Here is a 56,604-nt window from a genome sequence, read left to right on the forward strand (position 1 = left end):
CAGCGCTTCATGGGCATCGCTAAAACCTTCGAGCACGAAGGGCGAGGCGGTGTGCATGACCACCTCGCAGCCAGCCATGGCGGCGTCGAAGCTGCCGATATCGAGCAAATCGGCCTTAAATAATTTCAGCGTGCCTTTTTCACGTGCGGCAATGGCCTCTAAATGTGCCACGCTTTTGGCTTTGCTGGGATCGCGCACCGTGGCGTGCACGGTGTGACCATCGGCCAATAAATACTGAATGATCCAGCTGGCAATGTAGCCAGAACCGCCGGTGACACAGATTGGGCTTGTCATGGGTGCGACCTCTTGAAAGATGGTCGCACCATGCCACAGGTATTAGGCGCTTGTCATTGGCCGGACAGGCGCCGATGGCCGCTGCCTTAGCGCTTCCGACAAGCGGCACTCCAGTCCAGCGCTGCCTTATAAGTCGAGGTTTTAACATCGAGCAGCCCTAAAAAGCTGTGGAAAATCGTGTCGTGCGATTGCGGCTGTTGAGCCTGCTCTCGCAAGCAGCTGACCGGCGAGCCTTGCTGCGCAAAAGCCGGCGATATCCACATCACCATTGGCACATGGGTTTGCTGACTGGGCGCAAATAGATATGGGGCGCCATGCAAATACAGACCATGTTCACCCGTCGATTCACCATGATCTGAGACATAGACCATCACCGTGTTATAGCGATCGGCTTGCGCCTTTAGGGTGTCGATGACGCGGCCCAGTATATGGTCGGTATAAGCGATGGTGTTGTCATACGTGTTGATGACTTCTTGCTGCGTACAGCTTTGCAGGGCGTTGCTGTCGCAAGTCGGTGTGTAGCGCTTAAAGGCATCCGGGTAGCGGCGGAAATACGCGGGGCCATGACTGCCCTGTTGGTGCAAAACCACGACGCGATCGTTGACGTGAGCACGCGCAATATAGTCATCAAAGGTGTCGGCGAGCAGGTCGTCTTGACATTCGCCATCGCGGCACCATTGTGTCTTTTTCTCCGCCAATACCGGCACGTTATGCACGCGATCGCAGGCACCTTTGCAACCGGAGTTATTGTCTATCCAGGTGGTCGCGTAGCCGGCGCGTTGCAGTATATCGAGCAGGCCTTCGCGATGGCTGGCGAGCTTGGGGTCGTAGTCTGCACGGGTCATTCCGGAGAAAAGGCAGGGTACGGACACGGCAGTCGCGGTGCCGCAAGAGCTCATCTGCGGGAAATTGATGACGCCACGCATGGCCAGCTCGGGTGTGGTATTGCGCGCATAGCCATTGAGGCCAAAGCTTTCAGCGCGTGCGGTCTCGCCCAAGACAAAGACAAAGAGCGTGGGCTTTGTTGTGCCGGCGCTTATCCATGTGGCGTCTTCGCCGTAGCGCAGCAGCGGCATATTCGGTGGTGCAGCCATTTTGCTGTAATAGCGTTTAATGCCGGCTAAATAGTTGTGCGGCACCATGAGGTAGCGCAGTTCGCGGTGCTCGCGAAACGTCGAGGCATAGTCGGCGTAATGCCATCCTGCCAAGGCCAATATAGAGGCTAGGCCGAGCGCGATGGCAATGGCTTTGCTGCGCAGAGTGGCGCGCCATGAGGCTGGCGCCGCTGGCACGCGCCACAGCATCAGCATGGGCACACCAGCGATGAACAAAACGCAGGCGAGCATTTGCCAGCTGAGTAAGTCGAAGACTTCGTGAGCATCGGTCTCCATCATGTTTTGGATTTGGCCAGCGTCGATGCCAACGCCATATGTGGCCATAAAGTAGGTGGTCAAGGCGCTAGCGAGCAGGAGTAATGACTGCACGAGTCGGGCCAAAGGGCCCCAGGTCACGAGTTGCAAAAAGCTCGCGAAATAGGCAATCAGCATCAGAGCCGTAGCGCCTAAAAATACGCCAGCGCGCCAGCCATCGTAGGGTGTGAGCTCAAGAAGGCGATGGAAAAATGCTGCATTGCAGGTGAGTACCAGCCATGCGGCGATGACTAGGTTGCGTTGGCTGAGTGTCAGCAGGCGCGTAAAGTGGCTCATTTGTAGGCCTGCACTTGGAGGCGATGGCCGACCGTCACCATGAGCTCGCCAAGCTCATGTCGGTATTGATATAGATGAAAGCAGACGCTCACGCTGGTGCCGCAGATCACCGCCGTCCATAACACGTGGGTGATGAAGTGCGCGCCTCTGGCCACCTGAATGCCACCACAAAACAGCGAAAAGGCCAGCACAATGATCACGGTTTTGCGCACATGCTGAGGCCACCATTTTGTGCAGGCATAGATCATGGCGATCCACCCAAAGCCAACGCCGGCATGACCACTGGGCAGGCAGCGACCCGGACCTGGGGTGGCGGGCAGTGTGCTAAACGCGCGGAAATAATCAGCCGTGCCACCAAACTCGCTGAGCGACCACGGGCAGCTATGCAGCGATTGATGCTTGAAATAGCCATTGATCGAGACGGCAATGAGCGCGCTGATGATGACAAACAGCCAGCCAAAAAATGATTCGGTGTGGCGGCTGCGCCAAGCCATGATCCAGCAGCCTAACCACAAGACGGTGGATAATTTATGCGTGCCATCGTGAAAAACGCGGGCAAACAAAAAACTGTCTCTGAGCGGGAACTCGCCCGTGTTGGCATCGAAAAACCATGACGAGCTGATTAAGTCGAGGTTGGTGTAGCGCGAGAGCGCAATGGAGAGTAGGCCAAGCCCAAACCACGCGAGTAAGTCGTAAGGCCGTGAGTGCAAGGATGGAGGCATAGCGTGAGCATCTGAGAAAATTGAGCCTGCACTATGCCCATCGCCACCTGCCTAGCAGCTTGCCGCTAGATGAACATTTGGTCATTTTCGCCACAGCCGCGCAAGCCGTGCGATTATGCGCAGACCAAATACACGGGGCGAAACATGCGCTTGTTAGTGGTTGAAGATGACCTTGAGATTGCCGGCTTTCTGCGCAAGGCATTGAGTGAGGCTGGACACATAGTCGATCACGCCGACAATGGCCGTGACGGCCTATTTCTCGCCACCGGTGAGCCCTACGATGCCATTGTCTTAGACCGCATGCTGCCGCAAATGGATGGCCTGTCGATGCTCGCGGCGTTGCGCGCCAGCGGTGCACGTGTGCCGGTGCTAATCCTCAGCGCGCTTAATCATGTCGATGAGCGCATCAAGGGCCTGCGCGCCGGTGGCGATGACTATTTGGTGAAGCCGTTTGTGCTCAGCGAATTGCTAGCACGTCTGGATGTCATCACGCGGCGGCATATGACGACCGTGGTCACTAGCAATGACATCCACGTGGGCGACCTCGTGCTTGATCGCCTCACGCGCCAAGTGCATCGCGGCGATAAGCTCTTAAGCCTGAAGCCACAAGAGTATCGCGTGCTGGAGTATTTGATGCGCCATGCCGGCCAAGTGGTGACGCGCTCGATGTTGCTGGAGGGCGTCTGGGACTATCATTTTGACCCACAAACCAATGTCATCGATGTGCACATGTCGCGGCTGCGCGCGAAAGTCGATTTTGCACCGCATGCGCCGCTCATTCATACGCTACGCGGCGCGGGGTATTGCCTTCGTGAAGACTAATTTCTGGCGCGGCTCCACGGCCACCAAAATCACGTTATTTAATGCCGGCATGCTGATGCTCTGCTTCGTGCTGCTACTCGCGTTTACGCAGTGGATGAGCGTGCGCTTTATGCACGAGCATATTGAGGAAAGCGTGAGCTCGGAGCTGTCTATGCTGGTGAGCGAATACGATATCGATGGCCGCGAAGGCATGCTCAGCCTCATTCGAGACCGTATGGCACGCAACTCGCCAGAGCACGAGCGATTTTATTGGTATGACGATCCTGATAGCGGCGCGGTGCTATCGAATCTTCGTGCGTGGCCGACAGAGGTCAGCGCGGTGAGCGAAACTTATTTTTTGCCGAGCCCCAGTCATCCCGGTAAAACCAAGCTAATGGCGCGCTGGCAAAACCTGCCCGGTGGTGAGCGTCTTTTGGTGGGTTTCGATGAGTACGAACTGCACAGCATGCAGCGTAAATTGCGCCAAAGTGCCACCGTGAGTTTTGTCGTGGTGATGCTCTTGGCGTGGTTTGCCGGGCGAGTGATTACGCGAACGGCGCTGCGACCGATTGAGACTATTCGAGAATCAGCAGGTCAGATTATGGATGGCGATTTGCGCCATCGCATCCCGCACAACAACAGCGGTGATGAGTTTGACCAACTCGCCATCACGCTCAATCGCATGCTTGACCGGATCTCACATTTGATCGCTGGCATTGAGGGCACCACCGATAATATTGCCCACGACTTACGCTCACCGCTGACGCGTCACCGGGCGCGGCTGGAGGCCTCATTGGCGGCGCGCCCTAATGAGGCTGAGTGGCCACAATGGGTCGAGCAAAATATCAGTGATATTGATCGTGTACTCAGCACCTTTGGCGCGTTGCTGAAGATTGCCCGTGTCGACTCGGGCGTGCTGCGCAAAGAGTTTGCATCGGTTGATTTAGCCCAGCTTTGCCACGATGTCGTGGACTATGTCGAGCCACTGGTGGAGGCGCGCGAAATTCGGCTGGCGGTGTCGATTCCTGAACACGCCAGCTTGCAGGGCCATCGCGATTTGCTTTTTCAGCTGCTCATCAATGTCTTTGATAATGCGCTTAAATACGCGCCATCGGGCAGTCGTGTGTTGCTGCTCTGCGAGCGTGAGGGCAATCGCTGGTTGTTGCGTGTCGCTGACCAAGGCCCGGGTATCGCCGAGGCTGAGCGAGGGCGGGTGTTTGAGCGCTTGTATCGCGCCGATAGCACGCGGCAGTTACCGGGCTTGGGGCTCGGTTTAAGTTTGGTGCATGCGGTGGTGACGCTGCATCGCGGTGTGGTGAACTTGGCCGATGCTCAGCCGGGGCTGCAAGTCGATGTCCGTTTGCCGATCAGTTGACATATTCTGAATAACGTTCAGAATCCGACGCCTATTCATATGTGGCGGCGCGTCAGCCGCTACAACGGACGATGAGCAGTGCATGGGTACCAAAGAGCGGCGCGAACGACAGTTTGAAGAACGCGAGCAACGGCTTTTGGCTGTGGCTCGTGAGCTCATCGTGCGCGATGGCTTACTGAATTTGCAGATGAGCAAGCTGGCGAAAGCCAGCGAACATGCCATGGGCACGCTGTATCAGCATTTCGCCAGTAAAGAAGATCTCTACCTCGCGCTGGTCACTGAGTCGGTCGCCGAATACGCCGCGTTGTTTCAGCGCGTGGCGGCGTGGCAGGCATCATCGCGCGATCGCATGTTTGCCATCGCGGTGGCCGACAGCGTCTTTGTGCGCCGCAACCCCGAGCATTTTCGCCTAGCCCAATACGCGCTGTGTGAGGTGGTTTGGGGTGCGGCTAGCCTAGCGCGGCGTGATGCGCACCATGCCGCTAGTCAGCCAATTAGCGAGGCGGTCATGTGCATCGTGCAAGATGGCCTGCGCGCTGGCGATTTGCAGCCGCAAGGCATGAGCCCAGAAGAGATTTCCACCGGCTTTTGGGCCATGAGTCAGGGCATTCATACGTTGGCACATGCCGAGGGGCTGCTCGAACAATACGCCGTGCATCGGCCCTATGGCCTACTCGCGCGGCATCTGCAATTTTTACTTAATGGCCTGGGCTGGCAACCGCTCAGCGCCCTCAATGACGAGGCGCTCAATGCGCTGATTGCGCGTATTCGCGCGGAGGTTTTGCATGATGGCTGTGATGATGTGGCGTAATGGCCTGCGCCTAGGCGCATTAACCGCGGCATTGAGCGTGGTGCCAGTGGCGCAGGCATTAACGCTGAGTGAGGCACTGACGGCCGCGTTTAACTCCGATCCGGTGGCGGCTGCGGCCTTGGCCGAACGCGATGCTGGCCTTGAGATCGGTGTGCAAGAGCGTGCCACGCGGCTGCCGCAAATTAATGCCGTGGGCGCCATGACCACCACCGATTCGCGGGTCAGCACCACGCCATTTCGTGACCCAGTGACTGGCGCGACCGGCTACAAAGAGCGCTACAACGGCTGGGATGCCTCGGTGGTGTTGCGCCAGCCGCTGTTTCGCTACGATTTTCTCGCCCGTGGCCGGCGCGCCGATGCCCAAGATCGACTCGCCGAGATGGGTTTTGTCGCCAATTCGCAAGCACTGATGGCGCGCGTCGCCGAGCGCTATTTGGGCGTGCTGCAAGCGCAAAATGATATGCGCTTGGCCGAGGCCGAGGCCGAAGCCGTGGCTAAATCGTTGGCCGATACCCGTAAGCGCTATGAAGTGCAGCTGATTCCCGGCACCGATCTCAAAGAGGCGCAAGCGCGTCACGATTTGGCGCAAGCGCAGCTGCTCTCCGCCAAGCAAAATGTCGCGGCCGCCCGCGATGCCCTCGATGAAAGCACCGGGCGCGGCTATGAGCCATTGGGCGTGCTTGATGAGGCCACCGAGTTGCCTGAGCTCAACGACACATCGCCCGAGGCGTGGCTCAAACTCGCGCGCATCCACAGTCCGGCGCTGCTGCAAGCGCAGGCGCAGCTCGAGGTCGCCACCGCCAATATTAGCTCGCAGCGTAGCAGCGCCTTGCCATCGTTAGACTTTGTTGCCTCGCATGGCCGTCTCGATAACTCCGACTCGCAGGTGGGCATCGCCGCAGATAACACCGCGTATGGCATTGAGCTGACGGTGCCGATTTTCGCCAGTGGCGCCAACGTCAGCCGCATTCGCCAAGCGCAAGCGCAGCATCGATTGGCCACGGCCGCGCGTGATCGCGTCAGTCGTGAGCTGACCCGCGAGACCCAGCGACTTGTCCGTGATGTGCAAGTCGCCCGCGCGCAGGCTAATGCCTATGCGCGCGCCGTGGAGTCGGCTACTGCTGCCGAACGCGGCACGCGCTATGGCTATGAGGCCGGCAAGCGCACCATTGTCGATGTGCTCAATGCCCAGTCGAGCGCGGTGCAAGCGCGCCGTACACTCGATCAAAGCCGCTACGGCGTGCTCCTGAAAACACTCCAATTGAAGCAGCAAGCCGGCATACTCACGCCGCACGATATTGCTGCTATCGATACTCTGTTAAGCCCTGCGAATTAAGCCGAGGAAGCCATGAATAAGCGCATGATGTGGATGTTGATAATCACGGCGGTCGTCTTTGGCGGGCTGTTTGGCATGAAATGGTTCGGCAATAAAATGATGAACCAATTCTTTGACACGATGCCGGTGCCGGCCGCGGCAGTGTCATCGGCAAAGGCTGAAGCGCTGAGCTGGCGGGCAACCATTGCCGGTGTGGGCACGGTGGTGGCCAGCCAAGGCACGCGCATTAGTAGCGAGTCGGGTGGCTTGGTGGCTAAGGTGCACTTTGAGTCGGGCGCGAAAGTTAAGCGCGGCGATTTATTGGTGACACTGTCGGCGGGCAGCGAGCAGGCCGATTTGGCGCGCTTGCAGTCGCAGGCCACGCTGGCGAAATCCGAACTCTCGCGCTTGCAGCGTTTGTATTCCTTAGAGGCCATCTCGAAGTCGGATTTAGATCGTGCTGAAACTGATTTCCGTGCTGCGCAATCGGCTGCCGATGGCCAGCGCGCCAAGCTGGCGCAAAAGCAAATTCGCGCGCCATTTAGCGGCCAGCTCGGTATTCGTCAGGTCGATGTGGGCCAGTATTTAACACCCGGTGAGACCATGGTGACGCTGCAACAGCTCGATCCGGTCTATGTTGATTTCAGTTTGCCAGAGCAAGATGTATTGCGTGTGGCCACTGGCCAGGCGGTCAACATCACGCTCGATGCACAGGCCGATCGCGTTTTTACTGGCGTGATCAGCGCTATTGAACCGCAAGTCGATGTGCAAACGCGCAACTTTAAGGTGCGCGCCAATGTCGCCAATGCCGATCGCGCGTTACGCCCCGGCCAATTTGCGCGCGCTGAAATTGCCTTGCCAGCGGTGCGCGAGGTGGTGGCTGTGCCCATCACTGCGGTGAGCTATAACCCCTACGGCAACTCGGTGTATGTGATTGTGAAGGCACCAACAAAAGCCGCTGAACCGGGCGCTGCTGGCGAGCAGAGCGCTGAGAAAGCCGCCGATGAGCAGCTCATTGTTCGCCGTCGTTTTATTAAAACAGGTGAGGCGCGCGGCGACTTGGTAGAGATTACCGAGGGCTTAAGTGCCGGCGATACGGTCGCCACCAGCGGTCTGCTGAAGTTGCAAAATGATGCCAAGGTCATCATCAATAACACCGTGATGCCACCGGCCTCAGCCGCCCCCACGCCCGCTGAAAGCTAAGCCGAGGTCACCATGAAATTTACCGATATTTTCATTAAGCGACCGGTGCTGGCGATTGTTGTCAGCTTGATTATTTTGCTGCTCGGCCTGCGTTCGGCCACCGATTTGAATGTGCGGCAATACCCCGAGCTGCAAAATGCTGTGATCAATGTGGTGACCACCTATGTCGGTGCTGATGCCGAGTTGGTGCAGGGCTTTATCACCACGCCTTTGGAGCGCGAGATCGCCTCGGCGCAGGGCATCGACTATATAAAATCGACGAGTTTGTCGGGTGTGAGCTCGATTCAGGCGTATTTGCGCCTCGACTACGACCCCAATGTGGCGCTCACGCAAGTCGCCGCCAAGGTCAATAAGCTGCGCAATCAGCTGCCAGAAAACTCCGAAGATTCGGTGGTGGAGCTCTCGGTGGGCGACACCACGGCCGCCATGTATCTGTCGTTTTATTCTGACATTCTCGACAATAATCAAATCACTGATTATTTGGTGCGCGTGGTCGAGCCCAAGCTCGCGACTGTGCCGGGTGTGCAGCGCGCGCGCATTTTGGGCGATCGCACCTTTGCCATGCGCATCTGGATGAAACCCGAGCGCATGGCGGCGCTCGGCGTTACCGCGAGCGATGTCTACAACGCCTTACGCAGCAATAACGTGCTCGCCGCGCTTGGTGCGACCAAAGGTTCGATGGTGCAAGTCGACCTCACCGCCTCCACCGATTTGAGTACGCCCGACGAGTTCCGCGCACTGGTGGTGCGCTCGGCCGATGGCGCGATTATTCGCCTCGGCGATATTGCCGATGTGGTGTTGGGCTCGGAAAACTACAGCACCGATGTTTCGTTTAATGGCAAAAAAGCCACCTTCATGGGCATTGAAGTGGCGCCCGATGCGAACTCGCTCGATGTCATTAAAGACCTGCGCGATAACGCCTGGCCGGAGATTATTGCGCAGCTGCCCGAGGGCCTGAAAGCAAGTATTCCTTACGATTCCACGCGCTATATCAACGACGCCATCAGCGAGGTGATACAAACGCTGATTGAGGCCGTGCTGATTGTCATTGTGGTGATTTATCTGTTTTTGGGCTCACTGCGCAGTGTCTTGATTCCGGCGGTTACCGTGCCGCTGTCGATGATCGGCGCGTGCTTTCTGATGCAGCTCATGGGCTTTTCGATCAACCTGCTGACCTTGCTCTCAATGGTGCTGGCCATTGGCATGGTGGTCGATGACGCCATCATCGTACTGGAGAATATTCATCGGCATATTGAAGAGGGCATGAAGCCCTTTGATGCTGCCATCAAGGGTGCGCGTGAGCTGCTTGGGCCGGTGATCGCGATGACCATTACGCTGGTCGCCGTGTATTTGCCGATTGGCTTTATTGGCGGCCTAACCGGCACGTTATTTGTCGAGTTTGCCTTTACGCTGGCCGGCGCGGTGCTGCTTTCCGGCGTCATTGCCTTGACCTTGTCGCCAATGATGTCAGCCGCCTTGCTGCGCCCGCAACGCGAGGAGCAGGGCAATCGCTTCGCGCATTGGCTCGATGAGAAGTTCGATAATCTGCGCCAAGGCTATCAGCGCAAATTGCATAGCGCGCTCGATGATAAACACGTGATTTTGACCTTCGGCGCCATCGTACTGGTGTCGTGCTTCTTCTTATTTAAGACCTCACCAACGGAGCTTGCGCCGGAAGAAGATCAAGGTTTTTTCTTGGTATTTTCCAAGAGCGATTCGTTTTCATCATTGGATTATCTGACGTCATATACCGATGAGCTGACGAAAATCGTCAATGCAATTCCCGAGAAAGAAAACTATTTCTTGCTCAATGGTGTTGGTGGCGGCGGCTCGGCGGTGGGCAGCAACACGGCTATTTCCGGTGTGGTGATGAAGCCGTGGACCGAGCGCGATCGCACGACCAAGGCTGTGCTTCAGGAAGCCACTGGTGAGATCAACCAAATTGCGGGCTTAAAAAATGCCGCGTTTTCACCGCCATCATTGCCCAGTGGTGGCAATGGTTTTCCAGTCGAGTTCATCATCACTGGTACGGCCACGCCCGAGGCGATGTTAAGTGCCGGTGATGAGGTGCTGGCGAAGGCCATGGCCAGTAAAAAATTCATCTTCATGCAAAGCGATTTGAAGATCGATAAGCCGCAGGTCAAGGTCGAGGTTGATCGCGAGAAGGCCGCGCTGTTGGGCATCAATATGAGTACGCTGGCGGCCGATATGTCGGCCATGCTCTCCGGCGGCTATGCCAATCGCTTCAGCATGGAGTCGCGCTCCTACAAGGTGATTCCGCAAGTCACGCGCACGGAGCGTTTGAATCCATCGCAGCTGGAAAATTACTACACGCGCACGGTGACGGGTGAGCTGATTCCATTGTCGACGGTGGTGACGCTGAAAGAGACAGTGCAGCCGCAATCGTTGAATCGCTTTCAGCAGCTCAGTGCCGTATCACTCTCGGGTGTGCCGCGTCCCGGCGTAACGCTAGGTGAAGCATTAGGCGTGCTTGATGAGGCCGCGCGCACCACGTTGCCGAAAGACTTCAGCGTCGATTATGGCGGCCAGTCGCGGCAGTATAAAAACGAAGGCTCGGCCTTGGTGATGACGTTTTTCTTCGCCCTGGTGATTATTTATTTGGTACTGGCGGCGCAGTTTGAGTCCTTCCGCGACCCGCTGATTATGTTGGTCACGGTGCCCATGTCGATCTGCGGTGCGCTGCTGTGTTTGAACATCGCGGCAATGTTCCAGACGCCGGGCGCCTCCATCAATATTTATACGCAGGTGGGGCTGGTGACGCTGATAGGCGTGATTGCCAAGCACGGCATTTTGATTGTTGAGTTTGCCAATCAGCTGCAGCGCCAAGGCCGCGATCGGCGTTTGGCCATCGAAGAGGCGGCGGCGATTCGTCTGCGCCCCGTCTTGATGACCACCGCCGCGCTTGTGCTGGCAATGATTCCGCTGCTTATTGCCACTGGCCCGGGCGCGGCATCGCGCTTCTCCATGGGCTTGGTGATCGCCACCGGCATGACCATCGGTACCTTGTTTACGCTCTATGTGGTGCCAGCGATGTATCTGTATTTGGGTCGCGACATTGCCACTGATGCCGAGCATCTCAACAAGGCGCCAGCGGAGACCACGGCATGACGGCGCTAGCACTCACCTTAGCGGCACTGTGCATTTGGCTTTACCAAGATGCGCAGCGCCGACACATGCGCTCGCCGATGGCCTGGGTGGTGCTGCTGGTGCTGCTTGGCCCGCTCGCGCTGGCCATTTACTGGACGCGTCGGCCATTGTTTCGTGGCGAATACCGTCTTGGCGGTTCGGCGTGGGTCATGGTGCGTGTGTTTCTGCTAGGCCTGACCGCCTGGGCGCTGCTGTTTACGGCAGTACTGATGGTCTGGCTCAGCGCCTTCTTGCCGATGCCCATCATCATTGCGCTGTTTATGGGCATGGGTATTTTGCTCGGCGGCACATGGCTTTTGGTGGTGGCCGGCCTGCTGTTTGTGGCGTGGATGCTGCGTGATCCTCAAGCGGCCGACATCGGCCCCACGCATAGCGCCCTAAATCAGGCGGAGCTACCGGTCTGGGGTGATCGCCTGCTGAAGGTCATCTTCTTCGCCGGCCTGCTGAGTGTCTTTGTGCTGACGGAGCCGGCGCATCCGGACTGGGTCGAGCAGATTGACTGGCAATCGCAGTCGACGATGCGCTTGTAAGTCACAGCCAACCGCGCTCAGCAAACGACACCGGCTCGCCATCGCCAATGACCAGATGATCGAGCGTACGCACCTCCACCAGCGCTAGAGCCTCTTTGAGGCGCGTGGTGATGTGTCGATCGGCCGGCGACGGCTCGGCCACACCGGACGGATGGTTGTGCGCCAGAATCACTGCGCCGGCCTGATGTTTCAGCGCCTGCTTCACCACCTCGCGCGGATGTACCGAGCAGCTATCAAGCGTGCCGCGAAATAAATCTTCCACGGCAATGACGCGGTGCTGATTATCCAAAAACACCACGGCAAAGACCTCATAGGGCAGGTCGCGCAGCCGCGCCTTCAAAAACCGCCGCGTATCTTGCGGGCTGCACAACGATTCGCGGCAAAGCACGGTCTGCTGCAGGTGACGCTTGTTCAACTCGACCGCCGCGACCAAGCGCGAGGTGCGCGCAGGCCCCCAACCGGGCAGCGCGCTGATCTCATCAAATGGCGCATTGAGCAGCTGCCGCAGACCGCCGGTGCTATTGAGTGTTTGCCGGGCAATATCGACCGCGGAAAATCCTGCGATGCCATGGCCCAATAAAATCGCTACTAACTCGGCATCGCTAAGCACCGCTGCGCCTTGTTTTTGCAGGCGTTCGCGCGGGCGTTCGCTGAGTGGCCATTCGTGTATTCGCATAGTGACTCCTTGTCGTGATGCGCGCTTGCGCCGGCCTGTCGTGGTATCTTTCGCAGCATTCAACGGCCTATGGGCGGCGACAAAATGCGCCATATCTAAGGTATAGACCCGATGGGGAGTAATTGCATGCTGGCGCGGCTATCTCGGAAAAGAATTTTGCTGGGCGTCACCGGCGGCATCGCGGCGTATAAATGCGCGGAGCTGATTCGCCGCCTGCGCGATGCCGGCGCTGAGGTGCAAGTCATCATGACGGCTGCCGCGCAGGAGTTCATTACGCCGCTGACCTTGCAGGCGCTTTCCGGCAACACCGTGCACACCGATTTGCTCGACCCAGAGGCTGAGGCCGCCATGGGCCATATTGAGCTGGCGCGATGGGCCGATTTGCTGCTCATCGCTCCGGCCTCGGCCGACACCATTGCGCGCTTATGCCAAGGCGTGGCCAATGACTTGCTGACCACCTGCTGGCTGGCTTGCGGCGCGCGTAAAGCGATAGCGCCGGCGATGAACCAACAGATGTGGCTAGACCCGGCCACGCAAAATAATATGATCACGCTGCAAGCCCGCGAGGTCGCCATTTTTGGCCCCGATAGCGGCTTGCAAGCCTGCGGCGATGTCGGTGCTGGGCGCCTGCTCGACCCATTAGACATCGTGGCGCGATGCGCTGAGCAGTTTGCCAATGGCGCGCTCACCGGCCGCCACGTGGTCATCAATGCCGGCCCCACGCGCGAGGCGCTCGACCCGGTGCGCTACATGAGCAATCACAGCTCGGGCAAGATGGGCTTCGCTCTAGCCGAGGCCTGTGCCGAAGCGGGTGCCAGCGTCACGCTGATCGCCGGCCCGGTGGTGCTGCCAACGCCCGACCGCGTACAGCGCATCGATGTGGTCTCGGCGCGCGACATGCAAAGCGCCTGTGAGCAGGCCGTTGATGCCGCGCTTGCGGCGGTGGGTGCGGCCAACAGCGTGTTTATTGCTACCGCCGCCGTGGCCGACTACCGGCCTGCGCAAGTCGCTGAGCAGAAGATTAAGAAAGGCGATAAAAGCGACGAGATGACGCTAACGCTGGTAAAAAACCCCGACATTGTCGCCGGCATTGCCGCGCGCAGTGAGCGACCCTTGGTGATGGGCTTCGCTGCCGAGACGCAAGCGGTGGAAGCTTATGCGCAAGCAAAATTGGCGCGCAAAAAGCTCGATTTAATCGCCTGCAATGATGTCTCGCGTGCCGACATCGGCTTTCAGAGCGACGATAATGCCATGATCGTGTTTTGGCCCACGCCGCTAAGCCCAGCCGACGATGCTGCCGGCGATGCAGCCTTGTCAGACGCGCAGCACGCCGGTCTTGGCCGCGCCGATTTAGCCAAGGCCAGCAAGCCACAAATCGCCCGACAGATCGTCACGCTATTGGCGGCCCGGCTAGCGGCGCGCGACGAATACACGCTTTAAAAGGAACCCTCCATGCAAGCGCTACAAGTGAAAATCCTCGATCCGCGCATTGGCCGCGAGCTGCCATTTCCGAGCTATGCCACCGAAGGCTCAGCCGGCCTCGACCTGCGCGCGCTACTCGATGCGCCACTGGTGCTAGCACCCGGTGAAACTCAACTCATCCGCACCGGTTTAGCCATTTATATTGCCGATCCCGGCTTTGCCGGCTTGATTTTGCCGCGCTCGGGCCTTGGCCATAAACACGGCATTGTGCTGGGCAATCTAGTCGGTCTGATCGACGCCGATTATCAGGGCGAGTTGATGATTTCCTGCTGGAATCGTGGCCACACGGCGTTTACGCTCGAGCCCGGCGAACGCTTGGCGCAGTATGTTTTGGTGCCGGTTGTGCAGGCGCGCTTTGAGGTGGTCGATGAGTTTCATGCCACGGCGCGTGGCAGTGGTGGTTTCGGCAGCTCTGGCCGTCAATAATTCATTTTTTGCGAGATAACACGATGGCGCTAACGCACGATGCAGCACTCAACGTAGCCAAGGTTTTAACCGAGGCTCTGCCCTATATTCAGCGCTTCAATGGTGCCACCGTGGTGGTCAAATACGGCGGCAATGCCATGACCGATCCCGAGCTTGAGCGCTCATTTGCGCGCGATATTGTGCTGCTGAAAACCGTCGGCTTAAACCCGATTGTGGTGCATGGTGGCGGCCCACAAATTGGCGATTTGCTCAAGCGCATCGGTAAAGAATCCGAGTTCATCGACGGCATGCGCGTCACCGATAGCGAGACCATGGATGTTGTGGAAATGGTGCTTGGCGGCTTGGTCAACAAATCCATCGTGAACTTAATCAATCAAAATGGCGGCCGCGCCATTGGTCTTACCGGCAAAGATGCCAACTTGATTCGTGCGCGGCGCATGACCTTGGCGAAAAAAGACGCGGCGGGCTTAGATATTTCTGTGGATATCGGCCAAGTCGGCGAAGTCGCCGGCATCAAAACCGATGTGCTGGAGCTCATGTTTAAGAGCGACTTTATCCCGGTCATTGCGCCCGTGGGCGTTGGCGATGATGGCGCCTCATACAACATCAACGCCGACTTAGTGGCGGGCAAAGTCGCTGAAGCACTGAAAGCCGAGAAGCTGATTTTGCTCACCAACATTCCCGGCGTGATGAACAAAGAGAAAAAAGTGCTGACCGGCCTGACCACCAAAGCGGTCGACGAGCTTATTGCCGATGGCACGATTTATGGCGGCATGTTGCCGAAAATCGCCTGCGCGTTAGACGCCGTGAAAAGTGGTGTGCAAACTGCGCACATCATCGATGGCCGTGTCCCACACGCCTGCCTGCTCGAAGTCTTCACCGATGAGGGCATGGGCACCTTGATCAGCAACCGTTTGCCGAAGCCCGTCTGATGCTCGATGCCAGCAGCCAGGCTCTGCTCTTTGGCCTGGCGCTGCTGGCCAATACGCTGTCGGCGCTGGCTGGCGGTGGCGCCGGTTTGTTGCAGCTGCCGGTGTTGTTGTTTCTGGGGCTAGCGTTTCCCACGGCACTGGCCACGCACAAAATTGCCAGTGTCGCGCTCGGTGTCGGCGCCACGCTCAGACATTTGAGCAGCGGGCGCATCGACTGGCGCTTCGCCGGTTTTATATTGCTCACCGGCTTGCCAGGCGTCTGGCTTGGCACGCAAATCATCTTGCAACTGCCCGATGCCCTCGCGCGCGCCGCACTCGGTGTGCTTACGCTTGGGCTGGGTGTGTATTCGTGGCGTCGCCCGAGCTTGGGCGTGCAGGCAAATCATCAACACCGTGACCGCGCCGGCATGCTCATGGGCGGCATCGGGCTATTTGCCATCGGCCTGTTGAATGGCTCGCTGACTAGCGGCACCGGCTTGTTTGTCACGCTCTGGCTGGTGCGCTGGTTCGGCCTCGACTACACCCGCGCGGTGACCTACACCTTGATTTTGGTTGGCTTATTTTGGAATGGCGCCGGTGCTATTGCGCTCGCTCAACAAGCGCCGGTGATGTGGCACTGGTTGCCGGCACTGCTACTCGGCTCATTGCTCGGTGGCTATTTCGGTGCGCATTGGGCGCTCAAGTCTGGCAGCCGCGTGGTGAAGCGCGCCTTTGAGCTGCTCACCGTGGCGGTGGGCGCGAAGCTGTTATGGGATGCGCTGGTTTAACCCCATGCCTTCAGTTATGGATCTACGTTAATTGAGACGCTGCAGCCGGCGCTAGGCATCGCCATAGAGCCATTGCAACACCGCCAAAGCCGCCACTGGCGCAGTTTCTGTGCGCAACACGCGCGGTCCTAGCTGCCACGGCGCAAAGCCGTTGTCTTGGGCGGCGGCAATTTCATTCGCGCTCAAGCCACCTTCGGGGCCAATCAGCAGCGCCACGCTGGCGGGCTTGGTCATCGTGGCTGTTGGCCCGCCCGTCACGCTCGGCGCTAATACCCACTTCTGCTCGGCCTGCGCCTGCCAGTCGCGCAACGCCACGGGGCCGTGTAGCTTTGGTAATACTGTGCGCCCGCATTGCTCACAGGCGCTGATTAGCACGCCCTGCCAATGCGCTAGTTTTTTGGCCACCACCTCCGGCCCGCGTAGCTTGAGCTCACAGCGCTCACTGCTCAGCAAGGTGATCTCGCTGACGCCCACTTCCACGGCTTTTTGCAGGGCATAGTCGAGGCGATCACCTTTGCTCATCACCAAGCCAAGGTGCGTGTGCAGCGGCGACTCGACTGTTGGCGACTGTCTAGCGATTACGCGGATATGCGCGCTGCGTTTTGTCGCCGCGATGAGCTCGATCTCGGCCTCACTGCCTTGGCCATCGAAGGCCAGCGCGCGATCACCAATCGCGGCGCGCAGTACGCGCGTCCAATGATGTGCGGCGGCCTCGGGAAGCTCGAGCTCGGCACCTTGCGCGAGCGCTAATGGGATATACAAGCGGATCATCGATGCTCTCTTGTAGGCAAAAACGGCTGGATATGATCAGTAGCGGCTGGTTCAGTTGCGCATTAAGCCATGCTTGGGCCAATCTCAGAACTGGCACCAGCCGGTGCGCGCAGGCCCTCATCGATCGCCTCGATGGCCGTCGCCACCATCCAGTGAATCTGCTCCGGCGTGATGATATACGGCGGCATGAAATACACCACATGGCCAATCGGGCGCAGCAACAAGCCGCGCTTCAATGCCGCTTGAAAAATCGCCAATCCGCGCCGCTCGCGCCAGTCATAGGGCGTGCCGCTGGCTTTGTCGCGCACCAGCTCAATGGCGGCGATCATGCCGGTTTGGCGCACGCTGCTGACCTTCGGATGCGCACGCAGCGGCGCAATAGCCTCCGCCATGACCAGCGCCAGCTGGCGATTCGCAGCAATCACATCGCCTTGGGCAAAAAGATCGAGCGAGGCCAGCGCCACGCGAGCGGCGAGCGCATTGCCGGTGTAGCTGTGCGAGTGCAAAAAGCCCTTGAGCGTCTCGTAGCGATCGTAAAACACCTCATAAATGCGCGCGTGCGTGAGCACCACCGACATCGGCAAATAGCCCGCGGTCAGACCCTTCGATAGCACCAAAAAGTCCGGCGTGATGTTGGCTTGCTCGCAGGCAAACAGCGTGCCGGTGCGGCCAAAACCAACGGCAATTTCATCGGCAATTAAATAAACAGCGTATTGGTCACAGAGCTCGCGCAGGCGCGTGAGGTAGCGCGGCGAATACATGCGCATACCGGCCGCACCTTGCACCAAGGGCTCAACAATAACCGCCGCGACTTCATGGGCATGCTTGGCGAGCAAAGCCTCCATGCCGGCTAGCGCAAGATCGCAATAGCGATCGCAGTCACCATCGGGCGCACCGGCTGGTGCAGCGGGCGAGGGTGCGCGCAAGGGCGCTTGCAATAGCGGCTGATAGGTCTCGGAAAACAGCGGAATATCGGTGACACCCAGCGCGCCCAAGGTCTCGCCGTGGTAGCTATTTTCCAGCGCAATAAACCGCGTTTTTTTCATCAAGCCTTGGTTGCGCCAGGCGTGCACGCTCATTTTCAACGCCACTTCGATGCCCGAGCTGCCATTGTCGGCATAAAAGCAGCGCGTCAGCCCCGGCGGTGCCAATGCCACCAAGCGCTCGCTGAGCTCGACAATGGCCTCGTGTGTGAAGCCCGCCAAAATCACATGCTCGAGCGTCTCCGCCTGCTCGCGCAGCGCGGCATTGAGCTGCGGATGGGCATGGCCAAAGAGGTTCACCCACCAAGAGCTGATGGCATCCATATAGCGCTGGCCATCGAAATCTTCCAGCCAAATGCCCTCGCCACGGCGTATCGGCACTAAAGGCAGCTGCTCGTGATCGTGCATTTGCGTGCACGGGTGCCAGACGTGCGCGAGATCGCGGCGCGAGATGTCGGCGTTGCTAGGTCGGCTCATGCGCTGGGCTCCTGAGTGGGCTCGTCGGCATAGCGCGCGACCAGTCGTGCCGCCACCGAGTCACTCCAAACATTGACGGCGGTGCGGCACATATCTAATGGTCTGTCGGTAATCAGCAGCAAGCCCAGCGCCTCAGGCGGCAAGCCCACGCGCTCTAAAATCAGCGCGATGGCCACGAGGCTAGCGGCAGGGATACCGGCCATGCCGGTGGAGGTGGCGAGTGCCAAAAACAGCACCAGCAGTTGCTGCACAAGGCTTAAGTCGGCGCCAAATAACTGCGCCAAAAATAACACCGCCACGCATTCGTAGAGCGCCGTGCCATCCATATTCATGGTGGTGCCCAATGGCACGGTGAGGCCGGTCACCGATGGCGGCACATTCGCGCGCTCATTTAAGCAGCGCAGCGTGACCGGCAAGGTGGCAGCAGAGGAGGCTGTCGAGAAGGCGGTCCATAGGGCCGGACTCATGTCATGTGCGTGCTGCCTCGGTGAGACGCGCGCGAGGCGCCATAAAATCAGGCCTAAGCTCAGGCCCGCGTGCAGCAGCAACGCCAGCAGCACGGTAATCACAAACCACGCCAATGGCTCCGCGGCGGCCCAGCCGACTTGCGAGGCGCTGGTGGTGACCAGCGCAAAGACGCCGATGGGGGCGGTGCGCAATACCCATTGAGTGATGGTCATGAGCAGCTGCTGTAGGCCGTCCCAGAGACTTTGTTGCGCGCTGCGTAGCTCGCTGGGCAGCGTGCGCAAGGCGAGGCCAACCACCAGTGAAAACAGCACCACGGCAATTAAATTACCGCTGCTGAGCGCGTTGAAAATATTGCCCGGAACTAGCCCCAGTAAGGTGCTTTGCCAGTCACTATTGCTGGTCAACACCGGTGTGCCAGCCGACTGTGCCATCAGGCCGGCCACGGCGCTTTCGCTGAGGCCGGCGCGCAAACCGGGCGCAATGACATTGCTCAAAATTAAGCCCATGCTCACCGCTAAAAAAGTGCTCATGGCGTAATAGCCGGCGGTTAGCGCACCGAGGCGACCGGGCGCGCGATCGAGTTTGCCAAGGCCGGCAATCAGTGTGGTGGCGATCAATGGCACCGCGACCATTTTCAGGGCGTTGAGAAATAAGCTGCCGGTGACGCTGGTGAGGCTCAGTACGTCGGCTTGCCAAGCGGACAGTGGCCCGGCGAGCAAGGTGGCAGCGAAGATGCCAAGGCTTAGGCCGATGAGGATTTGTCGCGTTAAAGACATGCCGACTCCTGTGCAAAAAATGGCTCAGCGCATGTGGCCGGCCATGAAGTCAGTGACTGTACCAGACTCCGCGTGCGCAAAAGCGGCAGTGAAGTGCTAGAAGCCGGCGGCTTGGCCTTCGCGGCGAGGATCAGCGGCACCCTGCAAAAGCCCGCCACGGCGCACAATGACGCCGTGGCCGCTGGCCATATCGACGACCTTGACGGCATGACCGCGGGCTTTCAGCTCAGCTATCGTGTCGGCTGCGAGTGTCTGTTCAACTTCCGTGGGGCCATTGCGGTTGAGTGCCATGGGCAGTGAGACCAGCGCGCCAGCATCACGCACGCCGGCAATATAGGCACTCAGGAGACGCGTGTTAAAGCCTAAAATGCGGCTGCCGCCGGGCGAACCTAGCGCCATGACGGGTTGACCATTGGCATCGATGACTAGCGTCGGTGACATGGCGCTGCGTGGCCGTTTGCCGGGGCCGACACGATTGGCCACCGGCAGGCCTTGCTGAAAGGGCAGGAAGCTGAAGTCGGTGAGCTGGTTGTTCATCAGCAGGCCATTGATAAGCAGGCGCGAGCCAAAGCGATCTTCGATGGACGAGGTCATGGCGAGCCAGCGCCCGCTGCTGTCAACGATGCTGATATGGCTGGTGCCCATTTCGCGCGTTTGCTGGTCGGTGGCGCTCAGCGTGGCGCCCTTGGGCGCACCGGCGGCAACAGTCTCTTGCGCGGCTAAGTCGGAAATTAAGCCGGCACGTTGGCGCAAATAGCGCGTGCTGAGCAGACCATCCACGGGCACATTGACCCAGCGCGCATCGGCACCGTAGCGCTGGCGGTCGGCAAAACCCAAGCGCTCGGCCTCCAATAGGCCATGCAGCGAACGGGTGTTGAGATCGGTCTTGCTGGCATTGAGGGGGCTGGCTTGGCCTTGTTTGCGTTGGTAGTGCTGCCACAACGCAGTCATCTCCAACACACTAAAGCCACCGCTCGGTGGTGGCGCAGAACAGGCCTTGATGCGCGCAATGCTTAGGCACTGAGCCGGCAGCACATCGGCCTCGTAAGCTTGCCAATCGGCCAGACTGACATCGCTGCCAGCAGCTTGCAGTTGCGCGACCAGTTGCGTTGCCAATTCGCCTTCATAAAACGCGCGTGGACCATTTTTAGCGAGTGTCTCTAGGAGTGTGGCGTAGGCCGGATTTTTCAGCCGATGGCCTACCGGCCAAGCCTGGCCATCGCGGTCTAATAAATACGGGGCCAAACTCGGCGAGCGTGCCAGCAGCGGATCGCTCGCCGATAAATTATGCAGACGATCCGACACGGGTACGCCAGCGCGTGCGGCGGCAATGGCGGGTGCGAGCAAGGTTCTCCACGGTAGCTTGCCCCAGCGCCGATGCGCCTGATCGAGCATCGCCACCACGCCGGGAATGCCCACGGCGCGCGCATCGGCGAGGGCTTCATCGAAGGCCATGGGCTCGCCATTGGCGCGCAAAAAGCGTGTTGCATTCGTGGCCGATGGCGCGGTTTCACGGCCATCGACAGCGGTCACGCGCGCACTTGAACCGACCAATGCTTCGGCGAGGACCATGAAGCCACCGCCGCCAAGGCCGGACGATTGCGGCTCCACTAAACCCAACATGGCTTGCGCGGCAATGGCCGCATCAACGGCGCTGCCACCGGCTCGCAACATACTCAGTGCCGCCTGCGTGGCGAGTGGATGCGCGGTGACCACCATGGCTTGCGCGGCACTGGCGGTGCTTAAGGGGTAGCGTCCGGTACCGGCCTCGGGCGTGGCTTGACGCTGGGCATTGGCCGCTAAGGTGGCCGTCGCTGTTGGGTTAATGGCTGCAGCGGTTGGTTGCAAAGGCGCCATGCTACAGGCACTGAGCATCAGACCGGAGAGGGCCAGTGTGCTCAGTGCCAGACGCATCAGGTCGGCAGTCCGAGGTTGCGCCAAAGCGCGAGCGTGGGCTCGGCTTGGTTCATGCTGTAGAAGTGCAAGCCGGGCGCGCCGCCATCGAGCAGTTGCTGCGAGAGGCGCGTGATGACTTCCTCGCCAAAGGCAATGATGCTGGCGCTGTCATCGCCGTAGCTGGCGATTTGTTGGCGGATCCAGCGCGGCACTTCGGCGCCACAGGCATCGGAGAAGCGCACCAGATTCTTGAAGTTGGTAATAGGCATGATGCCGGGGATGATAGCGATATCTGAGCCGGCCGCGCGCACGCGATCGACGAAATGAAAGTAGCAATCGGCGTTGAAAAAATACTGGGTGATGGCGGAGTTGGCGCCGGCATTTGCCTTGGCGACAAAGTGGCGCACATCATCGGCCAAACACGCCGCTTGCGGATGGCACTCGGGGTAAGCCGCCACCTCAATATGAAAGTGCTCACCGCTGTGCTCACGAATAAAGCGCACTAAATCGGCGGCATAGGGCAGCTCTTTGCTGCGCGCCACCACATCCAATGGCAAGTCGCCACGCAGCGCCACCAAGTGCTTGATGCCCATCTCGCGGTAGGTGGTGAGCAGCTCGGCGATTTCAGCCTTGCTGTCGCCCACGCACGATAAATGCGGCGCCACGGCATAGCCGAGCGCCTGCACATCACGCACAGCACCCAAGGTACGGTCGCGGGTGGTGCCGCCGGCGCCATAAGTCACCGAGAAATACTCGGGACTTATGGCGCCTAAACGGCGAGCCACATCGCGTAATTTCTCGGCGCCAACCTCAGTTTTGGCCGGGAAAAATTCGATGCTGAAATGGCTCATATCAGTACTTGTAGCTCTCGGGCTTGAAGGGACCTTCGACTGGCACACCAATGTAGTCAGCTTGTGCCTGTGTGAGCTTGGTCATGATGCCACCGAAACCAACCACCATGGCCGCAGCGACTTCTTCGTCGAGCTTCTTCGGCAACACTTCAACGCGGATTTTTGCGGCTTTTTGATCGGCCGGCAGGTCAGCGAATTTCTCACCGAACAAGAAAATTTGCGCCAATACTTGGTTAGCAAACGAGCCATCCATGATGCGTGAGGGGTGACCGGTGGCATTGCCCAAATTCACTAAGCGGCCTTCCGACAGCAAGATCAAGTAGTTGGGATCTGTTGGGTTGGCTTCCGAGCCTGGTGCTGTGCGGTAGACCTTATGAACCTGTGGTTTAACTTCGTCCCAGACCCAGTTTTTGCGCATATAGGCGGTGTCGATTTCGGTATCGAAATGGCCGATATTGCAGACCACGGCACCATTTTTCAGGGCACGCAACATGGCGGCATCGCAGACTTTGTCGTTGCCGGTGGTGGTCACAATGATATCCGTTTCACCCAACAGGCGGTGGTTGATGTCTTTGTCTTCGCCGGTCACAACGCCATTGTTGTAGGCCGAGACCAGCTCGAAACCATCCATGCAGGCTTGCATGGCGCAAATGGGATCGACTTCAGTGACACGCACAATCATGCCTTCTTGGCGCAATGATGCGGCTGAGCCTTTGCCGACGTCGCCATAGCCCACGACCAAGGCGCGACGGCCCATCATTAGCATGTCGGTGCCGCGCTTGATGGCATCATTGAGCGAGTGGCGGCAGCCGAACTTGTTGTCGTTCTTGGCTTTCGTCACTGAGTCATTGACGTTGATGGCCGGCACTTTTAATTCGCCTTTAGCGGCCATTTCAATCAAGCGCATCACGCCTGTGGTGGTCTCTTCGGTGATGCCGTGAATGCTGTCGAGCATTTGCGGGTATTTCTGGTGAATCAGGCCGGTCACATCGCCGCCGTCATCGAGAATCATATTGGCGGCCCACGGCTTGCCATCAGACAACACGGTCTGCTCAATGCACCACCAGAACTCTTCTTCGCTCTGACCTTTCCAAGCAAATACCGGGATGCCGGCGGCGGCAATGGCGGCAGCGGCGTGATCTTGTGTGGAGAAAATATTGCACGATGACCAGCGCACTTCGGCACCTAAGGCGACCAGTGTTTCAATCAGCACGGCGGTCTGAATGGTCATGTGGATACAGCCGATGATTTTCGCATCTTTTAATGGCTGGCTGGCGGCGTAAGTGGCGCGCAGACCCATCAGCGCGGGCATTTCGGCCTCGGCTAAGATGATTTCTTTGCGGCCATAAGCAGCTTGTGTGATGTCGCGGACTTTAAAATCAGTGAAGTTTTGCAGATTAACTTGAGCGTTCATCAGGAGACTCTCCGAGCGAACGGGCGCCGTTGACTAGAAATGCAATCGAGCCTGACAGGGTTTTGTTGCCAAAATGACCTGCTGCAGCGCCCCTCGATCGCCGGGTTGGCAGGCAGTATAGCCGCTGCTGAGCAAATATCCAAAATTTTTGATATAGCTTGTGTGGCATTTGCGTAGCGACTTTGTCTGAGATGACGAAGCGCGCTACGGCCATGGAGTTTGTGGTATTTTTGTATGCCCATTTCTTGCAAGGATACCTCGCCATGCGCGCACACTCCCTAGTCGCCGCCGCCTTTTCACTCGCTGCGCTATCAGTCAGTACCGTGGCGCAATCCGCCACCTTTGGCATTACCCCGCAAGTCGGTTTAGCCGGTGCCGGCGCCACCGTGCAATGGGGTTTTAACGAATACCTCGGTCTGTCGGCGGGTTATACCGGCATTGATGAGCGCATTAGCGATGTGAAAACCGATGAAGCTACCTACGACGCCGACATCTCGATTAGCAACCCGCAGCTTTTTGTCAATTGGGCGCCATTCGGCGGGCATTTCCGTGTGTCATTTGGTGTGATTGCGCAAGACAGCTCGATCGATTTGGTGGGCCGTGATTTTAAGCAAACCCCGACCAACCCAAATGCAGGCGTGGTGAATAATGCGCGCATCAACGCGAGCTTTGCGCAGTCGATTGCGCCGGCGATTACCGTGGGATGGGAGACGCCCATGGATCAGGTCGGCTTTGGCTACCACCTCAGCATTGGCGCGATGTACGCCGGCGACCCCGAGGTTAATGCCAATATCACTTGCAATGTCGTGGCTAGCTGTCTCGGCTTGCAGCGCGATGAAGAGCGCGACATTGAAGATGAGTTGTCAAAATACAAAGTGCTGCCAATTTTACAGGCCGGCGTCTTATATCGACTCTAATGCCACGGCGCCAGTCTCTGGCTGGCGCATACGGACTGCAGTAACATAGCGCATCACAACAATAAAAATACCGAGATTGCTCATGCGATTTTTAGTGCCCGCACTGACTTGCGCCAGCCTGTTATTGGCAGCCTGTGGCGGCAATAGCAGTGGCTCATTTGCCAACACGTCAGCGGATGCTCGCCCGCCCAGCGTCACGCCGCCGGCAACCACCCCCGATGTAACCCCTGATGTGAGCACGCCAACAGCCAATCGTGCCGCCAACTGTACTGCCTTCGCGCCCGATGCCTTCGTCACGCGCAACGAGCTCGCTAGCGGCCAACGCGTCGCCAATGCCGCATTGATGCTGCGTTTTTTGCATTACACCGATGACCACATCATCGATGATGAAGGCCAGACTGTGAATGGCCTGGGCGTCAGCGACCCCATCAACCCCCTGTTTGAGTCGGCGCAGCGCTTGCAGGAAGAGTATTCCGACGAAGTCTTAAACAATATGATCGGCCGCAGCAACGACTGCTTAAAAGACTTTCCGGCGTCATTTATGATCGTCACCGGCGACAGCGCCGACCTCACCACGCTCTCGGAAACGCGACGTTTTATCGACAATCTCGATGGCACATTTGACCAACTCAGCGCCTTTGAGAAGTCCTGTGTGGCGAATTTCCCAGCTGGCACACCAGCATTTATTACTCAGCAAGCCTGCACGCGCTTTACGGGTCGTGGCGTGCCCGATAGCCAAAGCCCCGATCCTGATATTGCCGATCCGAGCTTTCAGTTCACGCTCACACGGACCCTGCGCCAGATTGTGAATCAGCTCGCCGCGCAGCTTGGCCGTGATGTGACGGGCGCCACCGATCCGACGCGGCAAACCCTCACGCAAGCGCCGGGTTTGCCGCAAGTTCTGCGCTGCAGCGAGGGCGACGAGGGCTGCGAAAATAGCGCATTAAAAACGCCGTGGTACGTGGCCTTTGGTAATCACGATGGCTATTTACGTGGCACTGTGCCCGTCGGTATCGGCATCAACGAGGCCTCGTTTTTAACCACCGGCCGGCGCCATATTGTCCAGCCCAAAGAGTTCATTCAAGAGTTTTTCGAGACCTCCAGCTTGCCGGTGGGTCATGGCTTCAATATGGTTGATGCCGCGCGCCGCGACGACAACGACAAGCGCAATGATGGCTATTACGCCTTCACCAGCGGTAATTTCCGCATGATCGTCTTAAGCACGGTTATTGATGGTACTGATCCGCGCCTGCCCACCGATCTCATCCGCAACCCTTTCGCACTCGCCGATGGCACGGTAGATCGCTCGCAATTTGAGTGGATGAAAGCCGAGCTCGACAAGGCTTACAAAGCCAAGCAGCTGGTGATGGTTTTCTCGCACCATCCGGACCTGGCGTTCGCGGAGTTCGGCATGTTTGCTGCGGCGGTGCCACTCGATCTTACTGCCGCCGAGCTCGATGCGGAGCTCGCCAGCTACCCCAATGTAGTGGCGTGGCTGGCGGGCCACACGCATATTCATCGGGTGCGACCCTTTGTCGTGACGGCCACTGAGGACGGCGCGCTAACCGGCAGCAATGGCGAAATCAACACGCCCGTGGTCTGCAAAAAGCCCGGTGTCGCCGCCGATGGTTTGCCGCATTGCCGTGGCTTTTGGCAAGTCGAGACCGCCTCGCTCATCGACTTCCCGCAAGAGCAACGCCTCATTGAAGTTTTCGACAACGGCAATGGCACCGGCACCCTGCGCGGCCCCGTGCTCACTCACAGCTTCGAGCGCTCGCGCGTGCTCGCCGAGGCCGATGATCGCTGCCAGTTTTATCTGCTCGACCCCAATAGCCTGCAAAAACTCTCCAGCGATGGCGGCCTCGATGCCGTCTGTAGCTTTGGCATGACCCGCCAAGGCACGGCTCTCGACCGCAATGTTGAGCTGATGTTCCGCTTGCCACGCTTCTGACTTTAGTCGCAGGTCATCGGCCTCGATGGCCTGCTAAGCTCAAGGCATTGAAGTCACCGAGAGGCCGGTATGGCACAGGTCGAGTCGCAAGCCACTGAGCATCATGGCGAAAGTCTGCGGCGCTTTATGCGCCAGCACCCACCCTTTGACCGCCTGCCCGAGGCCGAGCTGCAGTTTCTGCTGAGTCACGGGCAGTTGGTGTTTTACCCGGCCGGCACGGTATTGCTGAGCCCGAGTGGCGCGCCGGTTGAGCATTTTTTCATGGTCTATCAAGGCCGTGTGCAAGGCCTGCGGCGTGAGCAGGCGCAAGATCGTGTGCAGTTTGAGATTGGTCTCGGCGAATGTTTTCCGCTGGCGGCCTTGCTCGGTGAGCGCGCCACCCGCACCGAGCATGTCGCCGTGATCGATAGCTTTTGCCTGCGTTGGTCGCGTGAAGATTTTGCGCAACTGGTGCGCGAATCCGAGCAGTTTCGTGATTTCGCGCTCGGTGGTGTCAGTGGTTTGCTCGCCGAAGTTGGTCGGCACATGCAGCAGCGCGTGGCCGGTCAGCTGGGTAGCGATTTTTCCATGGCGCAGGCGATTAGCGGCTTATTGGCCCGCCCGCCGGTATTTACCTTTGCCGAAACGCCGTTGGCCTCGGTGGTGGCGCAAATGGAAACGGCGCACGTGAGCAGCATGGTGATCATCGACTCGGGTCGGAAGCCGTTGGGCATTTTCACCTTGCGCGATTTACGCCGACGGCTTGCGCAAGAAGGCTGGCAGCCCGACGCGCCCATTTCGGCATGGATGACCGCCAACCCCATCACTGTGGAGCACGACCTGCCGGTTTTTCAAGCGGCCTTGGTGATGGCCGAAAAAGGCATCACGCACATGGTCATTTGCCGCAATGGCCGTTTGCTCGGCGTGCTCGCTGAGCGCGATTTATTTGCCTTGCAGCGCTTAAATTTGGTCAGCCTCAGCCGCGATATTCGCTATGCCACGCGCTTTGAGCAGCTCGCGGCAAGCCGTGCTGCCATGGCGAAATTGGTCGACCAGCTGCTGGCCCGCGGCGCGCAAGCAGATCAAATCACGCAGCTCATTGCGCGGCTCAATGATCAGATCGTGCAGCGCGTCATTAGCTTGGTAAACGATAGCCATGGCGCGCCCGATCGGCCGGTGACATGGCTGTGCTTTGGCAGCGAGGCGCGCGAAGAGCAGGCGCTGCATACCGACCAAGACAATGGCCTCTGGTTCGATGCTGAGCCGCAGGAGACCGAAGCGGTGCGAGAGCGGCTCATGGTCTGGGCCACCGAGATAAACAAACAGCTCGATAGCCTCGGCTTAGTCTGGTGCCCTGGTGGCATCATGGCCGGGCAAGCTAAGTGCTGCCTGAGTGCGGCCGAGTGGCGCGCGCGCTTCGCCAATATCATCCACACACCGACGCCGGAAAAAGTCTTGGAGGCGGTGATATTTTTCGATATGCGCGTGGTGCAGGGCGATAGCGCAGCGGTCGAATCATTGCGCCAAACGTTGCTCGAATGGACACAGCAGCGCGATATTTTCCGCCGTATTTTGACCGAGGATGCGCTGCGCCGGCGGCCACCCTTGGGGCAGATTCGTGACTTCCGCTTAAGCCGCGGCGGCGAACATCCGCATACCTTCGATATCAAAACAGAGGCCTTGGCGATCATCGTTGAGGCCGCGCGCGTGCTGGCATTGGCCCATGGCGTGTCAGCGGTGTCGACCACCGAGCGCCTGCGTCAATTGGTCTTGGTCGATGGCCTACGCGATGTCGATGCCGCTGCCTATGAAGAGGCCTTTCAGCATCTGCAATTGCTGCGTTTGCAGCTTCATCAAGAGCAGCAGCGCGCCGGCAAGCCGATGAGCAATCGCCTCGACCCCGATCATCTCAACCCGCTAGACCGGCGGATTTTGCGCGAATGTTTGCGCCAAGTGCAGCGCCTGCAGCGTGATATGGCGAGCCGCGTCGGCTTATGAAGCTTTCGCAGTGGTGGCAGATCATTCGTCGCGATACGCCGGCGTGGTGGCCGCAGGCGGCGGCGCTCGACAACACGGCATTAGCGACTGATCGCTGGATTATTTTAGACACTGAGACCTCGGGCTTTTCCGCGCAGGAAAACAAATTGCTGTCGTTGGCGGCGGTGACCTATGAAGCCGGCGGCTTGAGTTTAGGCGGCCAATGGTATGCCACGCTGAACACCACCGACACGCAAGGCCTGGGCGATAGCGTGGTGGTGCATCGGCTCACCGCCAGTCAGCTCGCCGATGGCATGGATGTGCAGGAGGGCATCACCACGCTGGCGCAGTTTGTTGGCGCGGCGCCGGTGCTGGCCTATCACCATGGCCATGATCGCAACTTTATCAAGGCGGCCATGTATCGCTCCGGCTTTCCCATGTTGCCGTGGCGCTGGTTGGAGGCGGCGGATATTTTTGCGTTGGCGTGGCCGGCCGCTGGCTTCACGCAGCCTAGCCTCGATGACTGGTTGGCTTGGCATGGCATTGCCGTGGAGGAGCGCCATCACGCCCTAGAAGATGCCTGGGTCACCGCGATGCTGTGGTTGAAGGCGGTGCCGGCGTTGGCGGCGCAGGGCATCCATACGCGCGCCGAGCTCGCTAAGGCATTGCGCGCGCGGCGGGCGCTGGCGCGGCATCGCGGCTGAGGGGTAACTATTCAGGCCGCGGCGTCCAGCGCAGCGTGCCCATGACATAGTCGGTGAGTGGAAAGGTCAGATTAAAATTCACCGCCGTCATGTCATCGCGATGATGATGTAGCCGATGCAGGTGCGCCATCGCCGCCAAGCCCGGCACACGCCGGTGTAGCCAATGGCCATCGGGCAAATGATCAGAGAAGTGGAAGGCTTCGTAGAGCACATAGGTGCCGGTGATGCCAGCCATAGCCAAGCGGCATTGCTAGAACCCCAGGTATTGAGCAGCCACGCGCCCGGTGCGCCAATCAGCGCTACCACCACGATTATCAGCCAGGCGGGAAACAGCACCACACGCCAGTCGCGCGGGTTTTGCCATTGCATATTGGCTTGCGTGAAAAAGCTGTGATGGTCGCCGGTGTGGCGCTGATAAAAGAGCTTGGCCCAGCGCTTTTTGCGATGGCCGAGTTGCACATGAATGGCGTATTCGCCGACATTGCCGAGCAACAAGGCCACGACCAGCACCAGCCACTCGAGCGCCTTCACGTCGTGCAGCTGAGCCACCGATACAGCGACCACACTGACCCCGGCAACGGCTATCCAGAGCGCGTGCAGGCGACCGGAGTAGCGCGGGTGAATGACGGCTCGGTAGCGCGCGCGAAAGGCTTCAACGGCGGTGGCATCCATAGTCAATCTCGTTTTTAAGCGTATGATGGGTATATCAAAAAGCCAGCCACGAGGGAATGCCATGAACGCGAACGAAGGTCACCGCAAGCTTGCCGAGTGGCGTGCCAGCATGGATGCGCATGCGCTCGACCCGCAGCAGCGCCAAGCCATGGAAGAGTCCATGGACGCCATGGCGCTGCAGTTTCGCAGCAATCAGCCGCCGAGCGCGGAGGCGTTTGAGAGTGAACTGCGCCGCTTGGAGATGATGTGGGCCGCCGACCATCCGTTGTTGGCGACCATCATCACAGAAACCCTGCGGCGCTTATCGGCGATGGGTATCTAGCCGTTTTTACAGGCCGGCTTCCGCGCGAAGCGCGTCGGCTTTGTCGGTACGCTCCCAGGTAAAGGCCGTTGCCGTGTGCTGTTTGGCGACCTTACGGTTATTTTCCCAGACTGTGTGGTCGTAGGTCAGCTCGTAGGGGTCGCGGCCAAAATGACCATAAGCAGCTGTTGGACCATAGATGGGATGCAGCAAGTCGAGCTGGCGGGTCAAGCCGAAGGGGCGCAGATCGAAATGCGCACGCACGAGCTCAACGATCTTGGCATCGCTGACCTTGCCGGTTCCGAAAGTGTTAATCGACACCGAGGTCGGCTCCGCCACACCAATGGCATAGGAGACTTGAATCTCACAGCGATCCGCGAGGCCGGCAGCGACAATATTTTTCGCCACATAGCGACCAGCATAGGCGGCCGAGCGGTCAACTTTCGATGGGTCTTTGCCAGAGAAAGCACCGCCGCCATGACGCGCCATGCCGCCATAGGTATCCACGATGATTTTACGGCCGGTGAGTCCGCAATCGCCCATGGGGCCACCAATCTCAAAGCGGCCGGTGGGGTTGATATAGAACTTGGTGTCTTTGTTGAGCCATTCAGCCGGCAACACTTTTTTGATCACCAGCTCCATCACGCCTTCGCGCAAATCGGCGTCGCTGACACTGGTGCTGTGCTGCGTGGAAAGCACCACGGCATCGACTGCCACAGGTTTGCCATCGGCGTAACGGAAGGTCACCTGCGATTTAGCATCGGGGCGTAACCACGCCAGCTCGCCAGATTTACGCGCTTCGGCCTGACGCTCGACCAAACGGTGAGCGTATAAAATAGGGGCCGGCATTAATGCATCGGTTTCGTTGCTGGCGTAGCCAAACATCAGACCTTGGTCACCAGCGCCTTGGTCTTCGGGCTTGCTGCGATCAACGCCCTGAGCAATGTCGGGTGACTGGGCGCCCACCATATTCATGACCGCGCAGGTGTGGCCGTCGAAGTACACATCGGAGCTGTCGTAGCCGATCTCAACGATTTTATCGCGGATGATTTTTTCGTAATCGATGATGGCGGTAGTGGTGATTTCACCAGCAATGACGGCCACGCCAGTTTTCACCAAGGTCTCGCAGGCCACACGCGCTTGCGGGTCTTGCGCCAAAATGGCATCGAGAAGGGCGTCAGAAACTTGGTCGGCTAGCTTGTCGGGATGACCTTCAGAAACCGATTCAGAAGTGAAAATGCTGTATTCGCTCATAACAGTGTCCTAGCGGGTGGTGCCGCGAAGTGCGGCAGCGGGTTTTTGAAATTCGTGGATTTGTACGCGGAAACCATTGCGCAAAGCCAAGTAGTCGGCACTCACCGGCAATACGCCAGCGCGGCGTGTCCAGTGCAATAAATCTTCGGCGGGAAAGCCCAGCCAGGCATCGCCACAGGCATCACGGACCCAGTCTTGGTCGTGCTCGCAGAGCTCAGTGATGATGAGGCGGCCATCGTTGGCAAGATGCTCGCAGGCGCTGGCAATCAGCGCCTCGGGTTGCGGCACGTGATGCAGCACCATATTCATCACCACGGTATTGGCCATGGCCGCCACTGGCTGTTGCAAGAGGTCGGCATGACGCAGCTCGACATTGCCTAAATGCTGGTCGCGCACCATGGATTGGGCTTTATCGAGCATCTCGCGAGAGGCATCAATGGCTAGTACGCGCTGAAAATGCGGGCTGACCATGGGCAATAAATCGCCTTCACCCGGACCAATTTCGAGCAATAGCTCGCCCGGTACGCGAATGGCGCGCTCAGCCGCCAAAGGGCCGTATTCGCTAAAGTCGGCAATCTGCTCTTGTTGGCTACGAAAGCGTGTGGCGTTTTCGGTGAAAAATCGCTGCGAGGCTTGCGCGCGTTGTTCGCGCACAACTTTAAGACGTTGCATCACGTCATGCGGCAAATGGCCTTCGTCGAGCTCAGCCATCAGGCGACGCTTTAGGCTACCCGCCTCGGCACCGCTAGGGTCGCGGCGATAAAACACCGTGGTGCGTTCGCGCCGCGTGGTCACTAGGCCCGCATGCAGCAGAATTTTGAGGTGATGACTCAGCGAGGGTTGCTTGCTGTCGAGCAAAAAACACAACTCAAGTACGCCAAAGGCGTCGCGTTCGAGTAGCCGAAGTATCACTAAACGCAGTGGATCGCCGGCCGCACGCAACCAGCCCGCCAGTTGGGCAAGCGCAGAGTCGGTGTCTAGCAGAGGCGAAGAAGAATTAGGCATAGCATGGCAGTGTAACTGTCAATGCTAGCTATATCAATTTTTTTTGATTAATCAATGTGGCGACTGTAGGCGTGTTGTGTAACGGCGCCATGACCGTGGCAATGGCGCCGTTCATCACCGATTTAGTCGAGAGGCGCTAAGACATCGACGTTGTCGCGGTGCGCCAAATGCTCTGGCCGCGGAGCCAAGCCATTGGCGGGCTCACCCAACATATTGTCAACGCTGTTGTAGACCAAAAAGGCGTTTGCACGCGAATGCTCAGAGGGCTCATCGGCGCTGCGGTGTTGGATATTGCTATCGAAAAACACCACGCTGCCTGCCAGCCCGGTGGCACTGGTGACATCACCGGCTTGATGGGTAAGCAGCGAGAGAATCTCAGGCGATGGCTGGCCCATGGTGTGCGATTCGTGCGCGGCTTCATCTTCAGTGACCGGGCAGCTGGCTGGATCAACGCAACCCACATAGGTTTTGTGTGAGCCAGGAATCAGCAGTTTGGGCGCATGCTCAGCGAGATTGTCGGTGAGTAGCACGGAGCATGACAACGCACGCATAGCGGGCATGCCATCTTCGGTGTGCCAGGTCTCAAAGTCTGAGTGCCAATAGAACTCTTCCTGCGTATCGGCGGCGCGATAGTTCAGACGGCTCTGGTGCAGATAGACCTCGCTACCCAATACATAGCGCGCAAAGGCGAGCAGTTTGGGGTGGCGTGCTAGCCGTGCAAAGAGCGGGCTCGCGGATGGCAGGTCAAGAAACGACAGCATGTCATCGCTGCCGGGCTCGCGAAGCACTAGGGCCGAATCGCTGCTGGTGAGCTCATCGCGCAAGGTGGCCATGGCGGCATTGAGCTCAGCGATTTCATCTGCCGAAAGCACATCGGGGACCACCAAAAAGCCCTGCTCAATGTAGCGGGCTTCTGCTTCAGCACTGAGCCATTCAGGGCGCAGCGCGGGTTCAGACCACACCACCGGCTCACGGCGACGGGCGAGCAAATGCTCGTTCAGTTCGCGTGAGGGGTAGGGGTCGCCACATAAAGACAGCATAAATTTACTCCGGATCGGCTGGGTAGGCGCCATCGGGGCCGTGCGTTTCATCGCCGCGAAGGGGCGGATCAAAGACGCAAATCAAACGCAGGCGCGTGGTAGCACGCAGCAAATGGCGATCGTGTTTATCGAGTGCATACATGGTGCCGGGCTGAATGCTAATCGGCTCGCCAGGTGTCGGCGCATCTTCGCTGCCATGCAGCGGCTGAATCTCGCCTTCTCCTTCAATGCAGTACACCGCTTCTAAGTGATGCTTGTACCAAATATGCGTTTCCGTGCCGGGATGAATCCAGGTTTCATGCAGCGAAAAGCCCATGCCATCTTGACGCGTGAGCAAGCGAAAACTTGACCAGTTGTCGGCATGAATGGCTTGGCTGCTGGCGGCGATTTCATCAAAGTGACGAATAATCATGCGCTAATCTCCTCTACCACAGCTGGTGCCAGTGTGCGGCGGGCGTGGGTTAGGGCTTCATCAAAAATCTGCAGGCCTTTCTCTAGGTCGGCCTCGCTCATAATCAATGGCGGCAGCATTTTCACCACCTCACCGTGTGGGCCACAGGTCTCAATAATCAAGCCTTGCTCGAAGCAGCGCTCGCTGACGGCGTCGGCCATCTCGCTGTTTTCTAAAACAATGCCGGCGACCATGCCACGGCCGCGTAAGGCGGTAATGTGCGGATGGCGTTTGCGCATATGCTCCAAACGCTGATGCAGCAGGCGACCTTTGACACGCACGTCATCGGCAAAGCTATTGTCGGCCCAGAAGGTGTTAAGCGCCGCGGTGGCGGTCACAAAGGCGGCGTTATTGCCACGGAATGTGCCGTTGTGCGCGGACGGCGCCCAAATGTCGTATTCGGGCTTGATGAGCACCAAGGCCATGGGCAGGCCATAACCGGAAATCGATTTCGACAGCGTCACGATGTCGGGATTAATACCGGCTTGCTCGAAGCTGAAAAATGAGCCGGTGCGGCCGCAGCCCATTTGAATGTCATCGACAATGAGCAGCATGTCATGGCGGCGGCAGAGTGAAGCCAAACCACGCAACCAGTCGGCTGATGCGGTGTTGATGCCGCCTTCGCCTTGGATGCATTCGACCAGCACCGCTGCTGGAGCGTCCATGCCTGAGCCCGGATCGCTGAGCTGTTTTTCGATCAGATTCAGCGTGTTGACGTCGCGGCCGTAGTAGTTGGCGTAGGGCACAAACTGCGTATCGGTCAATGATGCGCCAGTGGCATCGCGAAACTTGCTGGAGCCGGTAGCGGCCACTGAGCCGGTGGTCACACCATGAAAGGCATTGGTGAAGCACAAAATGTTATTGCGCGATTTGACTTGGCGCGCCAGTTTCAGCGCGGCTTCCACGGCATTGGTGCCGGTGGGGCCGGTGAACTGCATTTTGTAGTCGAGACGGCGCGGTTTCAAAATCGTGCGCTCGAAGGTTTCCATAAACTCGCGCTTGGCCTGCGTGGCCATGTCGAGGCCATGCAAAATGCCATCGGCCTGTAAGTACTCAATGAGCGCGGCTTTCAGCGTGGGATGGTTATGGCCGTAGTTCAGGCTGCCGGCACCGGCGAAAAAGTCGAGGTATTCACGGCCGTCTTCGTTGGTGATGTGGCTGCCGACTGCGCGCGCAAACACCGTGGGGTAGCTACGAACATACGAACGGACTTCCGACTCTAATCGGTCAAAAATGGCTAATGGCATGTGTGTATCTCCTATTAATGCGAAAGGGGTTGGGCGCTGTTGGCGAGCGGGGCGGGAAACGGCCCAATGCGAAACAGCTGTTCGGGCTCATGGCCCGCGCCAAACAAGTCGGCATCGAATTGTGTCGAAATGCTCAGCGGGCAATTCAGGCGTTCAGCGAGTTTGGTAAACAGGCGTGCCGAGGCTTTGTTGCTTGGGCTCACCGTGGTTTCCAAAAACCGCACATCGCGGCAAGCGGGGCGAGCCAGCAAGCCTGCGAGTAAGGTCAGGGCGAGACCAGTGCCGCGGTAGCGCGCGGCGCTCACCACTTGCCAAATAAACAATGTGTCGTGCTGCTTGGGCGGAATGTATCCGGAAATATAGCCGGCCAAAATGTCGCCTTCTTCGGCCAAAATGCAGGTGTCGGCGAAGTGCCAGCTGTGCAGCAAATACGAGTAGCAGGAGTTCAAATCCAGTGGCGGCGACTGCTCAATGAGCTCATAGACGCGCAGGCCATCGGCTTTTTCAGGCTGGCGTAGCGTCAAATTAGGCGCAGCAACCACGGGGGTTTTAAGGGCTGATGTCATTTAGGCATCCTCTTTTTCTGTTTGAGTTTTTGCGCCGCTGTGATCGTAGATCGGGTCAACCGACAAGATCGCCGAGGCATCAATATTGCTGGCGCCAAATAAGCTCACTAAGCGCTCCAATGACAGCGCGATAGTGGCCTGCTCAAGCTCCGGCATAGTGCTGAGGCCATCAGCCAAGCGTGTTTGCAGTGGGAACGGTGAGCGTGCGGCTTGTGCACTGCCCTCGGGCGTAATGGCAATGTGCACTTGGCGGCGATCATCTTGTGACCGGGTGCGAGTGACCATGCGTTTTTGTTCAAGCCGATCAATCACGCCCACGGTGGTGCTGGGACTGAGATCCAGGCTTTGGCTTAATGTTTTCACCGGCATCGCGCCATGCTTTTCCAGTGCTAATCAAAGCAATCAGCTGCGGCGTGGTAATGTCTTGCTTGCCTTGCAGCTGCTTGGAGTGCATATCAACGGCACGAATGATGCGGCGTATAGCTCGTAATATGCGCACTTCGTATTCCGGGAGGTCGTGTTCAGGGTTCATGTAAATTCGTTCTGAGTGATATCGTTTGAGTACAAATCATTTGTAGTGTTACTATTTTCGCGCCAAAAGTCAACCGTTGGAGTCGCGTGTGTTCCCCTTAGACCAGTTCCTGTTTTTCTTAGCGCTGCTCAATCCCTTCCTGCTCAGCCTGTATTTAATCGACCTCATGGTGCAGATGCCGGGCCGCCAATTTGCACGTGTCCTCACGCGTGGCGTGATCATGGGCGGCATCGTGTTTTCGCTATTTGCGTTCACCGGCGAGGGCATTTTTACCGACTTGTTGCATGTGCAATTTGCCTCCTTTCAAATTTTTGGCGGCATCTTGTTCCTCATGGTCGGCATCCGTTTCTTTTTCCAAGGCGTGAGTGCATTAAGCGGACTTCGTGGTGATCCTGAGCATGTCGCCGGCTCCATTGCGATGCCGTTTTTGATTGGCCCAGCCACCGTCTCTGCGTCTATTTTGATGGGCGTGTCATTGCCGAAATGGCATGCCGTGGGCGTGGTCTGGCTAACACTCGCGGTGATGATGGTCGGCTTAGTCGCGTTGAAATTTATTCATGACCGCGTGCGTGTGAAAAGTGCGCGACTGGTGGATCGTTACGTGGAAATCACCGGCCGGGTGTCGGCATTGGTTATTGGTACCTATGCCGTGGAGATGTTGGCGCAGGGCATTAGTCGCTGGGTCGCACTGATGTAAGTGCATGGATCTGGTCGGGAGAGTGGGATCATGGCAATTGCCGTGATCGGCGGCATCGGCGACAATACGGCCCCGCGCGATCTCAATGAGCCGCGCGGTTTTATTTTTGCCCGCCGACTGGAGTGCCCCGCATGCCCGCGCAGCCATTAAATCAACGCCATTACGCCAATGCCATTCGCGCACTTGCCATGGATGCCGTGCAGCAAGCTAAGTCCGGTCACCCCGGCGCGCCCATGGGCATGGCCGATATCGCGGAAGTGCTGTGGCGCCAGTTCATGCGCTACAACCCCAGCAACCCGAATTGGATCAACCGCGACCGCTTCGTGCTCTCCAACGGCCACGGCTCGATGCTGCAATATGCGCTGCTGCATTTGACCGGATTTGATGTCTCGATTGATGACCTCAAGGCATTTCGCCAATTGCATAGCAAAACGCCGGGCCACCCCGAGTACGGCTATGCCGATGGCGTCGAAACCACCACCGGCCCGCTCGGCCAAGGTATCGCCAATGCCGTGGGCATGGCGCTCGCCGAAAAAACCTTAGCGGCGCAATTTAACCGCGACGCGCTGGCGGTCATTGACCATTTCACCTACGGCTTCTTGGGCGATGGCTGCCTGATGGAAGGCATCTCGCATGAGGTCTGCTCGCTGGCGGGCACGCTCGGTCTTGGCAAGCTCATCGCCTATTACGACGACAATGGCATCTCCATTGATGGCGAAGTCGAAGGCTGGTTCTCTGATGACACGCCCAAGCGTTTTGAAGCCTATGGCTGGCAAGTCATTGGCCCCATTGACGGCCACGATGCCGATGCCATCCGCGCCGCCACTCAAGAGGCGCAGGCCGATGCCGCACGCCCCACACTGATTATTTGCAAGACCGTGATTGGCGCCGGCTCGCCGAATAAACAAGGCAAAGAAGACTGCCATGGTGCGCCACTCGGTGTGGATGAAATCGCGCTGACCCGCGCTGCGCTGGGCTGGGAGCACGAGGCCTTTGTCATTCCCGAAGCGATTTACGAGGCCTGGGATGCGCGTCCAAAAGGTGACGTGTTGGAGAAAAACTGGGATGGCCTGTGGGCGCAATACGCGCAAGCGCACCCGAGCTTGGCGGCTGAATTGCTGCGCCGCTTGAGCGGTGAATTGCCCGCCGATTTCGCCGCCACGGCGGAGGCCTGGATCAATGGCTGCGCTGAAAAAGGCGACAGCATTGCTTCCCGTAAAGCCTCGCAAAACACGCTCAATGCTTTCGGCCCGGCATTGCCGGAGCTGCTCGGCGGTTCAGCCGATTTGGCCGGCTCCAACTTGACGCTCTGGAAAGGCTGCCACGGCGTGCAAGACCATGCCGATGGCAACTATGTCTATTACGGTGTGCGCGAATTTGGCATGAGCGCCATCATGAACGGCGTTGCGTTGCACGGTGGCTTTGTGCCCTACGGCGCTACCTTCTTGATGTTTATGGAGTACGCCCGCAATGCGTTGCGCATGGCCGCACTGATGAAGCAGCGCGTGATTCATGTCTACACCCACGACTCCATTGGTCTCGGTGAAGATGGCCCCACGCACCAGCCGGTCGAACAACTCGCCAGCCTGCGCCAAACCCCCAATTTAGCCTCATGGCGTCCGGCCGATACGGTTGAATCAGCGGTGGCTTGGCGCGAAGCCTTGCTGCGCAAAGACGGCCCAACGGCCTTGGTATTTTCGCGGCAAAACCTTGTGCATCAAGCGCGCAGTGCCGCGCAAATCACCGACATCGCGCGCGGCGGTTACGTCTTGAAAGATGCCGACCGCATCGATGCCATCATCATCAGTGCAGGTTCTGAAGTCAGTTTGGCCATGCAAGCCGCTGATGCGCTGAGCGCAGAAGGTCTTGGTGTGCGCGTCGTGTCCATGCCTTCGCCAGACACCTTCCTCAAGCAAGACGCGGCCTATCGCGAGGCCGTGTTGCCGCTGAGCGTGCGCAAGCGCGTAGCCGTGGAAGCCTCCATCAGCGATTACTGGCACCGTTTTGTTGGGCTCGATGGCGCCGTGGTCGGCATGACCACCTTTGGCGAGTCAGCGCCCGCAGGCGATCTCTACGCGCATTTTGGCATCACCGCAGAAGCGGTGGCTGCGGCTGTGCGAGGCTTGAATTAAGGCATGAATGCGCCGGCGGTGAGACTGCGCGTTGCAATCAATGGCTTTGGTCGCATTGGCCGCCATGTGCTGCGCGCGCTTATTGAAGCCGGTGAGCGCTACGACATCGATATCGTCGCCATCAATGATCTCGGCGATGCCGATGGCCTGCTACATTTGCTGCGCTACGACAGCACGCATGGTCGCCTCGCGGTGGCCGCCAGCGTCGATGATGGCGTGCTGCGCATTGGCCATCAGCGCATTCGGCTGCTTGCCGAGGCGCATCCAGAAAAGCTGCCGTGGCGGCATTTAGCCGTCGATGTGGTGCTCGAGTGTACCGGCCAGTTTCGGGCTCAGGCGCAAGCGGCACGGCATTTAATCGCCGGTGCCGGACGCGTGGTGATCGGTGCCGCGCCCTTCGATACGGCCGATGCCATCATCGTGCATGGCGTCAATGACGCCGAGCTGGCGGCTGAGCATCGGGTGATTTCGGCGGCGAGCTGCACCTCGCACGCACTTTGCCCGATGTTGCAAGCGCTGCATGGCGCATTTGGCATCGAGTCGGCGCTGATGACCGAGATTCATGCCTTCACCTCTGACCAAGTGCTGCTCGATCATGTCCATCGTGACCCGCGTCGCGGTCGTGCCGGTGCGCACAACATCATTCCCACGACGTCGAGTGCGCTCGGTGTGGCGCGCAAAATTTTTCCCGAGCTGGCCATCGGTGGCTATTCAATCCGCGTGCCCACGCTCAATGTCGCGGCCATTGATTTGAGTGTGCAGTTGGCGCGCGAGGCCAGTGCCGCCGAGTTGCACGAAGCCTTCACGGCCTATGCCCATGACAAGCCGTGGATGAGCCTCAACGATGAGCCCTTGGTGTCGTCGGACTTTAACCATCGCGCTGAGTCTTTGATTGTCGACTTCACGCAAACCGAAGTGGTTGGCCGCCAAGCCAAAGTATTCGCCTGGTATGACAATGAGTGGGGCTATGCCAATCGCCTGCTCGACTTGTGCCAGCGCATCGCCAGCCTACCACCAGCGCCGGATTATCCCGATGCGGCGGCGCTGATCAGCGATGCTTAAGCCTTATTTGATTGTGACAGGAGTGTCGAGATGTCTGTAATTGCCATGACCGAATTGGACCTGACCGCCAAGCGCGTGCTGATTCGTGAAGACTTAAATGTGCCGATGAAAGCCGGCGTGATTCGTTCTGATGCACGTTTGCAGGCGGCGCTGCCGACCATTCAGCAGGCGCTCAAACAAGGCGCAGCGGTACTGGTCTGCTCGCATTTGGGTCGCCCGGTGGAGGGCGAGTTCAACGAGGAGCTATCGCTGGCGCCCGTGGCTGCTTGGCTGAGCGACAAACTCGGCCAAGCCGTGCCTTTGCTGCGTGACTATCTCGATGGCGTGGATGTCGCACCTGGCCAGGTCGTGCTCTTGGAAAATGTGCGTTTTAACATCGGCGAGAAGAAGAATGCCGATGCTCTTGCGCAGCGCTACGCCGCACTCTGCGATGTTTTCGTGATGGACGCGTTTGGTACCGCGCATCGCGCCGAGGGCTCCACCCACGGTGTTGCCAAGTTTGCCGCGATGGCCGCTGCCGGCCCCTTGCTCGCCGCCGAATTAGACGCGCTAGGCCAAGCCCTCGATATGCCCGCGCGGCCCATGGCAGCGATTGTTGCGGGCTCGAAAGTCTCCACCAAGCTCGATGTATTGACCTCGCTGAGCGGTCTTTGCGACCAGCTCATTGTTGGTGGCGGCATCGCCAATACTTTCTTGGCGGCCGCGGGCTATCCAGTCGGTAAATCGCTGTGCGAGCACGAACTACTCGACACCGCGCGCGCCATTGCCGCGAAAGTCAGCGTGCCCTTGCCGACCGATGTGGTGGTGGCCGAGGTCACTGGTCCTATTGAGGACTTTATGGCCTTTGTGCAAGCCGCCACGCCAGTGGTGAAGTTGGTCGCCGATGTCGGCGCCAATGACATGATTTTAGATGTTGGCCCGCAAACCGCCGCGCATTTTGCTGAGCTTTTAAAAGCCGCCAACACGATTTTGTGGAATGGCCCGGTGGGCGTCTTTGAGGTCGATGCCTTTGGTGAGGGCACGCGCACACTGAGCTTGGCGATTGCCGAGAGCAGCGCCTTTTCCATTGCCGGTGGTGGCGATACGCTGGCGGCCATCGATAAATATGATGTAGCTGAGCGCGTGTCGTATATTTCCACTGGCGGCGGCGCATTTTTAGAGTTTGTTGAGGGCAAAGAATTGCCTGCGGTGGCGGCCTTAAAGGCAGCAGCGGCAAAATAAATCCCCACGATTTTGATGATTAACGCGGCCGAGGTCGCACAGGAGAGAGACTTATGGCGCTGATTAGCCTACGCCAATTATTAGACCACGCCGCTGAGCATAGCTATGGCGTGCCGGCCTTTAACGTCAATAACTTAGAGCAAATGCGCGCGATCATGGAAGCCGCCGATAAGACCGATTCGCCGGTCATCGTGCAGGCTTCTGCGGGTGCTCGCAAATACGCCGGCGCGCCTTTTTTGCGCCACTTGATCTTGGCGGCGATTGAGGAGTTTCCGCATATTCCGGTGGTCATGCACCAAGATCACGGCACCAGCCCAGCCATTTGCCAGCGTTCTATCCAGCTGGGTTTTAGTTCGGTGATGATGGACGGCTCACTCGGCGAGGATGGCAAAACTCCGACCAGCTACGAATACAACGCCGGCGTTACCCGTCGTGTGGTGGAAATGGCGCATGCGTGTGGTGTCTCGGTGGAAGGCGAAATCGGCTGCTTGGGCTCACTAGAGACTGGTATGGCCGGTGAAGAAGATGGCGTTGGTGCCGAGGGCATTTTGGATCATTCGCAAATGCTCACCGACCCCGAAGAGGCCGCGCGTTTCGTGCAAGACACTGGTGTTGATGCGCTGGCGATTGCCATTGGCACCTCACATGGCGCCTACAAATTCACGCGGCCTCCCACCGATGACATCTTAGCGATCGATCGCATCAAAGCCATCCATGCGCGCATCCCGAATACGCATTTGGTCATGCACGGCTCATCGAGCGTGCCGCAGGAATGGCTACAGATCATCAACCAATACGGCGGCGATATTAAAGAGACCTATGGCGTGCCGGTCGAGCAGATCGTTGAGGCGATTAAGCACGGCGTGCGTAAGGTCAATATCGATACCGACTTGCGCTTAGCCTCGACCGGCGCGATTCGTCGCCACATGGCGGAACATCCTGCCGAGTTCGACCCGCGCAAGTTCTTTAAAGACACCATCGTGGCTATGCGCGATGTCTGTGTGGATCGCTATGTGGCGTTTAATTGCGCCGGTCAGGCCAGTAAAATCCGCGCCTTGTCATTGGATGCGATGACCGAGCGTTACGCGCGCGGCGAGCTGCGCCAGCAGGTGCAATAAGCGCTAGCCGCCAATCGGCGTTATTGCTGCCTTAAAAGCCCGCGTAATAGCGGGCTTTTTGTTATCGAGCGCGTTTTCAGTAGACGTACTTTGCGCATCAGCGAATCCGCATTGACAGCGCAGCGCAGCCTGACTACATTTGTGGTAAATCAGCTTGGGAGAGATAGCCATGAGCAGTATTTCAGTCCGAATTGATGAAGACTTGGTCAGCTCGGCGCGCATCTCTGCGAAAGCAGAGTTCCGCACGGTGCAGGGTCAGCTTGAGTTTTGGGCAAAAGTAGGGCGCGCAGCACTGGATAATCCTGAGCTGCCGGCGAGCTTTATTGCCGAAACCCTGATGAGCTTGGCGGAGCCGCGCGAGGCGAGCACTGCATTTGTGGCGCGCTCGACGCCATCGACATGAGTTGGCAGGTTTATCAGAGCAAACGCTTTGCGCGGGTCTATAAAAAGCTCCACGACAACTTGGTGAGTGAGGTTGATGCCGCGGTGGCGGTAATCGCCGATAACCCAGAGGTAGGTGAGAAAAAGAAGGGCGATTTAGCGCAGTTATGGGTGCACAAGTTTCGCTGCGAAGGTCAGCTATATTTGCTTGGTTATACGCGCGATGATGGCGTGCGCTTGGTGTATTTAGAGGCGCTGGGCTCGCACGAAAACTTCTATCGAGATCTTAAGCGCTAGTCAGCGATCGTTACAAAAAAGCCCGCGCTAGTGGCGGGCTTTTTTACAGCGCATCGTTACGCTTTACAGCCCAAACCAGCGCCGCTCACGGGTTTTGCGGATTTCTTTTTCGTCTTGAAACTCAATGATGCCGGTCTTCAAATCCATCATTTTTAAAGTGAATTTGTAGTACTGATCGCGCGTGCTGCCATCTTGCTTGGCGATGCCTGAGAGATTGCCGTATATCATGAAGCTGGCGCCGACTTGCTGGCCCATTTTCACCGACTGACGCTCATCGACCAGACCGCTGTTGCGCTGATAATCAAATTGGCGCGCGACCTCGGCGACCACACTCATATCGACAAAGCGAAAACGCCCGGACTTGATGAGCTGCGTGCTAATGGTGTCGGTGACTGATTCGGTATCGATATGCTCAGCGGTTTTATTGCGAATGGCATCAACAAATAGCACGGGCCGACCATCACGCGTGATGTTTAATACGGCGGCGGAATTGAGCAAGTCATCGGTCATTTTCGCGCTAATGAGCTGCAAGTCGGTGGAGCCAAAATCGGTGTTGACAGTTTCCACCGCGCGGGCGTCGCCGTATTGCACCGAGGCGCAGCCGGTCACGGTGAGCGCGGCGAATGCCACGGGCAAACACAGGGCTTTCAAGGCGATATTCATGGGGTTCACTCCTGGGCGTCTGCCCGTTTATAACGGATAAATCCGACTGTAGCTGACACGCGGCGCACTCACCACATGCACGAGGGTAATTTTGCCGGCACGCACCGGCACGCTTAATGGCTGTTCGCCATTGATGCTGAGACGGTGTTCGCCGGCGGCAACGCGCTGGCGCAGCACATAGACTTGCGCGGGCAAATTGCTCCACTGGCGCAAATCGGGGCGCTCGCTGAGCAGGCTATAGACCGTGCCGAGCAAGCCGAGTCCGGGCGATTGCTCATTGAGCTCGCGTTGCAATTGCTGCTTGGCTACCGCGCGCACGCTGGCCCGCAGGAGGATGCCCGGCAGCTGCTCTTTTAAAGTGCGTGCGGCCAAGGCATGGGTGTCAACGAGCAGCTCGGCGGCGGGCGATTGGCCATCGAGCTGAAGACTTAGGCGCTGAGCCGGTGCGCCTTGGCGAGGGTAGTAGGGGATGCTCACCAGTGTGTAGGCCGTGCTGTTGATGAGCGGCAGTTGGAAGGCCACTTTGTCGGGGATTTCGCCGCGCTCCCAATACACCACGATATCGCCGGCGCGCGCGTCTTGACTCAGACTTAATGGCTTAGCGACCGGTGTGGCGCGCGGGGTCGGGTCATCGAAGCGGAGGCGTTGAGCGAGGCGGGCGGTATCACTGGCAAGCTGGGCATTGCGCGGTTGCGCTTGCCATGCTGCACGATAATCAATGAAGGCGTCATTGAGCGCATCTTGGGCTTCATAAAACAGGCCGGATAAATACAGCGCGCCGGCGTGTTGGGTGCTGCTGCGCACGCGTGCGGCGGCATCATCGAGCGCGCTCAGTGCCTGCGTGTCTGATGGCGCTATGCCTTCTGCCTCGGCAATCTTCTCTGCATAAGCCAGCGCTTGTGTGCGTTGCCAGGCATCGGCGCGGCGCAGCTCCACGGCGGCGGCTTCCGGCTTTTGCAGCGCCAGATAATTCAGCGCCTGATAGCTGTGCATAAACAGCCGTTCATAGGGTGCCACGGCGTAGCGGCGCAGGGTGTCGTTGGTGACTAAGGCGGCGCCAGTACGTGCCGAGTCGCTGGCGGAGATCAACGCGCGATCATCGTCGCTGGAAATGCTGACCATGGCTTGCGCAAACGCTGCTTCACTGCCTTGCGGATCGCCGGCGAGCATGGCCGCGCGACCATCTTGCAAGGGCGATAGTACGCCGAGCGTAGAGCAGGCGCCGAGCCAACAACTGAGCAGTAGCGTGACCAGTACGCGCATGAAACCTCGTCTTGGAGAAATCGCCTGAGCCATTAGTATGGCGCGCAACACGCATCGGCGCGAGTGTGGCGAGCAAATAACAACTTCGTAATATGTCTAGATTGCCGAAGCAGAACTGGTTAACATCTAGCCAATAACAATAATAAATGAGCTTGCTATGACAACGCGTACCACGCCTATTGGTTTATGGCCACACCTCACAAAACTCGCCGCGCTAAGCCTATTTTCGCTTGCCCTGATGGCCTGCGGTGGCAGTAGCAGCGGCAGTTTCTCATTTGATGACAGGCCTCAAGGCCCAGGCAATCCGAGTACTGGCGGTCCTGGCACGCCCGGTCCGGAACTCAGCAGCCAGCCCAACCGTTACGACTTCGCCAACCGCTGCGTGGCCTTGCGCTCGGTGGCCACCAACCAGTTTGTTTCGGTGGCCAATGGCCAATTACGCGCCAGCGCGCCATCACTCACTGATGCGCAAGCGTTCTACATGAAGCCCGCGGCACTGGGCAGCTATTTGCTGTACAGCAGCGACAAACAGCTCGTCGCCGGCGCCAACCTGAATGCGCTTAGCGCCGCTCGCGAGGCCAATAAATTCAGCCTGCGTGTGGCGGGCGACACCACTGTGTATCCGCAGCCGCCACGCTACGATGTTGAGCCCAGTCTCGCAGACATTAACGCCTATCGCAGTTTCAATGATCCGCTCATTGGCGGTGATCGCTTTACTTTCACGCAGGCCGGCTCGGCCCAGCGCTTAACGGTAGGCAGCGCCGGCGCGGTGGCCTTAGCGGCCGCTAATACCGATGCAGCTCAACAATTTGCGCTGGTACCTGCCACAAACTGCGCAGAATTTCCTGAGGCCAATGACAACACGGCCGGCACTACCTTCAAAGGCAAAACCAGCGATGGCTCCGTGCTCGGCATGGCCGATGCGCATGTGCATTTAAGCTCCAGTACTTTCTTAGGGGGCGCCCAGCACGGTGCGGCTTTTCATCAGTTTGGCGTAACGCACGCGCTCAATGACTGCCAAGAAACGCACGGCCCGAATGGCTTTTTGGACTTAGTCGGTAGCCTATTTGTCAACGACTTCGATGGTCACAATACCGGTGGCTGGCCCACGCACATCGATTGGCCATCGCGCGAAAATCTCACCCACGAAGCCATGTATTGGAAATGGGTGGAGCGCGCGTGGAAGTCAGGTTTGCGCATCATGGTCAATGATGTGGTGGAAAACGAAACGCTGTGCGAACTCGAGCGCAATGTCACGCGCCAGCCCCTGCGCGATTGCAATGAAATGAACAATGCCGCCAATCAAGTCGGCACGCTGTACGCATTGCAAGATTATATTGATGCGCAATACGGTGGGCGCGGCAAAGGCTTTTTCCGCCTCGTGCTCGGCCCCGATGAAGCGCGCCGTACTGTGGAAGCGGGCAACTTGGCGGTGGTCATTGGCATCGAAATCTCCAACGTCTTAAATTGCAAAATCAACTACAACCCATTACGCCAACAACAGCCATTTGAAGAAACTGGCACGGGTTTGACTGAAAACAGATACGACTGCGACGAAGATGAAATTCGCACACAGCTCGATCGCTTGGTCGATCTCGGCGTGCGCCAAATCATCTCGATCCATGAGTTTGATAACGCCATTGGCGGCAACGGCATCTTTGATGGCACCGTGCTCAATGTCGGCAACCGCGAAAACTCTGGCGGTATTCCCTCGGCAGAAATTAATGCTTTAGTGGGCGCGCTCGGCAACCCGTCGCAAATATCGCCACTGGGCTTTTTGCAGTCGGCTGAGTTGCCTACCGGCGAGTTTTGGACCACCTACGACTGCCCCGAAGAGGATGTCACGCCGGGTTTCTCTGGCTATTACGACGGCAATTCAGGCGGTGCCAAGATGACCAGCATCAGCCCGACAGCGCCCTTTGATATTGCCGGTGTGGAGAGTCCATTGGCGGCGCTGGGCATTGTCAATCCGGTGTGCCCCTACTTGGGGCAAGGCTTCCGGCCCGGTGGACCGCTGGCATGCTACCCCGCAAAAAACCAATGCAATGCGCGCTGGCTGACACCAATTGGTTTATTTGCTTTCCAAGAAATGATGAAGCGTGGCCTGATTTTCGACATCGATCATTTGGAATTAGAAATCAAAACGCAGGCGCTGGAACTCGCCGAAGCGCAGCCGGTGGCATATCCGTTTGTGTCCACACACGGCACCTTTGGCGGCACCAGCAACGACCAAGCCAAACGTATTCTGCAAAATGGCGGCCTACTGTTTCCCAGCCTTGGCAATGGCCCCAGCCACATTGGTCAAATCGCTGAACTCCGTGCCATTTACGATACGCTGCCCAATCCACGGCCGCTGTTTAGCATGGGTTTTGGCACCGACACCAATGGTCTTTCGGCACAGTCTGGCCCGCGTGGAAACATTGAGGCCGGTAAAGAAGTGAGCTATCCCTACGAGCTATTTAATAGCAGCTTCTTGGCAAAATTGCCGAGCATGCAAGCCTTGAGTCCAACGCCGGTGCGCTTTGATCAGCCCGAAGAGCGCGATGATGCCGGCAATGGCCGCACGTGGAGCCTCGACGAAGACGGTAGTGCGCATTACGGCATGATGAGCGGCTTTGTTCGCGAAGTGCAGCTCGAAGGCAGCGCGCAAGACATGCAAGATGTGTTTAACTCAGCGGAAGGATTTCTACGCACCTGGCAGCGCACCAAAGAGGCGCAAGCCGCCATTGCGCGCGATGGCATTGCCACGCCTGCGGGTGTTTTGCGTGCCGCGCCGGCGTCAGACAGCCCGCTGGGCCCATTGCGTGCGTTGCTGCCCATCCCATGAGGAGTCTTCGTGACCCGCTTTTCACCCGAGGCCGCGCGTCGTGCGCTGAAGCCGCTGAACCTCGATATACGCGCGCCGTGGCCCGAGGCACTCGCCGACTACGCGCGCTTTTATGGGCTGGATTGTTTAGCCGCTGAGGCGCCGGCGCCCACACGTCACGATATCGGCACAACCGAGGCGTGGGGTTTTGATATTGCCACCCAGGTCTTTTTGCCTGAGAACACTAGCCGCGCTCGCGGCACTTTGCTGGTGCTGCATGGCTATTTCGATCACGCCGGATTGTTCACACACCCCATCCGCGCAGGTCTAACCCAAGGCTATGCGGTAGTGGTGGTTGATCTGCCAGGCCACGGCTTGTCGTCGGGGCCGCCGGGTGAGATCGATGACTTCGCGCATTATCAAGAAATGCTCCGCGATCTGCTCGCCGAGCTCACGCCGCAGCTACCGAAGCCGTGGGTGGCGGTCGGTCAAAGCACCGGCGGCGGCATTTTACTCGATCATGTCTTGTCGTCATTGGCCGTGGGTAAGCGCCCAGCATTTGCGCGCGTGCAGCTCTGGGCGCCGTTGGTGCGCATCGCCAAATGGCGTCAAGTCACTGCCGCATTTAGTCTGTTTGGCCGCTTTAAACGCAGCGTGCCGCGACATTTCAAACGCAGCAGCCATGACGATGATTTTGTCGATTTAATTTGGCACAAAGACCCATTTCAGCTGCGTGAGGTGCCGCTCAAATGGGTCGGCTCAATGATTCGTTGGGAAACTCACATGCAGTCGCTGCCGGCCTGCCGCTTCCCGCTAACCGTGGTGCAAGGCGATGCCGATGACACCGTGGACTGGCGCTATAACCTGCGCTTTATTGAGCAAAAAACCTATGTTGAGCGCGTTATTGAGGTGCATGGCGGCCTGCATCACTTGGCCAATGACAGTGAGCCATATCGACAACCGGCGTTGTCAGCTTTGGTGCGGCATGTGCTAATCTAAATTCGTCTATATCATCCACTGCTTACAAGAGGTTTTTATGCCAGCCCATCGTGTTGAAGTTGTTCAGAATTTTCCATTTTCAGTTGATAAGCTCTACGCTTATTTGAGCGATCACGAAAAGTTGGGCATTATTTTGCCGGCCAAAATTCGTCGCATCAAAGACGGTCAAGGTAGCGTCAACGGCGTTGGCTCTGTGCGTAAATTGACCTTGCCCGGCGGCGTATCATTAGAAGAAACGGTCACCAAGGCAGAGACCAATCGCTTGGTCGAATACACCATTACGCGGGGCGGTTTTCCGGTGAAAAATCATTTAGGCATCATGCGTTTTTCTGGCGATGCGAAGTCCTCGCACCTGCACTACACCATCGACTTTGACTCGGCACTGCCAGGTAGCGGATGGCTGTTGAAGTTGGCTTTGGGCTCGCCCATTAAAGCCGGATTAAAGAAGCTCGCCAAACAGGGCGTATGATGTGAAAAGGCTCCTATTTAGGAGCCTTTTTTTGCGTCAGAAAAACTCAGTCATGTGACCACATTAGGCCGGTGTAATGCCGACTAGCAGCTCCAAACGACCGGGCCGCACGCGCATGTCACGAATCTCAAATTGATTCACCAGCTGCATCAGCAACTCTTGGCTATCAATGAGCGTACTTAAGCCCGGTAGCGAGGCAAATTCCGTGAGGTTGGAGAGCTTTTCGACCATCCAATAGCGGTTTTGCAAGAGGTCGCCAAGATCAGTTTCTTGCAAGTTGATGCGCCACAGACGTGGCCCTTCGCGTTCAACTCCCGGAATATCTTGCAGAATCTGATTGACGGGCGACTTGGTGGGCAAGCGGTTGGCGACAAAAAACATGCCGCGGCCGACCTGCTTGGTTGCCCAGTTGGCAACGAAGTTGGTTTGTCGAAATTGTGCATCAAGCGACTCATCAACTTGGCGAACGCGAATGTATTGGGTATTACGCGAGACCTTGCACTCGAGCACATCGAACTTCATCTCGATGGTGTAGATGAGGCGGTTGTGATGGCCATCGATGGCGACCGTAACGCGGTCATCGCCACAATAAACCGCTAAATAATCAACGCTGGCGTGACGATCGGCGAGGTTGCGCATTTGCTTGTTGATCAGCGACTCGGGCAACGGCAGGGTGATCGTTGATTTACGCAAATACGCCTGCGCCATTTGCATGGCCACTTCGCGCGCCATTTGGCTGGCGGCTTTGGCGGTGTCATTGGCGAGTTGGGCGGTCATTTTCGCGCCATCTTCGGCGAGTTGAGCAACAATCTGCGCGCTTTTAGACGCCCGCGTAATGGCATTGCGCGCGCTTTCGTTGGCGAGCTCGGCGGCACTTTTCGCGGTTTCGCTAGCCATGCTGGCAACCTCCTTGGCCGCCTCCCGAGCCACCGTACGCGCGTGCTCGGCGGCCTCTCTGGCGCTACCAAAAACGCGCCTTGCCGACGACTGCATATCGGTGGCGGTTTCTCGTATGGATGGACGCTTGCGCGGCGCTTTGTTCGAGGTGGCATCATCCGTCATGGTCGGCGTCTCACAGGTAGTGGCTTACGCCTCAGCGAAAGCTACGGGCGCTTGATTAAACTGAACGGTTTCGCTCAATGGCGCACGCTCGGTACGAGCGCCATTGGCTGCAATGCTGGGGTCCTCGTAGCCAAACGAGATGCCAAATAGTATTTGTATGTCGTCGTCGATGCCGAAGGCTTGGCGCACATCATCAGGATAATACCCCATGGAACCTTGTGCGCAGCTGCCTAAGCCGTGCGCATGCATCGATAGCATGAGTGTTTGCGCGTACATGCCAACATCGAGCGCCATGGGGATGCCGTATTCGCGCTTCATGCCAATAAAGCACACGTGCGGCGCATCAAACAGCTCAAAGTTGCGCAGCGTTGCCTGCATGCGGCCAACCTTGTCTTCGCGGGCAATGCCCATGGCGCCGTACAGCGCCGCCGCGCAAGCGTATTGGCGATTTTTATGCTCGCCCGATGTGCTCGGCATGAAGCCAATATCTGGGGTCATGGCGCGGCCGGTCATGGCGCCGGTGCGCATGCGTTCACGCAAGGCGTCACGGGTCTCACCGGAGGCCACATAAATCTGCCACGGCTGCACATTACAATTCGATGGCGCCGCTTGCGCGAGCTCAAAAACCGAGCGCAGCACATCCTCGGGCACGGCTTTGGGCAAATAACCACGCACCGAGCGGCGCTGCGTAATGGCATCAAATACAGAAAGGCTTTGCGGGGTCGACATAAGGCGCTCCTAAACGCTGAAAATAACGATGAGCCGTTACAGCGTTTTACCTTATGACAACACGCTTGCACAGCACAGCGGCGTAAGGAATTGCTAGCCTGATGTTCTGAGATAACTCACGTGAATGATTATGTGGCGATTTTTATCGCGCTGGCGCCGTCATCAGGCTAGCGCCAACCAAGCGGATGCACTGAACGCAGCAATCATCCAGGGCTCGACCGCCGTGGCGATTATTGCGACCGGTTGCAACGGCGTCATCTCGCTATTTAATAGCGGGGCTGAGGCCATGCTGGGTTATCGCGCCGATGAATTGGTGGGCATCAAAACGCCTGCTATGTTCCACGATGCGAATGAAATGCGTGATCACGCCCGTACGCTTGAGGTCGAGTATGGCGTGCATGTCGGCGGCTTTGAGGTGATTGTGCACATGGCGAAAATGGCCGGCCACGAAACCAAGCCGTGGACCTATATTCGCAAAGATGGCTCGCAGTTACGCGTGAGCCTAGCGGTCACCGCCTTACAGGATGCGCAGGGTCAAATCAGCGGCTATATGGGCATTGCCAATGATATTTCTGCCTATTCGGCGCTCCAAGATGAGCTCAGCATCAGCCAGCTGAGTTTTTTAAATGCCTTCGCCACGGCCGCTCACGGCATGGCGGTGGTCGCGCCCAATGGCCGTTTGCGCGACGTCAATATTTCGTTGTGCGAAATGGTCGGTTACAGCCACGATGAATTGCTCGCCACTGACTTTCAGGGCATTACGCATCCCGATGACCTAGCCGAAGATTTATCGTATGTGCAGCGCTGCCTGTCGGGTGCGCTATCGTCGTATCAGCTCGAAAAACGCTATGTGCATCGCGATGGCCGAGTGATTTACGCGTTGCTGAGCGTGTCGTTGGTGCGCGATCGCCATCAGGAACCACTGTATTTTATTTCGCATGTGCAGGACCTCACAGCGCGTCATACTGCCAAGCAACGCTTGCGCGAGCGTGAGCAGCAGCTGCAAACCATCGTCGATGCGGTCGTTGACGCAATTATCACCATTAACGCGAATGGCGAAATTGAGCGCTTTAACCACGCTGCCGAGCAGTTGTTTGGTTACCCGGAGGGCGCGGTGCAAGGCCAGCCAGTGAGCATGTTATTGCCGGAAGCATTGCGAAATAGACGCCACGCTGGCTTTGCGCCCATGCAGCAGGTGCGCGGACCGCTCAGTGCCTTGCCCGAAATTGAGGGGCAGCGCGCCGATGGCAGCCACTTTTGGATGGAGGTGCAGCTCGCGCCACTCGCACATGCCACCGAGTTTAAGCAGGTTGCCGTGGTGCGCGATATCACCGAGCGTCGGCGCGTGGAGCGCATGAAAGAGGAGTTTATTTCCACCGTTAGCCATGAGCTGCGCACGCCACTCACGGCGATTGCTGGCTCACTCGATTTAGTGGTGACTGGGGTGATGGGCTCGCTCAACAGCGAGCAAGAGCAGCTGCTGACGATTGCGCAGCGCAACAGCCAGCGCTTGAGCTACCTCATCAATGACTTGCTCGATATGGACCGCTTGGTCTCCGGCAGCATTGATTTGACTATCGAGGCGCACGATTTGGCACCGATTGTGACCGAGAGCATCAGCCTCAACAGCAGTTATGCCGCGCAGTTTGGCGTCAGTTATCGCCTACACGGGCAGTGCCCCGAGGAGGTGATGGTCGACGCCGCGCGTTTGCAGCAGGTGTTAGCAAACTTTCTCTCGAATGCCGCGAAATTTTCGCCGGAAAACTCAGTGGTCGATATCGTCATGGAGGACCGTGGCTTGTATGCACGCATTTCGGTACTCGATAGTGGCGCCGGCATTCCGGAGGCGAAGTGGAACAAGCTATTTGCTAAGTTTTCCCAGCTTGACTCATCGGATACGCGTCAACGCAGTGGTACGGGTTTAGGCTTGGCCATTACCAAGGCCTTGGCGGAATGCATGCAGGCACGCGTGGGGTATGCGCCGCGAGAGCCGCATGGCTCGGCATTTTATATTGATCTATTGAAGAAAACGAAAGTGCCACAGGCGATGACGTGAAGCCGACAGATGTTGCGCAATTGCCATGGAAGTGCTGTGACAGCGCACATAGTATCAGCGTTATACATTAGATTTTTTCGAGGTTTGCGATGTCCTTGCAGCAGGTGTTGTTAGTCGATGACGAGCCTGACATTCGCGCCTTAGTGAGCCTCATTTTGCAGCGCTTGGGCGGCTTAACGGTGCGTGCAGCGTCCTCTGGGCAAGAGGCATTAGATATTTTGCAGGCCGGATTTGAGCCCGATATCATTTTGCTGGATGTCATGATGCCGGATATGGACGGTGTGCAAACGTTGGCTGAAATGCGCGCTATGCCTGAGGTGGCGCCACTACCCATCTGTTTTTTAACGGCCAAAATTCAGCCGGCCGATATTGCTCGTTGGCGCGCACTGGGTGTCGACGATGTGCTTACAAAACCGTTTATTCCCGCTAAGCTCGTTGAACAAGTAAGGAGCTGCTGGGAATATGTCCAACGAGATAGATCTTGAAAACGATGCCGAGTGGCTTGAGTTAGTCGCTGGTTTTCGCACACATTTTTGGCAGGTGCGCGTGCCCGAGTTGCTGAGTAACTGGGCGGCAGCAAAGTCCGTGAGTCAGACGCAATGGCCTGATGACCTTAAACGCGCTATTCACGGTATAGCTGGCTCCGCTGGTCTGATTGGTTACGCGGACATCGGTGATGCCGCGCGCTCCGTTGAGCAAGCATGGGATAGCGGCCAACTCAGTGCCGAGGCACTCATGCAGCGCATTGATGCGCTAGCTCAAGATATTGCTACGCTAGCGACTGATCAGGTCTAAACCACGCTTCATCGAAAAGCCTGCTAAGAGGACTTTCCAACATTATTCGGATTTATTAGTATGCCAACACATGCTAATAAAAAAGGTTCCTCGATGAAAAAATCATTCGTTTCAGTTGCCTTCGTGACGGCACTTGGCGCTGCGCCCATAGCGCAGGCCAATCAATCCCTTTGCGTCTATGACCTGCTCGGCAGCGCCGGCGATATCTACAATATGTCGAAAGACTACGCCGTGGCGGCACAAGGCATGGGCGCGAAAATCGACATCAAAGGCTATACCGACGAGCGCGTGGCGACCCAAGATTTTCTTGCTGGTCAATGTGATGCGCTGTTTGCCACCGCGTTTCGCACACGCCAATTCAACCCCACCGCCGGTGCCACCGACTCACTCGGTGTGTCATCGATTGTGCGTAATGGCAAAATCGATATGCCCGCGAGCTACGATGTTATCCGCAAAACCATCCAAACCTTTAGCTCGCCGGCTGCTGCCAGCCTGATGACCAATGGTAAATACGAGGTTGGCGGCATCATCCCCTTTGGCACGGCGTATCCGGTGGTCAATGATCGCAGCATTAGTACCGTAGAAGACTTAGCCGGCAAGCGCATTGCCTCGTTTGATTACGACAAAGCTCAGGCCGTGATGATTGAGAAAATCGGCGCGCAGCCGGTATCGGCTGATATCACCAGCTTCGCCAGCAAGTTCAACAATGGCTCGGTGGACATGATCGCCGCTCCGGCTGCCGCCTATCGGCCTTTGGAGCTGTATCGTGGCATTGGCGAAAAAGGCGCGATGAACCGCTTCCCTATTGTTATTTTGACCTACCAAATGATCATCAATAGCGAGAAGTTTCCGGCTGGCTATGGCGCTAAGTCGCGTAATTACTGGCTAGGCCAGTTTAATCGCGCGATGGCCTTGGTTAATAAAGCCGAGAAGGATATTCCAGAGTCGACTTGGAGCGATTTGACGCCTGAGAACATGCTCAAGTACACGATTATGTTGCGTGATTCGCGTATCGAAATTGCTAACCAAGGCATTTACGACAAGCAGGGCCTGAAAATTATCAAGCGCGTGCGCTGCAGCATCAATCCGGCCGATGTGGAGTGCACCAGCAATAGCGAAAACTGGTAAGTTACGCTTTAACTAAAAATAACGAAGGTGGAAGTAATGTTTGATTACGTCATTGTCGGTGGTGGGTCGGGTGGCTGTGCCTTGGCGGGTCGTTTGAGTGAGGACCCGTCGGTGAGCGTGTGCTTGCTAGAAGCTGGCGATGGCGGAACGGGTGTGCTGGTGGAGGCGCCCGCGGCGACTGTCGCTATTTTGCCGACGAAAATCAAAAACTATGCCTTCGAGACCGTGCCGCAAGCTGGCCTAAATGGCCGTAAAGGCTATCAGCCGCGCGGTAAAACGCTGGGTGGCTCATCGGCCATTAACGCCATGGCCTATATCCGTGGTCATCGCGACGATTACGACCAGTGGGCGGCGATGGGCGCGCAGGGCTGGAGCTACGATGAGGTGCTGCCGTACTTTCGTCTGAGCGAAAACAACGAGCGTATCGTTGACGAGTTTCATGGCAATAGCGGGCCGCTGTCGGTCTGCGATTTGCGCACCGACAACCCGGTGCATGCGCGCTACAAGACTGCGACCGAGCAGGCCGGCTTTAAGTGGAACGACGATTTCAACGGCGCCGACCAAGAAGGCATTGGTCTGTATCAGGTCACGCAGAAAAATGGTCAGCGCTGTAGCGCGGCACAGGCTTATGTGCTACCGGTGATGGATCAGCGCCCAAATCTCACCGTGGAGATTAAGGCGCAGGCGCTAAAAATCATCTTTGAGGGCACGCGCGCCGTGGCCGTTGAGGTCTTGCAAAATGGCAAAAAGCGCCAGATTCGCGCCAATAAAGAAATCATTTTGGCCACCGGGGCATTTCAGACGCCGCAACTCTTAATGCTCTCTGGTGTCGGTCCGGCGGCTGAGCTGGCCAAGCATAAAATACCGGTGATTAAAGAGCTGCCCGGTGTCGGGCAAAACTTGCACGACCATCCGGATTTTATTTTTGGCTATAAAACTAAAAGTCTCGATGCGCTTGGGCTGTCGCTCAAAGGTAGCTTCAAGATGCTCAAAGACATTCAGCGCTACCGCAACGAGCGCCGCGGCGCCATTACCTCGAACTTCGCGGAGGGTGGTGGCTTTTTGAAAATCAGCCCCGATAGCATCAAGCCCGATGTTCAACTTCATTTCGTGGTGGCTTTGGTCGATGACCATGCGCGCAAATTCCACGGCGGCCATGGCTTCTCCTGCCATGTCTGCCTGCTACGCCCAAAAAGTCGCGGCAGCGTGACCTTGGCCAGTGCCAACCCGCTCGATGCACCAGTGATTGATCCCGCCTTTTTCCAAGATCCCGATGACGTGGAAAA

The 56,604-nt window shown here is 57.9% G+C and carries 54 protein-coding genes and 1 riboswitch (2 of these 55 only partly in view); of the genes, 31 read left to right on the forward strand and 23 right to left on the reverse strand.

The annotated features are described in order from the left end of the window. The 3 genes from DFR26_RS02205 to DFR26_RS02215 form a co-directional block, all read right to left on the reverse strand. Window positions 1–294 carry the start of an NAD-dependent epimerase/dehydratase family protein gene (locus tag DFR26_RS02205; protein WP_116207296.1) on the reverse strand. 756 nt of this gene lie to the left of the window's left edge, so the window shows 294 of its 1,050 coding nt (coding positions 1–294); the start codon lies at window positions 292–294; the stop codon falls past the left edge of the window. A gap of 86 nt (window positions 295–380) precedes the next feature. Continuing rightward, window positions 381–2,000 (reverse strand): phosphoethanolamine transferase, encoded by a 1,620-nt coding sequence (locus DFR26_RS02210; RefSeq protein WP_116207297.1) that lies wholly within the window; start codon window positions 1,998–2,000, stop codon window positions 381–383. Beyond that, window positions 1,997–2,722: a phosphatase PAP2 family protein gene (locus DFR26_RS02215; RefSeq protein ID WP_116207298.1), complete on the reverse strand. Its 726-nt coding sequence runs from the start codon at window positions 2,720–2,722 to the stop codon at window positions 1,997–1,999. The genes DFR26_RS02210 and DFR26_RS02215 overlap by 4 nt, the downstream gene beginning before the upstream one ends. A 144-nt stretch (window positions 2,723–2,866) precedes the next feature. Here DFR26_RS02215 and DFR26_RS02220 point away from each other — a divergent pair, with 144 nt between their 5' ends. The 7 genes from DFR26_RS02220 to DFR26_RS02250 all read left to right on the forward strand — a co-directional run bounded on the left by DFR26_RS02220 (window position 2,867) and on the right by DFR26_RS02250 (window position 11,925). Next, on the forward strand, window positions 2,867–3,544 hold the full coding sequence (locus tag DFR26_RS02220; RefSeq protein WP_116207634.1) for a response regulator transcription factor: 678 nt from the start codon (window positions 2,867–2,869) through the stop codon (window positions 3,542–3,544). Continuing rightward, window positions 3,489–4,898, forward strand: coding sequence for an ATP-binding protein (locus tag DFR26_RS02225; RefSeq protein ID WP_116207299.1), 1,410 nt, complete (start codon window positions 3,489–3,491; stop codon window positions 4,896–4,898). The genes DFR26_RS02220 and DFR26_RS02225 overlap by 56 nt, the downstream gene beginning before the upstream one ends. Window positions 4,899–4,980: 82 nt before the next feature. Further along, a complete protein-coding gene (locus DFR26_RS02230) occupies window positions 4,981–5,709 on the forward strand; it encodes a TetR/AcrR family transcriptional regulator (protein ID WP_116207300.1) in 729 nt (242 codons plus the stop codon). Continuing rightward, window positions 5,684–7,045, forward strand: coding sequence for a TolC family outer membrane protein (locus tag DFR26_RS02235; RefSeq protein WP_116207301.1), 1,362 nt, complete (start codon window positions 5,684–5,686; stop codon window positions 7,043–7,045). The genes DFR26_RS02230 and DFR26_RS02235 overlap by 26 nt, the downstream gene beginning before the upstream one ends. A 12-nt stretch (window positions 7,046–7,057) precedes the next feature. Beyond that, on the forward strand, window positions 7,058–8,227 hold the full coding sequence (locus DFR26_RS02240; RefSeq protein WP_116207302.1) for an efflux RND transporter periplasmic adaptor subunit: 1,170 nt from the start codon (window positions 7,058–7,060) through the stop codon (window positions 8,225–8,227). A gap of 12 nt (window positions 8,228–8,239) precedes the next feature. After that, complete coding sequence (locus DFR26_RS02245) at window positions 8,240–11,356, forward strand: efflux RND transporter permease subunit (RefSeq protein WP_116207303.1); 3,117 nt, start codon at window positions 8,240–8,242, stop codon at window positions 11,354–11,356. Next, complete coding sequence (locus tag DFR26_RS02250; protein WP_116207304.1) at window positions 11,353–11,925, forward strand: hypothetical protein; 573 nt, start codon at window positions 11,353–11,355, stop codon at window positions 11,923–11,925. The genes DFR26_RS02245 and DFR26_RS02250 overlap by 4 nt, the downstream gene beginning before the upstream one ends. Before the next feature lies 1 nt (window position 11,926). On the opposite strand, the gene radC is transcribed toward DFR26_RS02250, so the two are convergent. Continuing rightward, window positions 11,927–12,601 carry a RadC family protein gene (gene radC / locus DFR26_RS02255; protein ID WP_116207305.1) on the reverse strand — a complete coding sequence of 225 codons (675 nt, stop codon included), beginning with the start codon at window positions 12,599–12,601 and terminating at the stop codon, window positions 11,927–11,929. A 126-nt stretch (window positions 12,602–12,727) separates the two neighbouring features. Between radC and coaBC the strand changes: the two genes are divergently transcribed. The 4 genes from coaBC to DFR26_RS02275 are packed head-to-tail and all read left to right on the forward strand — an operon-like array spanning window position 12,728 to window position 16,208. Continuing rightward, on the forward strand, window positions 12,728–14,041 hold the full coding sequence (coaBC, locus tag DFR26_RS02260) for a bifunctional phosphopantothenoylcysteine decarboxylase/phosphopantothenate--cysteine ligase CoaBC (RefSeq protein WP_245952989.1): 1,314 nt from the start codon (window positions 12,728–12,730) through the stop codon (window positions 14,039–14,041). A gap of 12 nt (window positions 14,042–14,053) precedes the next feature. Beyond that, window positions 14,054–14,509 (forward strand): dUTP diphosphatase, encoded by a 456-nt coding sequence (gene dut / locus DFR26_RS02265; protein ID WP_116207306.1) that lies wholly within the window; start codon window positions 14,054–14,056, stop codon window positions 14,507–14,509. A 23-nt stretch (window positions 14,510–14,532) separates the two neighbouring features. Beyond that, window positions 14,533–15,441, forward strand: a complete 909-nt coding sequence (argB, locus tag DFR26_RS02270) for an acetylglutamate kinase (protein ID WP_116207307.1) — start codon at window positions 14,533–14,535, stop codon at window positions 15,439–15,441. Further along, the gene (locus tag DFR26_RS02275; protein ID WP_116207308.1) at window positions 15,441–16,208 is read left to right on the forward strand and encodes a sulfite exporter TauE/SafE family protein; all 768 of its coding nucleotides are present in this window, start codon (window positions 15,441–15,443) and stop codon (window positions 16,206–16,208) included. Before argB ends, DFR26_RS02275 begins: the two co-directional genes overlap by 1 nt. Before the next feature lie 51 nt (window positions 16,209–16,259). Here the strand turns inward: DFR26_RS02275 and DFR26_RS02280 are convergent, their stop codons facing one another. The 6 genes from DFR26_RS02280 to DFR26_RS02305 form a co-directional block, all read right to left on the reverse strand. After that, window positions 16,260–16,979: a 16S rRNA (uracil(1498)-N(3))-methyltransferase gene (locus DFR26_RS02280; protein WP_116207309.1), complete on the reverse strand. Its 720-nt coding sequence runs from the start codon at window positions 16,977–16,979 to the stop codon at window positions 16,260–16,262. A gap of 62 nt (window positions 16,980–17,041) precedes the next feature. Continuing rightward, window positions 17,042–18,439 (reverse strand): adenosylmethionine--8-amino-7-oxononanoate transaminase, encoded by a 1,398-nt coding sequence (locus DFR26_RS02285; protein WP_116207310.1) that lies wholly within the window; start codon window positions 18,437–18,439, stop codon window positions 17,042–17,044. Continuing rightward, window positions 18,436–19,683: a dicarboxylate/amino acid:cation symporter gene (locus DFR26_RS02290; protein ID WP_116207311.1), complete on the reverse strand. Its 1,248-nt coding sequence runs from the start codon at window positions 19,681–19,683 to the stop codon at window positions 18,436–18,438. The genes DFR26_RS02285 and DFR26_RS02290 overlap by 4 nt, the downstream gene beginning before the upstream one ends. Window positions 19,684–19,779: 96 nt before the next feature. Next, window positions 19,780–21,597 (reverse strand): gamma-glutamyltransferase family protein, encoded by a 1,818-nt coding sequence (locus tag DFR26_RS02295; RefSeq protein WP_116207312.1) that lies wholly within the window; start codon window positions 21,595–21,597, stop codon window positions 19,780–19,782. Further along, complete coding sequence (gene metF / locus DFR26_RS02300; RefSeq protein ID WP_116207313.1) at window positions 21,597–22,430, reverse strand: methylenetetrahydrofolate reductase [NAD(P)H]; 834 nt, start codon at window positions 22,428–22,430, stop codon at window positions 21,597–21,599. Before metF ends, DFR26_RS02295 begins: the two co-directional genes overlap by 1 nt. A gap of 1 nt (window position 22,431) precedes the next feature. Then, entirely contained in the window at window positions 22,432–23,844 is a 1,413-nt protein-coding gene (locus tag DFR26_RS02305) for an adenosylhomocysteinase (protein WP_116207314.1), read from the reverse strand. A 14-nt stretch (window positions 23,845–23,858) separates the two neighbouring features. Next, window positions 23,859–23,945: riboswitch (S-adenosyl-L-homocysteine riboswitch) on the reverse strand. A gap of 90 nt (window positions 23,946–24,035) precedes the next feature. Here DFR26_RS02305 and DFR26_RS02310 point away from each other — a divergent pair. From DFR26_RS02310 to DFR26_RS02325, 4 genes are all read left to right on the forward strand, one after another. Next, the gene (locus DFR26_RS02310; protein ID WP_116207315.1) at window positions 24,036–24,761 is read left to right on the forward strand and encodes a hypothetical protein; all 726 of its coding nucleotides are present in this window, start codon (window positions 24,036–24,038) and stop codon (window positions 24,759–24,761) included. An 82-nt stretch (window positions 24,762–24,843) separates the two neighbouring features. Further along, window positions 24,844–26,712: a metallophosphoesterase gene (locus DFR26_RS02315; RefSeq protein WP_116207316.1), complete on the forward strand. Its 1,869-nt coding sequence runs from the start codon at window positions 24,844–24,846 to the stop codon at window positions 26,710–26,712. 69 nt (window positions 26,713–26,781) lie between these two features. After that, the gene (locus DFR26_RS02320) at window positions 26,782–28,689 is read left to right on the forward strand and encodes a DUF294 nucleotidyltransferase-like domain-containing protein (protein WP_116207317.1); all 1,908 of its coding nucleotides are present in this window, start codon (window positions 26,782–26,784) and stop codon (window positions 28,687–28,689) included. Beyond that, complete coding sequence (locus DFR26_RS02325; RefSeq protein ID WP_116207318.1) at window positions 28,686–29,372, forward strand: 3'-5' exonuclease; 687 nt, start codon at window positions 28,686–28,688, stop codon at window positions 29,370–29,372. Before DFR26_RS02320 ends, DFR26_RS02325 begins: the two co-directional genes overlap by 4 nt. Before the next feature lie 87 nt (window positions 29,373–29,459). On the opposite strand, the gene DFR26_RS02330 is transcribed toward DFR26_RS02325, so the two are convergent. Beyond that, window positions 29,460–30,044, reverse strand: a complete 585-nt coding sequence (locus tag DFR26_RS02330) for a hypothetical protein (protein ID WP_116207319.1) — start codon at window positions 30,042–30,044, stop codon at window positions 29,460–29,462. A 61-nt stretch (window positions 30,045–30,105) separates the two neighbouring features. Between DFR26_RS02330 and DFR26_RS02335 the strand changes: the two genes are divergently transcribed. Continuing rightward, a complete protein-coding gene (locus DFR26_RS02335) occupies window positions 30,106–30,366 on the forward strand; it encodes a DUF4404 family protein (protein WP_181898954.1) in 261 nt (86 codons plus the stop codon). 6 nt (window positions 30,367–30,372) lie between these two features. On the opposite strand, the gene metK is transcribed toward DFR26_RS02335, so the two are convergent. From metK to DFR26_RS11070, 8 genes are all read right to left on the reverse strand, one after another. Next, window positions 30,373–31,599: a methionine adenosyltransferase gene (metK, locus tag DFR26_RS02340; RefSeq protein WP_116207321.1), complete on the reverse strand. Its 1,227-nt coding sequence runs from the start codon at window positions 31,597–31,599 to the stop codon at window positions 30,373–30,375. A gap of 9 nt (window positions 31,600–31,608) precedes the next feature. After that, window positions 31,609–32,604, reverse strand: a complete 996-nt coding sequence (locus DFR26_RS02345; RefSeq protein WP_116207322.1) for an ArsR/SmtB family transcription factor — start codon at window positions 32,602–32,604, stop codon at window positions 31,609–31,611. Between the two features lie 122 nt (window positions 32,605–32,726). Next, the gene (locus DFR26_RS02350; protein WP_181898955.1) at window positions 32,727–33,644 is read right to left on the reverse strand and encodes a phytanoyl-CoA dioxygenase family protein; all 918 of its coding nucleotides are present in this window, start codon (window positions 33,642–33,644) and stop codon (window positions 32,727–32,729) included. Window positions 33,645–33,648: 4 nt separating this feature from the next. Continuing rightward, entirely contained in the window at window positions 33,649–34,056 is a 408-nt protein-coding gene (locus tag DFR26_RS02355) for an ectoine synthase (RefSeq protein ID WP_116207324.1), read from the reverse strand. After that, window positions 34,053–35,342 (reverse strand): diaminobutyrate--2-oxoglutarate transaminase, encoded by a 1,290-nt coding sequence (ectB, locus tag DFR26_RS02360; RefSeq protein WP_116207325.1) that lies wholly within the window; start codon window positions 35,340–35,342, stop codon window positions 34,053–34,055. Before ectB ends, DFR26_RS02355 begins: the two co-directional genes overlap by 4 nt. Window positions 35,343–35,356: 14 nt before the next feature. After that, a complete protein-coding gene (ectA, locus tag DFR26_RS02365; RefSeq protein ID WP_116207326.1) occupies window positions 35,357–35,908 on the reverse strand; it encodes a diaminobutyrate acetyltransferase in 552 nt (183 codons plus the stop codon). Beyond that, window positions 35,909–36,271, reverse strand: a complete 363-nt coding sequence (locus tag DFR26_RS02370; protein WP_181898956.1) for a MarR family winged helix-turn-helix transcriptional regulator — start codon at window positions 36,269–36,271, stop codon at window positions 35,909–35,911. It abuts the gene before it with no gap. Further along, the gene (locus DFR26_RS11070) at window positions 36,213–36,440 is read right to left on the reverse strand and encodes a hypothetical protein (RefSeq protein WP_181898957.1); all 228 of its coding nucleotides are present in this window, start codon (window positions 36,438–36,440) and stop codon (window positions 36,213–36,215) included. Before DFR26_RS11070 ends, DFR26_RS02370 begins: the two co-directional genes overlap by 59 nt. Before the next feature lie 88 nt (window positions 36,441–36,528). Here DFR26_RS11070 and DFR26_RS02375 point away from each other — a divergent pair, with 88 nt between their 5' ends. From DFR26_RS02375 to DFR26_RS02405, 7 genes are all read left to right on the forward strand, one after another. Beyond that, window positions 36,529–37,137, forward strand: a complete 609-nt coding sequence (locus DFR26_RS02375; RefSeq protein WP_116207328.1) for a MarC family protein — start codon at window positions 36,529–36,531, stop codon at window positions 37,135–37,137. A gap of 131 nt (window positions 37,138–37,268) precedes the next feature. After that, complete coding sequence (tkt, locus tag DFR26_RS02380; protein ID WP_116207329.1) at window positions 37,269–39,269, forward strand: transketolase; 2,001 nt, start codon at window positions 37,269–37,271, stop codon at window positions 39,267–39,269. A gap of 3 nt (window positions 39,270–39,272) precedes the next feature. Beyond that, window positions 39,273–40,331, forward strand: a complete 1,059-nt coding sequence (locus DFR26_RS02385) for a type I glyceraldehyde-3-phosphate dehydrogenase (RefSeq protein ID WP_116207330.1) — start codon at window positions 39,273–39,275, stop codon at window positions 40,329–40,331. A gap of 30 nt (window positions 40,332–40,361) precedes the next feature. Next, complete coding sequence (locus DFR26_RS02390) at window positions 40,362–41,552, forward strand: phosphoglycerate kinase (protein ID WP_116207331.1); 1,191 nt, start codon at window positions 40,362–40,364, stop codon at window positions 41,550–41,552. A gap of 53 nt (window positions 41,553–41,605) precedes the next feature. Continuing rightward, complete coding sequence (gene fba, locus DFR26_RS02395) at window positions 41,606–42,670, forward strand: class II fructose-bisphosphate aldolase (protein WP_116207332.1); 1,065 nt, start codon at window positions 41,606–41,608, stop codon at window positions 42,668–42,670. Between the two features lie 169 nt (window positions 42,671–42,839). Continuing rightward, window positions 42,840–43,073: a ParD-like family protein gene (locus DFR26_RS02400; RefSeq protein WP_116207333.1), complete on the forward strand. Its 234-nt coding sequence runs from the start codon at window positions 42,840–42,842 to the stop codon at window positions 43,071–43,073. Next, a complete protein-coding gene (locus tag DFR26_RS02405; protein ID WP_116207334.1) occupies window positions 43,070–43,348 on the forward strand; it encodes a type II toxin-antitoxin system RelE/ParE family toxin in 279 nt (92 codons plus the stop codon). Before DFR26_RS02400 ends, DFR26_RS02405 begins: the two co-directional genes overlap by 4 nt. Before the next feature lie 63 nt (window positions 43,349–43,411). On the opposite strand, the gene lpoB is transcribed toward DFR26_RS02405, so the two are convergent. Continuing rightward, window positions 43,412–44,011 (reverse strand): penicillin-binding protein activator LpoB, encoded by a 600-nt coding sequence (gene lpoB, locus DFR26_RS02410; protein WP_116207335.1) that lies wholly within the window; start codon window positions 44,009–44,011, stop codon window positions 43,412–43,414. 27 nt (window positions 44,012–44,038) lie between these two features. After that, window positions 44,039–45,274, reverse strand: coding sequence for a COG3014 family protein (locus tag DFR26_RS02415; RefSeq protein WP_116207336.1), 1,236 nt, complete (start codon window positions 45,272–45,274; stop codon window positions 44,039–44,041). 157 nt (window positions 45,275–45,431) lie between these two features. Between DFR26_RS02415 and DFR26_RS02420 the strand changes: the two genes are divergently transcribed. Genes DFR26_RS02420 through DFR26_RS02430 form a run of 3 tightly spaced genes read left to right on the forward strand, consistent with a single transcriptional unit; the run spans window position 45,432 to window position 49,548 of the window. Continuing rightward, the gene (locus tag DFR26_RS02420) at window positions 45,432–48,101 is read left to right on the forward strand and encodes a hypothetical protein (protein ID WP_116207337.1); all 2,670 of its coding nucleotides are present in this window, start codon (window positions 45,432–45,434) and stop codon (window positions 48,099–48,101) included. 9 nt (window positions 48,102–48,110) lie between these two features. After that, window positions 48,111–49,079: an alpha/beta hydrolase gene (locus tag DFR26_RS02425; RefSeq protein WP_116207338.1), complete on the forward strand. Its 969-nt coding sequence runs from the start codon at window positions 48,111–48,113 to the stop codon at window positions 49,077–49,079. Window positions 49,080–49,116: 37 nt separating this feature from the next. Continuing rightward, window positions 49,117–49,548, forward strand: a complete 432-nt coding sequence (locus tag DFR26_RS02430) for an SRPBCC family protein (protein WP_116207339.1) — start codon at window positions 49,117–49,119, stop codon at window positions 49,546–49,548. Window positions 49,549–49,611: 63 nt separating this feature from the next. Here the strand turns inward: DFR26_RS02430 and DFR26_RS02435 are convergent, their stop codons facing one another. Together DFR26_RS02435 and DFR26_RS02440 are read right to left on the reverse strand one after the other, a co-directional pair. Beyond that, window positions 49,612–50,610: a hypothetical protein gene (locus tag DFR26_RS02435; RefSeq protein ID WP_116207340.1), complete on the reverse strand. Its 999-nt coding sequence runs from the start codon at window positions 50,608–50,610 to the stop codon at window positions 49,612–49,614. A gap of 24 nt (window positions 50,611–50,634) precedes the next feature. After that, the gene (locus tag DFR26_RS02440) at window positions 50,635–51,339 is read right to left on the reverse strand and encodes a nitroreductase (protein WP_116207341.1); all 705 of its coding nucleotides are present in this window, start codon (window positions 51,337–51,339) and stop codon (window positions 50,635–50,637) included. A gap of 130 nt (window positions 51,340–51,469) precedes the next feature. On the opposite strand from DFR26_RS02440, the gene DFR26_RS02445 reads away from it, so the two are divergent. From DFR26_RS02445 to DFR26_RS02465, 5 genes are all read left to right on the forward strand, one after another. Continuing rightward, window positions 51,470–53,395, forward strand: coding sequence for a PAS domain S-box protein (locus tag DFR26_RS02445; RefSeq protein WP_181898958.1), 1,926 nt, complete (start codon window positions 51,470–51,472; stop codon window positions 53,393–53,395). Between the two features lie 89 nt (window positions 53,396–53,484). Further along, on the forward strand, window positions 53,485–53,880 hold the full coding sequence (locus tag DFR26_RS02450) for a response regulator (RefSeq protein ID WP_116207343.1): 396 nt from the start codon (window positions 53,485–53,487) through the stop codon (window positions 53,878–53,880). Further along, window positions 53,858–54,190: an Hpt domain-containing protein gene (locus DFR26_RS02455; protein ID WP_116207344.1), complete on the forward strand. Its 333-nt coding sequence runs from the start codon at window positions 53,858–53,860 to the stop codon at window positions 54,188–54,190. The genes DFR26_RS02450 and DFR26_RS02455 overlap by 23 nt, the downstream gene beginning before the upstream one ends. A gap of 93 nt (window positions 54,191–54,283) precedes the next feature. Continuing rightward, window positions 54,284–55,318, forward strand: coding sequence for a putative solute-binding protein (locus DFR26_RS02460; RefSeq protein WP_116207636.1), 1,035 nt, complete (start codon window positions 54,284–54,286; stop codon window positions 55,316–55,318). 36 nt (window positions 55,319–55,354) lie between these two features. Then, on the forward strand, window positions 55,355–56,604 hold the 5' portion of the coding sequence (locus DFR26_RS02465; protein WP_220375684.1) for a GMC family oxidoreductase. 343 nt of this gene lie beyond the right edge of the window; 1,250 of the gene's 1,593 nt are visible here — the first part of the coding sequence; the start codon lies at window positions 55,355–55,357; its stop codon lies beyond the right edge, outside the window.

Origin of the sequence: Paraperlucidibaca baekdonensis (assembly GCF_003387535.1) — a bacterium.
Classification (GTDB): Bacteria; Pseudomonadota; Gammaproteobacteria; order Pseudomonadales; family Moraxellaceae; genus Perlucidibaca; species Perlucidibaca baekdonensis.

Bases quoted from the DNA above. Each gene is read 5' to 3' on its own strand.
- DFR26_RS02210 (WP_116207297.1), bottom strand. From the start codon at position 2,000: ATGAGCCACTTTACGCGCCTGCTGACACTCAGCCAACGCAACCTAGTC.
- DFR26_RS02215 (WP_116207298.1), bottom strand. From the start codon at position 2,722: ATGCCTCCATCCTTGCACTCACGGCCTTACGACTTACTCGCGTGGTTT.
- DFR26_RS02220 (WP_116207634.1), top strand. From the start codon at position 2,867: ATGCGCTTGTTAGTGGTTGAAGATGACCTTGAGATTGCCGGCTTTCTG.
- DFR26_RS02225 (WP_116207299.1), top strand. From the start codon at position 3,489: ATGCGCCGCTCATTCATACGCTACGCGGCGCGGGGTATTGCCTTCGTG.
- DFR26_RS02230 (WP_116207300.1), top strand. From the start codon at position 4,981: ATGGGTACCAAAGAGCGGCGCGAACGACAGTTTGAAGAACGCGAGCAA.
- DFR26_RS02235 (WP_116207301.1), top strand. From the start codon at position 5,684: ATGATGGCTGTGATGATGTGGCGTAATGGCCTGCGCCTAGGCGCATTA.
- DFR26_RS02240 (WP_116207302.1), top strand. From the start codon at position 7,058: ATGAATAAGCGCATGATGTGGATGTTGATAATCACGGCGGTCGTCTTT.
- DFR26_RS02245 (WP_116207303.1), top strand. From the start codon at position 8,240: ATGAAATTTACCGATATTTTCATTAAGCGACCGGTGCTGGCGATTGTT.
- DFR26_RS02250 (WP_116207304.1), top strand. From the start codon at position 11,353: ATGACGGCGCTAGCACTCACCTTAGCGGCACTGTGCATTTGGCTTTAC.
- radC (WP_116207305.1), bottom strand. From the start codon at position 12,601: ATGCGAATACACGAATGGCCACTCAGCGAACGCCCGCGCGAACGCCTG.
- coaBC (WP_245952989.1), top strand. From the start codon at position 12,728: ATGCTGGCGCGGCTATCTCGGAAAAGAATTTTGCTGGGCGTCACCGGC.
- dut (WP_116207306.1), top strand. From the start codon at position 14,054: ATGCAAGCGCTACAAGTGAAAATCCTCGATCCGCGCATTGGCCGCGAG.
- argB (WP_116207307.1), top strand. From the start codon at position 14,533: ATGGCGCTAACGCACGATGCAGCACTCAACGTAGCCAAGGTTTTAACC.
- DFR26_RS02275 (WP_116207308.1), top strand. From the start codon at position 15,441: ATGCTCGATGCCAGCAGCCAGGCTCTGCTCTTTGGCCTGGCGCTGCTG.
- DFR26_RS02280 (WP_116207309.1), bottom strand. From the start codon at position 16,979: ATGATCCGCTTGTATATCCCATTAGCGCTCGCGCAAGGTGCCGAGCTC.
- DFR26_RS02285 (WP_116207310.1), bottom strand. From the start codon at position 18,439: ATGAGCCGACCTAGCAACGCCGACATCTCGCGCCGCGATCTCGCGCAC.
- DFR26_RS02290 (WP_116207311.1), bottom strand. From the start codon at position 19,683: ATGTCTTTAACGCGACAAATCCTCATCGGCCTAAGCCTTGGCATCTTC.
- DFR26_RS02295 (WP_116207312.1), bottom strand. From the start codon at position 21,597: ATGCGTCTGGCACTGAGCACACTGGCCCTCTCCGGTCTGATGCTCAGT.
- metF (WP_116207313.1), bottom strand. From the start codon at position 22,430: ATGAGCCATTTCAGCATCGAATTTTTCCCGGCCAAAACTGAGGTTGGC.
- DFR26_RS02305 (WP_116207314.1), bottom strand. From the start codon at position 23,844: ATGAACGCTCAAGTTAATCTGCAAAACTTCACTGATTTTAAAGTCCGC.
- DFR26_RS02310 (WP_116207315.1), top strand. From the start codon at position 24,036: ATGACGAAGCGCGCTACGGCCATGGAGTTTGTGGTATTTTTGTATGCC.
- DFR26_RS02315 (WP_116207316.1), top strand. From the start codon at position 24,844: ATGCGATTTTTAGTGCCCGCACTGACTTGCGCCAGCCTGTTATTGGCA.
- DFR26_RS02320 (WP_116207317.1), top strand. From the start codon at position 26,782: ATGGCACAGGTCGAGTCGCAAGCCACTGAGCATCATGGCGAAAGTCTG.
- DFR26_RS02325 (WP_116207318.1), top strand. From the start codon at position 28,686: ATGAAGCTTTCGCAGTGGTGGCAGATCATTCGTCGCGATACGCCGGCG.
- DFR26_RS02330 (WP_116207319.1), bottom strand. From the start codon at position 30,044: ATGGATGCCACCGCCGTTGAAGCCTTTCGCGCGCGCTACCGAGCCGTC.
- DFR26_RS02335 (WP_181898954.1), top strand. From the start codon at position 30,106: ATGAACGCGAACGAAGGTCACCGCAAGCTTGCCGAGTGGCGTGCCAGC.
- metK (WP_116207321.1), bottom strand. From the start codon at position 31,599: ATGAGCGAATACAGCATTTTCACTTCTGAATCGGTTTCTGAAGGTCAT.
- DFR26_RS02345 (WP_116207322.1), bottom strand. From the start codon at position 32,604: ATGCCTAATTCTTCTTCGCCTCTGCTAGACACCGACTCTGCGCTTGCC.
- DFR26_RS02350 (WP_181898955.1), bottom strand. From the start codon at position 33,644: ATGCTGTCTTTATGTGGCGACCCCTACCCCTCACGCGAACTGAACGAG.
- DFR26_RS02355 (WP_116207324.1), bottom strand. From the start codon at position 34,056: ATGATTATTCGTCACTTTGATGAAATCGCCGCCAGCAGCCAAGCCATT.
- ectB (WP_116207325.1), bottom strand. From the start codon at position 35,342: ATGCCATTAGCCATTTTTGACCGATTAGAGTCGGAAGTCCGTTCGTAT.
- ectA (WP_116207326.1), bottom strand. From the start codon at position 35,908: ATGACATCAGCCCTTAAAACCCCCGTGGTTGCTGCGCCTAATTTGACG.
- DFR26_RS11070 (WP_181898957.1), bottom strand. From the start codon at position 36,440: ATGAACCCTGAACACGACCTCCCGGAATACGAAGTGCGCATATTACGA.
- tkt (WP_116207329.1), top strand. From the start codon at position 37,269: ATGCCCGCGCAGCCATTAAATCAACGCCATTACGCCAATGCCATTCGC.
- DFR26_RS02385 (WP_116207330.1), top strand. From the start codon at position 39,273: ATGAATGCGCCGGCGGTGAGACTGCGCGTTGCAATCAATGGCTTTGGT.
- DFR26_RS02390 (WP_116207331.1), top strand. From the start codon at position 40,362: ATGTCTGTAATTGCCATGACCGAATTGGACCTGACCGCCAAGCGCGTG.
- fba (WP_116207332.1), top strand. From the start codon at position 41,606: ATGGCGCTGATTAGCCTACGCCAATTATTAGACCACGCCGCTGAGCAT.
- DFR26_RS02400 (WP_116207333.1), top strand. From the start codon at position 42,840: ATGAGCAGTATTTCAGTCCGAATTGATGAAGACTTGGTCAGCTCGGCG.
- DFR26_RS02405 (WP_116207334.1), top strand. From the start codon at position 43,070: ATGAGTTGGCAGGTTTATCAGAGCAAACGCTTTGCGCGGGTCTATAAA.
- lpoB (WP_116207335.1), bottom strand. From the start codon at position 44,011: ATGAATATCGCCTTGAAAGCCCTGTGTTTGCCCGTGGCATTCGCCGCG.
- DFR26_RS02415 (WP_116207336.1), bottom strand. From the start codon at position 45,274: ATGCGCGTACTGGTCACGCTACTGCTCAGTTGTTGGCTCGGCGCCTGC.
- DFR26_RS02420 (WP_116207337.1), top strand. From the start codon at position 45,432: ATGACAACGCGTACCACGCCTATTGGTTTATGGCCACACCTCACAAAA.
- DFR26_RS02430 (WP_116207339.1), top strand. From the start codon at position 49,117: ATGCCAGCCCATCGTGTTGAAGTTGTTCAGAATTTTCCATTTTCAGTT.
- DFR26_RS02435 (WP_116207340.1), bottom strand. From the start codon at position 50,610: ATGACGGATGATGCCACCTCGAACAAAGCGCCGCGCAAGCGTCCATCC.
- DFR26_RS02440 (WP_116207341.1), bottom strand. From the start codon at position 51,339: ATGTCGACCCCGCAAAGCCTTTCTGTATTTGATGCCATTACGCAGCGC.
- DFR26_RS02445 (WP_181898958.1), top strand. From the start codon at position 51,470: ATGTGGCGATTTTTATCGCGCTGGCGCCGTCATCAGGCTAGCGCCAAC.
- DFR26_RS02450 (WP_116207343.1), top strand. From the start codon at position 53,485: ATGTCCTTGCAGCAGGTGTTGTTAGTCGATGACGAGCCTGACATTCGC.
- DFR26_RS02455 (WP_116207344.1), top strand. From the start codon at position 53,858: ATGTCCAACGAGATAGATCTTGAAAACGATGCCGAGTGGCTTGAGTTA.
- DFR26_RS02460 (WP_116207636.1), top strand. From the start codon at position 54,284: ATGAAAAAATCATTCGTTTCAGTTGCCTTCGTGACGGCACTTGGCGCT.